Genomic DNA, 57,671 nt, shown 5'->3' on the forward strand with positions numbered 1-57,671 from the left:
GTAATTATAAGGTAGTTAAAACGGTTAAAAAAACACAGAAGAGGGATACTGTCGTATCCCTACTTCTCTATCATGGTTTGTGTTTACAGAGCTTAAAGTTTGCGTGCACCGTCGCTTATTACCACGTCGTACACCTTCGGCTCATGGCCAAAGCGCGCCTTAAATTTTTCTTTGGCATCGGCTACAAAACTGTCATGTAACTCATCTTTAACAAGGTTGATGGTACAACCTCCAAACCCTCCACCCATAACACGTGAACCGGTAACCCCATGTTCACGTGCAATATCGTTCAAAAAATCGAGCTCATCGCAACTCACTTCGTACAACTTGCTCATACCATGATGAGTCTCATACATTTTCTCACCCACGGTTTTATAGTCGCCCCGTTCAAGGGCATCGCTCACATCTCTTACGCGTTGAGTCTCCTCAATAACATATTGTGCACGCATAAAGTCCTCTTCTGAGATCTCATTCTTCACCTCCAGGAGCATCTCCATTGTTGCATCACGCAAAAATTCCACTTCAGGATGGCGTTTAGCAATGGTTCTTGCTGCGTGTTCACACGATTCGCGACGTTTATTATATGCTGATGATGCCAACTCATGCTTTACCACCGTATCAAGCAGTACCAGCTTATAACCCTGGGGATCGAATGGGAAGTATTCATATTCCATTGTTTTTGTATCGAGGCGTATCAGATGTCCTTCCTTTCCGAATAGAGAGGCAAACTGATCCATGATACCGCATTTTACTCCTACATAGTTGTGCTCGGTACTCTGTCCCACACGGGCCAGTTCGAACTTGTCGATACCCAGTTTAAGCATATCATTCAGCGCAAAAGCATAGGTGCTTTCCAATGCAGCGGAAGAAGACATACCTGCGCCCAGTGGTACATCGCCCGAAAATACTGTATCGAAGGCTTTAATTGTACCTCCTCTTTTAATTATCTCACGGCATACGCCAAAAATATACTTCGCCCACCCCTCTTTAGGGAGATCCTCCTCGTTGAGCCCAAATTCGGAACTTTCGTCAAGATCAATTGCATAAGCTTTCACCTTATCGGCCCCGTTAAACCTGATGGCAGCAATCATCCCTTTGTCAATTGCTCCCGGAAAAACGAAACTACCATTATAGTCGGTATGCTCCCCGATTAGGTTTACACGCCCCGGGGAGGTATATACCTCAGGTGCTTCAGCACCGAATTTTTCATGAAAAATTTTAACTATTTGTTCTTTTGTCATTATTGTCTGATTAATAAATATGAATCACGTAAGAATAAGTTCTGTAAAGAGTACTTTTTGTCTTACTCCTCATGGTTTACAGGAATATTCTTGTTAACATTTTTTGATCCGGCAAGTGCATAATATAACAAAAATGCCATACCTGCGATCACAAGCCAGTAACTACTGAGGAAGCCAGCTTTATCGGAAATTAATCCCTGCAGATATGGAAGTATTCCACCACCGCAAACCATTACCATGAATATTCCGGATGCCATTTCAGTATATTTACCCAATCCTTCCACAGCAAGGTTAAAGATGCTTCCCCACATGATGGAAGTGCACAAACCGCCTAAAACAAGGAAGAAAACTTTAATAGGCACAACAGCACCGAATAAATTAATCGAAAGTGCTGCAGGAATAAAGATAGCTGTCAATATTAACAAGATACCCAATGATGATGTAAAGCTAAGCATGGACTTGCTTGATACTTTAGCACCAACCGAAGCACCTATTAAACGACCGGCAAGCATCAGCAACCAGTATAACCCAACAATTGAGCCTGCAACTCCTGCAGCTATGCCAAGGCCACCACCTTCAGCACCTGTTGTCATATAAAGGTTAGCAATGTTGGGAATACCCACTTCAACACCCACATATATGAATATTGCGATAATACCCAGAACGAAGTGACGGAACGACAATGCACTGTGCTTGTCTTTTACTTTTTCTTTTTTAGGCTGGTTACGTGTTATCTCCAAACGTGGTTCGGGAATATTAACTGCCAAAATAACAATAAAAGCAAAGGCAAAAATACCCATTGCAAGAAACAATGCAGGATTGGCATCACTAATAGCAGCCCGTGCCACATCACCCATCAGGTAACCCACAAGTATGGGAACGATAGTTGCTCCAATGGAGTTGATTGCACCACCGAACTGAATCAACTGGTTTCCTTTATTTCCACCACCGCCTAAAGTGTTAAGCATAGGGTTGACCACGGTATTCAGCATACACATTGAGAAACCTGAGATAAAAGCACCTGTCAGATATACACCAAAACTAGCCACAGTTCCTGAAAGGAAGGTAATTGTCACTCCAATAAAACCAATAGCTACAGCCATCAGGGCAGTGAATTTATATCCTTTTCTTTCAAGGATTAATCCAGCCGGGATTCCCATAAAAGCATAGGCGATAAAGTTTGCCAGATTTCCAAGTTGAGACATGGCATTGCTTGCGCCGAACTGGTTTTTCACAATAACTCCCATCGGATTCTGCAAACCGGTAACGAAGGAGATCATAAAAAACAACATGAACATTACCGCGATAGGCAATGCGTAATTCTTTTTCTGAGTTGTCGTATTCATACTTTTTTATTGTTTAATAATTTCAATTATAGAATAATTTTACTTTATATTTCAAATATTTATCTCACACAAAGAATCTGTAGGTAGTTCTGGAATTAAATATCTCAGCGGTACTCAAAATCACTGAAGGGTATTGCGGTTTATTAATACTATCCGGATAGTGCTGTGTCTCAAAGCATACGGCAGACCTCGATGGATAACGTTTACCGTTTTTTGCAACAAAGCTACCATTCATCCAGTTACCGGTATATACCTGAACTCCGGGCTCTGTAGTATAAATCTCCATTTTGATCCCTGTTTTGGGCGATTCACATAAACCTGCGAAAGAATATTCATTTACTGACTTTTTGTTCAATACAAAATTATGATCGTAGCCACGGCCAATTTTAAGTTGCTCAAAATCATCATCTATACGTTCACCAATAGCATGCGGCCGGGTAAAATCGAACGGAGTTCCTTTCACCGGTTCTGCATCGCCCAAGGGTATGGCTGTATTGTCTGTAGGCAGGTAGCTGGAGGCATTTAGCATAAGAATATGTTCACCAATATATTCATCGCCTTGTCCTGAAAGATTAAAATAGGAGTGATTGGTAAGATTAAGAATGGTAGTTTTGTCTGTTGTTGCCCTATAATTTATGTCCAGAGCATTGTCATCAGTTAATGTGTATGTTACCGTTACAGACAGGCTGCCGGGGAAACCCTCTTCACCGTCGGCTGACAGATAAAACAGTTGAATGCTGTTGTCTGTCACTTTTTTCACCTCCCATACAACTGCGTTAAATCCCTTGATGCCACCATGCAGCGAGTTTGGTCCATTGTTTATGGCAAGATGATACTCCCTACCTTCCAGTTCAAACCGTCCTCCTGCAATCCTATTGGCTGTTCTGCCGCAGACAGCACCAAAATAGGGCTCTTCCGAGGTTAGGTACTCATCGATAGTGGGGTGTCCCAAAACTACGTCAGTTAATATTCCGTTTTTATCGGGAACCATTAACGATACAATTTTAGCTCCGTAATTAGTTACGGTGACTTCACTTCCAAATTTGTTTTTAAGAATGTATAACCCGGTTTGCCTGCCATCCACTGTTTTGTCAAAAGCTTTGACAAGCAAACCGGATTCGCTATACAAATTGTTCATGTAATTTCCTGGGTTTAAGAATAAGATATTGATGAAGATTGATTTTCTGTATAATTGGTGTAAAATTAACACAGTTTTTTGAAACGTCCTAATAAAAATTTGTGTTTAACAACATAAATTCATTAATTAACATTTTAAACTATTAAATATAAACTGCATCAAACCTGCAAAAAACAACCTCCCTCATCTCTCATTATTTGTTATTAATTATATTATTACTTCATTTTCCGCCTTGAACCTTCTGGTAACCAGCACTTTGTCTATCTTGTTGCCATCTATATCTACTATCTCGAACATAAGATTATCATACTCAAATCTATCTCCTACGCCGGGAATTTTGTTAATACATTCAAATACAAAACCGGCGACTGTTGAATAGTCGATTTTATCAAAATCAACGATAAAATCCTCATCAAGCTGTGATAATATTTCTATAGGGGCCTCTCCGCTTACCAGGGCAGAGTTATCATCCCTCATAAAAATGAGTGGTTCATAAGATTCATCTTCTGTCTCCTCCGGGATAGCACCTACAAGATTTTCAAAAATATCATGAATGGTGATTATTCCGTCGAGGCTGCCATACTCATCTACCACCATAGCCATAAATATATGATTTTTCCTGAAGTACTCAAGCACTTTTTGCGCCCGCAGGGTACTGGGTACGATAACAGGCTCCTTAATAAGCTCTTCAATTGTGAACTGTTCATTGTTATTCAGACGCAATAGAAAATCCCTTATAGATATAGTTCCTGTAAAATCATCAATCTTTTTTCTGCATGCAAGAATAATGCTATGTTTTGTCCGAAGCAGATCCTCAATTATCTCCTCACGGCTTTTACTTATATCCACCCACTCCACATCCGTTCGGTGAGTCATCAGGTGAATTGCCTTTTTATCGGAGAAGTAAAATACCTGTTCGTGGATAATATTCTCTTCAACATCAATAATACCTTCATGCGAAGCTGTCTTCAGCATTGCACGCAGTTCCATTTCCGAAACCACCTCATCTTTCGGTTTTAACCCTATAAGTTTATTTACAAAACTTGTTGATACAGAGAGAAGTTTCACGAAAGGATAAAAGATAAGACTCACCACGTGTATAGTAGGCGAGACAGCAATCGCCATTTTTTCGGAATTGTTCAGTGCAACTGTTTTTGGTACAAGCTCACCTATAACAATTGATACATATGTGATAAGGAATACCACTACTATCAATGAAGCAGCGTCCGCAAAAGCACCTATAGCATTAAATTGTTTAAAGAAAGGTACCAGATAGACAGCAAACGCCTGCCCCCCGTACGCACCATTAACAATACCAATAAGAGTAATTCCCACCTGAACTGATGAGAGAAAATTATCGGGGTCGGCCTGCAACTTTCGTGCACGCGCGGCACCTTTACTTCCTTTCTTGCGTTCTGCTTCCAACTTGTTTTTCTTTGCCGAAACAATTGCAATCTCCGACAACGCGAAAAAACCGTTAAGAAGGATAAGAAGAAGTATAACGACAATATGTACCCACATAATCAGCCTATCAGGTGAAGAAAAGTAATCATAAAATTACCACAGCGGAGAGGGATAGGCCTTGTTAGCGGTAAGGCTTTTCAGCTTTGATACTACTTCGGGACGATCATCGGCATAAGTCACACCAAACCACTTTGAAGGTGTATCCAATACTTTCACTGTAATATTACCATTCACAATCAGATGGTTTACCAGTAAAGGGATAAAAAACTCAGCTCTGATATTCTCCGCGTTCTCATTAAGAAACTGCACGAAATAATCATCGGAATATTTGAAGTAATCTGGTGTGAAACCCCACATATTCATAGATACTGGCGTATTGTCGTCAATAGCTATCCACTGATCTCTTTCATTCTTGTAGCTCACTTTTCCATCAATACGCATAACCTGTGTGCGCTCAACCACTCCGGTGAGATTTCCATTTTTATCGGTCTCACATACTCCTCGCGCCACAGTACCGCTTTCTGACAATGTGTTGCCAACTCTATAACCAACCATACAATATTTGTCATGACTGTATTCAAGAGTCTTTAGATAATCTGCCAACACCTGAAAGCTTTCACGCCCATAGAAGTCGTCGGCGTTGATCACGGCAAAAGGTTCGTGAATCACCTCTTTTCCCATCATTACGGCGTGGTTGGTACCCCACGGTTTTACTCTATCGGGATGGGGGGAAAAGCCTTCTGGAAGATTATCCAGCTCCTGGAATACCAGTTCAACCGGTATTTTCTTCTCATATTTTTTTACAATCTTTTCCCTGAAGTCATCTTCAAACGATTTGCGAATAACAAAAACCAGTTTTCCGAAGCCGGCGTTTACCGCATCATAAATAGAGTAATCCATTATGGTCTCACCTGCCGGGCCTACCCCGTCTAACTGTTTCAGTCCGCCATAGCGGCTGCCCATTCCTGCTGCCAATACAAATAATGTAGGTTTCATCGTGAAAAATTAAAAATTTAGTTCGTCCACAAATGTAAGATTTTTATCGAAAACGAGGAAAAGATTATTGCTCAAATTGCTCTTCAGACCTGTTTTTTGGTTCTTCATTGGCACAATAGATCTATAAATAATTATTAAACCTGCTTGAGAAAATAGTTTTTATACAAATAAGTTACCGCATTTCTGACGATTACGTTTTATACAAATGCTTTCCACAGATCATCTTCCGGAACAGGTGCAGTTACCGATATCTTCTTTTTTGAAACAGGATGTATAAATGATATAGAACGCGCATGCAGGCTGATGCTGCCATCGGGATTGGAGCGCTCAGCCCCATATTTAAGATCGCCCTTGATGGGACACCCCGTTTCGGCCAGCTGGCAGCGGATCTGATGGTGTCTCCCGGTCTCCAAAGCGATCTCCAGCAAAAAATAATTTTTTGAAGCACCTACAAGTCTATAATGTAAGACAGCTTTTTTGGTATTTGGTTTCTCGTTATCGAAAGCAGTAGACTTATTTGTTTTTTCATTTTTCATCAGATAGTGCACCAAAGTGCCCTCTTCTTTTGGTGGGCGATTTTTTACTATAGCCCAATAGATCTTGCTTACTTCATCGTCACGAAACATTCTGTTCAGTCGCGCGAGCGCCTTGCTTGTCTTGGCAAACACCAACACCCCGCTTGTGGGCCGGTCGAGCCGGTGCGTAACGCCACAAAACACGTTACCGGGCTTGTTATATTTAACTTTCAAAAATTCTTTCACCATCTCCGACAATGGTTTGTCGCCCGTTTTATCGCCCTGCACAATTTCACCTGGTGCCTTGTTAACGATAATAATATGGTTGTCTTCGTAAAGAACTGTCATCTGATATGTGACTTCCCTTTTGCCGGGAATAAATAGTGATAATTAAACTTGTGAGCCTACTTTTGAAACCCTTGAAATAAAAAAATGATTTCTAATGCATTAGATGTCAACATCATCCGTTTTGTCACGATTGCAATGAAAGAGGCTTTTAGAAATCCCTATGTTTGCAAAAGCAATAACATTAGGAGTATTGTTATTTATTGAGGATTCACTGATGAAACAAAATATCAGAGACACAAAATTTATTCTGTATCCCTGATATAATCAGTATCCCTGTAATAAAGGCAAAAAGTGGTAATAATTATGCATTCATTCCCCCACAAACATTTATCACCTGCCCACTGACATACGAAGAGAGGTCTGAAGCAAGAAAAAGAGCTACATTCGCAACATCTTCGGGCGTACCTCCGCGACGAAGAGGAATTTGCTTTGCCCATTCTTTTCTTACCTCTTCAGACAATTGACCTGTCATATCAGTTATGATAAAACCCGGAGCAATGGCATTTGCACGGATACCACGTGACCCAAGCTCTTTTGCTATAGATTTTGCCAGGCCTATCATGCCTGCTTTTGAAGCCGAGTAGTTAGCCTGTCCCGCATTTCCTGAAACACCAACCACAGAACTCATATTCACAATGCTGCCCGATTTCTGTCGCATCATCACAGGTGTAACAGCATGGATAAAGTTGAATGCCGACTTCAGGTTCACATTAATTACCGCATCCCATTGCTGTTCGCTCATCCTCATCATCAATCCATCTTTAGTAATACCTGCATTATTGATAAGTATGTCGATACGGCCGAAATCCTTTATTATCTCATCAACTATTTTGTGAGTCTCCTCAAAATTAGCAGCATTGGATGCATATCCCTTGCACTTAACACCAAGCGAGGCAATTTCACGCTCAGTGGCTGCCCCCACCTCATCTATAGTTAAATCTGTGAACGCGATGTTTGATCCTTCCGACGCAAACTTCAAAGCTATGGCTTTACCAATACCACGTGCGGCGCCGGTTATTACCGCTGTTTTTCCTTCTAGTAACTTCATTTGATTGATTATTATTAAAATATCTATTTGGTATATAACCCATTTAAAACGAGGTTCGAGATAATATCCCTATCCTCTTTTTTGTTATATTCTAGTTTCATTACACCACGGATAACAGGCACCTCAAGACCTTTAAATGCATAGTGCAGAATTTCGGCTGTCTGCCTTACATCTTTAATCTGAAAGATAGCGCTGTCACACCCATCCTGCAAGATAGTCTCAAGATAATGAATCTCTTTCTTGTCGAACTCCTTGCGCACATTCTCCACCTGCCATATATCTCTGAAAAAATCGGCCCGGAGTGTACCGTTTCGTGTAACTACCTCTTTTATTGCATTTAGCCGCGTAAAAGCCAACAAAAGAAGTTTTTCATCGTTGGGCATATCACGCTCAACCACCTCTTCAAGCTTATTGTACAGTACTTTTAGCTCAGACTCTATAACTGCCTTGTAAATATCGTTCTTGCTGCTGAAATAGGTGTACAATGTTCTCCTTCCTCTTTGAGAAGCCTCTGCAATATCGTTCATAGTCGTATTCTCGACACCCTTTTTCGCGAAAAGTTGCCGGGCTACGTCTATAAGATTATTCTTCGTTTTAGATATTGCTGCAGACACTTTACTTTGCACATTTCATTTATTTATGTGCAAAAATAAAACAAAGATTTAATATTCCGAAAGTAAATGGGTAAAAAAAAGCGAAATAGTGCTTTCGGCTGGCTTAAGTAATCCAAAACAGGAGAAATTGACTGCTTTTAACAGTTTTCTTTAAACAGTTCTGCAGCCTTACACAGCTCGTTATACCAATCCTCACCAAATCTCCTTATCAACGGTTCTTTTAAAAACCGGTAAAGAGGTATCCCCTCTTTTTGTCCAAGATTAAGTGCAGGCTTGCAGAGATACCACCGCTGGTAATTGACAGCTGTAAAATTATTATACTCATTAAGCCGGATAGGGTATAAATGGCAAGATATTGGTTTTTGAACTGAAATCCTCCCCTCTCTGTATGCTTTGTCAATTGCGCACTTGCATACGCCATTCTCATCGAAATAGGTAAAAACACACTCCTTGCCTTCTATTATTGAGGTAACCAGTTCTCCATCATTATCTATATATGCTATTCCCTGATCATTGATCAATTCAATCGCTTTGGCGGAGAGCTCATCCCGGATATCCGGCAGAATTTCTTTTATTTGTTCAAACTCCTCTCTAGTAAGTGGCGCTCCCGACTCACCCTCAACGCAACATTGCCCTTTGCATTTACAGAGGTTACAGATAAATTGTTCTTCGAAAATATCGTCCGATATTAATGTATTCTGAATTTGTATCATTATTGTTCGTTACTTAACTTTCGCTTGTGTTAGTTGTTATCATTTACAGCTAAATATAAGACTTAGGATAGCTGTTTAGCTGTTACCGCAACACGTTAGAAAATTGAATTAGTCAGCAAGAATCAACTTCAGTTTGTACTGAGGTTCTTAAATTTTTTTTGTATAACCAGAACAGTAGAATTGTCAGCAGCAAGCAAATTAGTGCCATAATTGCAAAGGGTGCAGTGATCTCACTGTTTTCAATATTGTACAACCATTCACTGTCTCTACAGAAATAGGCCAGCACAATAACTGTAGCGTTATTCACAAAGTGCATAAGTACAGGTATCCACAGATTCTGTGTGTAGAGAAAAAGGTAGCCTAACAGGGCTCCCAACAACAATCTTGGAAAAAAGCCATAAAATTGAAAATGCACTACACTGAATATCAATGCGCCAATCCACACAGCCATATGCCCATTTCTGAATTTCTCCTGTATAAGCTGTTGTAATGCGCCGCGAAAAAACATCTCTTCCGCAACAGCTGCAAGTCCGGCTATCATAAACAGGTTCATGAAAAGGCGCCCGATACCTTCACCGGATAACAGCAAATCGGTTGTTTCCTGTGCAGCATCCTCCATAGAACGCATCCACTGTTCAGCAATCTGCATCGATTCTGGGAGTTCAATGCCTTTATTCCATTGTGTAAGGAGAAAAACCGGTATATAAGAAAGGAGAAAAACCATTATTGCTAAAATAATTTTCCTCCCTGCATGCTCTTTGTCCACCATCTTCAGGTATTGCGCTGCCCCGGGAAAACTCCATCCGGTTACAAGATATGCAGGCATAACGAATGCAAAAAAAGCCTGTAATCCCGAACTCAGATATATGATTGTTACCCCGCCCTCTTCAACGCCTGTAACAGCCGAGAAAGCAATCAATATGCTCCCGGCCAGAAGCAGACCGATAAACATGAGTAAAAAAAGATATACAATTTTTGTACCAGCAGTAACCGAAGTAAGAATTTGTCGCATCTTTTCTGTTTTGGAATGCAAAGATAACTAAATAATAATTCAGGCAACTCCTCTTGTAGTAAAACACGGATGTAAAATATTTTTTGCAAATTGGAAGAATAACACTAATTTTGCAGTTTTATTTAAAAAATCATTTCAATCGGTTGAATTTTACCGACTTTCAACAAAAACTAATCACTCAGTATAATGAAGTCAACACTGAATAAAACAGACGAAGTAAACGGAACTATTGTCATTGAGCTGGAAAAAGCAGATTATCAGGAAAATGTAGATAAGTCACTTAATCAATTCCGTCAAAGAGCCAATATTCCGGGATTCCGCCAGGGCAAAGTGCCTAAAAGCCTGATACAGAAGCTATATGGCAAAGCTGTAAAGGCAGATGAGATCAATAAAATTGTGACAGATGAAGTTGGCAACTTCATTCGCGACAACAAACTGAAAATTCTGGGTGAACCTCTTCCCGATAATAGTGATGAGAAATTAGTTGATCTGGAGAATGACGAAATACTGAAATTCTATTTCGATGTTGCCCTTACTCCCGAATTCGACCTTCCCCTGGATAAAAGTGTTGAACTGACCTGCCACAAGGTCCTTTTGGAAGAAAATCTCCTGGATGAGCAGATGGATGCCTATAAGAAGAATTACGGCACTTATCTCTCTGTTGAAGATGAAGCAAAAGACACAGACCTGATAAAGGGGACCCTCACCGAATTGAGCGACAGTGAAGATAAAGACAACCTGCAGGTGATAGAAAACGCTATTCTTATGCCTTCATATATTAAGGATGAAGAGATAAAAAGCAGCTTCACAGGTTCCAAAGCGGGCGACAAAGTGGTATTCAACCCAAAGAAAGCATATGATAATAATGAAGCAGAGATAGCATCACTGTTACAGACAACCAAAGATAAGGTAAAAAATATTGATTCCGATTTTTCCTTAGAGATTAAAGAGGTGACCCGTTATCAGGAGGCAGAAATGAACCAGGAGCTTTTCGACCGTGTACTTGGCGAAGGCGTGGTTACTACAGAAGAGGAGTTCAGGACAAGGATAAAGTCAGAGCTTGAAAAACAATTTAAGCCCAATGCCGACCATCTATTCATCCATGAAGCAAGAGATATCATCGTAGAAAAGATGAAAGAGGTTAAGTTTCCCGATGAGTTTCTGAAACGGTGGTTGCTTGAAACAGGTGAAAACAGAACATCAGAGCAGGTGGAAGATGATTATCCGAAAATTCTGGAAGATCTTAAGTTCCACATTGCAAAACAGAAAATTGCGGAAGAAAATAATATCAGCGTCGAATTCGCTGATATTGAAGCGTTGGCAGCAGAGGTGGCAAAAGCCCAATTTGCACAATACGGAATGACCAATCTGCCAGCAGATGTGCTGCAGAACTACACAAAAAGCATGTTGGAGAAAGAGGAGACTGTTCAAAATCTTTACGACAAAGCTACAGAAGACAAGATTATTGACTGGTTAAAAGAGAATGTAACTGTCATTGAAAAAGAGATCTCTTCCAAAGAGTTCAATGATTTGATGAATGAACGCACTCGTTTGCAGGAAGAGAATTGATTGTTTTTCACTGTTTTATTTTGCATTTCAATTATTCTTTATAATTTTGTTAGGTGAATGGAAAACATAAAACTGTTTTCCATGATATTCCGGTACTGTTTTTGCAACTGTTCATCTGACAACTTAAGTTGAACATTCCAAAAAAAAGATTTATGAACAACGATTTTAGAAAATACGCGGTAAAACATTTGGGTATGAGCGGATCAAGGCTTGACAGTTATATGAATATAACAAGTCAGGGAGGGGGAGGCTATATCTCACCAACAATCATAGAGGAACGCCAGCTCAATGTTGCACAGATGGATGTTTTTTCCCGCCTGATGATGGACCGCATCATCTTTCTAGGGACCAGCATCGACGATTATACAGCCAACGTGATTCAGGCACAACTTCTTTATCTCGACTCCTCCGACCCGGGCAAGGATATCTCAATATACATCAACTCTCCCGGTGGATCGGTATACGCAGGATTAGGCATTTATGACACAATGCAGTTTATAACAAGTAACGTATCAACCATTTGCACCGGCATTGCCGCATCTATGGCTGCCGTTCTTCTGGTATCAGGCTCTGAAAAAAAACGTTTCGCTCTCACTCACTCCCGGGTAATGATACATCAGCCTATGGGAGGTGTTCAGGGACAGGCATCCGATATAGAGATCACTGCCCGTGAAATAGCTAAAATCAAACAGGAACTGTACACCATTATTTCCAATCACTCCGGTAAGCCTATCGATGATGTATCAAAAGACTCCGACCGTGATTTCTGGATGACCGCAACCGAAGCCAAAGAGTATGGCATGGTGGACGATGTTCTTATTAAAAAGTAATCAAGAATGGCAAAAAAAGCTAACAGCAGCAATCATTGCAGTTTTTGCGGCAGAAGCGAACAGGAGGTAAACCTTCTTATTTCGGGGATGACTGGTTTTATTTGCGACATGTGTACTGAGCAGGCACACGAGATTGTTAACGACTCGTTCAAGAGTACCGGCAAGACCGATTCAGGTATTTCACTGTCCTCACTCCCCAAACCTGCTCAGATCAAAGAGTTTCTTGATCAATATATCATCAAACAGGACAACGCAAAACGTTTTCTATCGGTTTCGGTTTACAACCACTACAAACGAATTTTACAGAAAAACGTGAAAGATGATGTTGAGATAGAAAAGTCCAACATAATTATGGTTGGCGCAACCGGTACAGGGAAAACGTTGCTGGCAAGAACCATAGCTAAAATGCTGCAGGTCCCTTTTACCATTGTTGATGCAACTGTCCTTACCGAAGCAGGTTACGTGGGAGAAGATATTGAAAGTATTCTCACCCGTCTGCTGCAGGTAGCCGATTACGATGTAAATGCCGCTGAGAGAGGTATCGTCTTTATAGATGAAATAGATAAGATAGCACGGAAGAGCGACAATCCTTCCATTACCAGAGATGTCAGCGGCGAAGGTGTTCAGCAGGGATTACTTAAGCTGCTGGAAGGTTCGGTAGTTAATGTCCCCCCGCAGGGAGGCCGGAAACATCCTGAACAGCGAATGATTGCGGTAAACACCAAAAACATACTCTTTATTTGCGGTGGCGCTTTTGACGGAATAGAAAAGAAAATAGCCCAGCGGCTCAATACACGTGTGGTAGGATATGCCGCCAGCAATCAAAAGGCAACTATCGACAGGAACAATCTGATGAAATATATTACTCCGCTCGACCTGAAATCATTTGGGCTCATCCCCGAGATCATCGGGCGCCTTCCTATTCTCACCTACCTGGAGCCACTGGATAGAGACGCGCTGCTACGCATACTTGTGGAACCGAAAAACTCCATCATCAAACAATATCAGAAGTTGTTCGAGATGGATGGAGTAGCTCTCACTTTCGACCGGGATGCATTTGAATATATTGTGGACAAAGCTATTGAGTTCAAGCTTGGGGCACGCGGATTGCGTTCTATCGTTGAAGCAATAATGATTGATGCAATGTTCACTCTGCCTACTGATGATAAGAAGAAACTTCACGTAACGCGTAAATACGCTTCCGATCAACTGGAAAATTCAGATTTACACCAATTGAGAGTTGCCTGAAATATTCCCGATAATTTTCGGATAATCAATCCGCCGGTAGATGAAAATTCGCCGTGTGAAATATAAAAAACGCATGTCCGGCTTGCGTTTTTTTAATTGTGAAACGAACATTTTACAACAATTTCAAAGAAACTGATTATAATTGGGTTTTGTAAACTGCCTGCAATAAGAAGAATATAAACACCAAAAAAAAAAGTAAAATTAAAGTGTTATTTTTTTCTCAATTTTGTTTTTATTGTTGGAAATATGAAATACTTTTTTAATTTTGTACATAACTTTTGATGACAATTTTTTTACATCAGTGTGATACGTGCAATGGATAAAAAAGAGATACTTTACAAGGGTTTAAAGGAATATTTTGGGTTTGATACATTCAAAGGCAATCAGGAAGCTATCATAAAAAGTGTCTTATCCGGAAAGGATACTTTTGTATTAATGCCCACTGGCGGAGGAAAATCGCTATGCTACCAGCTACCGGCTCTGCTTATGGAGGGCACGGCAATTATTATATCACCGCTTATCGCACTTATGAAGAATCAGGTTGATGCCATGAGAAATTACAGCGAGGAGGATGGCGTTGCACACTTTTTAAACTCATCACTTAACAGGCAGGAGATTGAAGAGGTAAAAAAGGATATTCTTTCAGGTTTAACAAAAATGCTGTATGTGGCTCCCGAGTCGCTCACAAAAATAGAAAACGTTGAGTTCCTGCGAAATATTCAAATTTCGTTTTACGCGGTAGATGAAGCACACTGCATATCGGAGTGGGGACACGATTTCCGTCCTGAATACCGCCGTATCAGGCCAATCATCAGTGAAATATGCCCGAAACCAATCGTAGCCCTTACAGCAACGGCAACACCCAAGGTTCAGCACGACATTCAAAAAAACCTTGGCATGCATAATGCAGTGGTCTTTAAATCGTCTTTCAACCGTCCCAATCTCTATTACGAAGTCCGTAATAAAACAGAACAGATAGACAAGGAGATTATCAAATATATTCTCTCGCAGGGGAGAAAATCGGGCATTGTATATTGCCTTAGCAGAAAAAAGGTGGACGATTTCGCCGAAATCCTGCAAGCAAACGATATAAGGGCATTACCTTACCACGCAGGGATGGATGCTGCCACACGCAGTTATAATCAGGATGCCTTCCTTATGGAGCAGGCAGATGTGATAGTGGCTACCATAGCATTTGGCATGGGCATAGATAAGCCTGACGTACGTTACGTGATACATTACGACATACCAAAAAGCCTGGAGGGTTATTACCAGGAAACCGGCCGTGCCGGCCGCGATGGGGGCGAAGGGAAGTGTATTGCCTTCTACTCCCATAAAGACTTGCTTAAACTGGAACGTTTTATGCAGGGAAAACCAGTTTCCGAACAGGAGATAGGTAAACAGCTGCTGCTGGAAACAGCCGCCTACGCAGAGTCATCAGTATGCCGGAGAAGAGTGTTATTGCACTACTTTGGCGAAAATTATAATGAAACTAATTGTAAAAATTGTGATAATTGTCTAAATCCAAAGAAGAAAGTGGAAGCAAAAGAGTTACTTATTACTGTATTAGAAGCGATTATTGCTCTTAAAGAAAAACAAAAAGCCGATTATGTTGTCGATTTCCTCATAGGAAAAGAGTCGTCCGATATTGAAACCTACGGGCACAACGAACTGGAAGAGTTCGGGACAGGTGCAGACGAAGAAGATAGTACCTGGGAGGTGCTTATCCGTCAGGCATTGCTGGACAACTACCTGAGAAAGGACATCGAAAACTACGGTATTCTAAAAATCACCAAAAAAGGAAAAGAGTTTTTAAAAAACCCCGTGTCTTTTAAGATAACTAAAGACGATGAAGATGAGGATGATATGTCTGATCTTGAAAGTGAAGATTCAGATGCTTTAGCCTCGTCCGGGGCCAGTGGCGGTGCGGCCGATCCTGTACTTTTCTCTATGATGAAAGATCTGAGAAAGAAGCTGTCGAAAAAACTGAACGTGCCCCCCTATGTGATTTTTCAGCCCTCATCGTTAGAAGCAATGGCAACCTCCTACCCCATCACGCTGGAAGAACTGCAAAATATACCGGGCGTGGGAGCAGGGAAAGCAAAACGATACGGTAAAGAATTTGTGGAGCTGATAAAAAAACATGTTGAGGAGAATGATATCACTCGTCCCGAAGACCTCCGAGTGAAGACAGTAGCCAACAAGTCGAAGCTAAAAGTATCTATAGTACAGGCCATTGACCGCAAAGTAGCACTTGACGACCTTGCAGAATCAAAAGGTATAGATTTCAATGAAATGCTTTCCGAAGTGGAAGCAATTGTTTATTCAGGTACCAAAATCAATATCGATTATTTTCTCGAAGAGGTTATGGACCCGGATGTGATGCAGGATGTGTATGCCTATTTTAAGGAGGCGGAAACAGATGATCTCGACAGTGCACAGGAAGAGCTTTCAGAATATACGGAAACGGAGATTCGCCTCGTTCGTATCAAGTTCTTTTCTGACATGGCCAATTAGAGCTAAAAAAGAAAAATAAACTATTTTACACCTTCATCGTTATTATTAGGATGGGTGTATGAAATATGAAATACTTACAAAAAATAAATAGTCCCGGTGATCTGAAAAAACTCAGTGTTGACGAACTGAAAACTGTTTGTGATGATCTGAGAGAATTCATCATTGAACAACTGTCGCACAACCCCGGGCATTTCGGATCGAGCCTGGGTACGGTGGAGTTGACAGTGGCACTCCATTATCTATACAATACACCTTACGACAGGCTCGTATGGGATGTAGGGCATCAGGCATACAGCCACAAAATACTTACCGGGCGGCGCGGACTCTTTTCAACCAACCGCAAACTGGGAGGACTTTCCGGATTCACTAATCCCAATGAAAGTGAATACGATACTTTCATTGCCGGACACGCATCAACCTCCATTTCGGCAGCGCTGGGAATGGCAGTTGCAGCTAACCTCAACAATGAAAACCGTCACATAGTTGCAATCATTGGCGATGGTGCAATGACGGGCGGCCTGGCATACGAGGGAATCAACAATGCCTGTTCACAACCCAACAACCTGCTTATTATCCTTAACGACAACGATATGTCTATCGACAATAATGTTGGAGGAATTCAGGACTACCTGGTGAAACTGACTACATCGGCCAAATATAACAGGTTCCGTAACAACCTTTACCAGGGTTTCAAAAAACGGAAGCTAATCTCCGAGAAAGAAAAAAATCTGGTATTGCGATTCAACAACAGCGTAAAATCGCTTCTCACTAAAGAACAAAATATTTTTGAGGGATTCAACATACGCTATTTCGGTCCGGTTGACGGTCACGATCTGCCGGGACTTATCCGCATTCTAAGAAACATCAAAGATATGCAGGGTCCTAAACTGCTGCACATTAAAACGGTTAAAGGAAAAGGATTCAAGCCTGCAGAGAAATCGGCCACGGTATGGCATGCTCCGGGACTTTTCAATAAAGAGACTGGTGAACGTATTCTAAAGGATAATAAGGATCAGCCACAACTATATCAGGATGTTTTCGGACATACACTCGTTGAGATGGCAGAGAAAAACTGCAAGATTGTGGGTGTTACACCGGCAATGCCTACCGGCTGTTCCATGACCTATATGATGGATAGATTTCCCAACCGGGTTTTCGATGTAGGTATTGCCGAGGCGCATGCGGTAACCTTCTCTGCAGGTATGGCCAAAGAGGGGCTTATTCCTTTCTGCAACATCTACTCATCATTCATGCAGCGTGCTTATGATCAGGTTATTCACGACGTTGCCCTTCAGAAGCTGAAAGTGGTTATGTGTCTCGACAGAGCCGGGCTGGTAGGTGCCGACGGCCCCACTCACCACGGTGTATTCGATCTGGCATACTTGCGGCCGATACCCAATCTGGTAATCTCAGCACCTTTTAATGAGCATGAGCTACGAAACCTGATGTACACAGCTGTATATGGTAACGACGGGCCATTTGTGATTCGCTATCCACGGGGACAAGGTGAGATCACCAACTGGCAGAACGAACCTCAGATACTCACTATAGGAAAAGGACGAAAACTTAAACAAGGAAAAGAGATTGCCCTTCTCTCAATAGGAGCTATAGGCAACAACGCGTCTAAAGCAATTGCCGAGGCAGAGAAGTTAGGTATAAGTGTGGCACATTACGACATGGTTTTCTTGAAACCTGTAGATGAAGAGTTACTTGAAGAGGTTGCGAAAAAATACAAATATATTATAACTGTTGAAAACGGAGTTATTAAAGGTGGTTTGGGAAGTGCTGTACTTGAGTTTCTGGCAGAAAACGACTACAGTAACATTCATTTACACCGCATAGGCATCGGCGATGAATTTGTGACACACGGGTCGGTTAAAGAGCTTCAGCAACTAACCAAAATTGACGAGAACAGCATCCTGGAAAATATTATTAAGATAAATGATAAACTAAATAACCGAAGCAGCGATATACTGCCTACAATAGAACCCATAGCCTCCACCAACATAATACACAATCGTTTCATAGTCAAATAAAATAATTGTAACATAGTAAATGAAAATCTTAATTGCCGGTGCAGGCGCCGTGGGAACTCACCTCGCGAAACTTCTGGGACAGGAGAATCACAATATAACACTGATGGACGACGACAAAGACCGTCTATCTATGATAAACGACAATACAGATATATTGACATATATCGGCAACTGCACTTCACTTAAAGATCTCACTGACGCAGGTATTACCAATTCCGATCTTTATATTGGCGTAACCACTGAGGAGTCAAGGAATATCACTTCATGTATGCTGGCATCCAACCTGGGAGCAAAAAAAACACTTGCCCGCATAGATAATTACGAGTACCTGCTGCCTAAAAATACCGGATTCTTCGAAAAACTGGGAATCAATTCAATGATCTACCCTGAACTGATGGCCGCAAAGGAGATCGCAATGGCGCTTAAAACACCCTGGACACGCTTTTGGTGGGAGCTATGCAACGGAACAGTGATACTTTCTGCTGCAAAAGTAAGAGAGAATGCTCCCATAGTGAACAAATATCTGCATGAGCTTATGCAAAGCGTGAAACTGTTCCACCTGGTAGCCATCAAACGTGACTCTCACACCATTATACCCAAAGGAAGCGACCAGATACTTCCTAACGACATTCTCTATTTCACCACTTTAAGAAAACACCTGGATTCACTTCCCGAGTTGCTGGGGAAAAAATCTTTCGAAACAAAAAGGATCATTTTCATGGGAGGAAGCCGTATAACAATGCGTACAGTACAGCAACTCCCCCAGAATATCAATATAAAAATAATAGAACAGGACAGAGAACGTGCTGAGATGCTGGTCGAAACAGCTCCTCCAAATGTCACAGTTTTTGTAGAAGATGGGCGCAACACTGAGTTCCTTATACGCGAAGGTATCACCGAAACAGATGCATTCCTCGCTCTCACCGGGAACTCGGAAGCAAATATCCTGAGCTGTATGATGGCAAAACAGTATGGTGTAAAGAAAACTGTTGCAGAGGTTGAAAACATCGATTATATATCGATGGCGGAACGGTTCGACATTGGAACAGTTATCAACAAAAAACTTATTGCAGCCAGTAAGATCTATGAACTGCTGTTGAAAGCCGATGCCTCGAATATAAAAAGCCTCACCATCGCCGATGCAAACGTAGGGGAGGTAATTGCCAAACCCAACTCGAAGGTGACAAAAAAACTTATTAAAAACCTTAACCTGCCCTCCGACATCACTTTTGGAGCGCTTATCAGAAACGGCGAGCCTATGCTTGTAGATGGAGATACACTAATAGAACCTTACGACCAGGTTGTGGTATTCTTCCTAAGTAAATCACTGAGGAGCATAGAAAGCTATTTTAATTAAGATGGTTATATGCTGAAAAAAACTTATGCAATTATTTTTCAGACTCCTGACAATCAGGTAAATAATCGCGACACTTCTGCAAAGCTCACTCTCGTGAGTTAATTGATTGCTTGCCTTCCCCTATTAATTTTTGAAATAAAGCATGTCGTCAATCGCATCAATGATGATAGGCTTTGATTTATCCACCTTACCTGCCAGAAGATCTTTCGATAGCTGGTTCAATACCCGTCGCTGTATAACCCTCTTCACAGGGCGTGCACCGAACTCTGGATCGTAACCGGCAAAAGTGATACTGCGAACTGCTTCATCGGTATATTTGAGTTCGATACCATTCTCCTTCAGCATCCTTCCTACAATACCAAGCTGCAAACGTACAATCTGTTCAATCTCATTCTCCTTCAACGGAGCAAACATGATAATATCATCTACGCGATTCAAAAACTCGGGACGGATAGTTCTCTTCAGCATATCCATCACAATATTTTTCGTGTTTTCAATGATCTCCTCTCGGTTTTCTCTGTTTATTTTTTCAAAGTTCTCACGAATAAGTTCAGATCCCATGTTTGAGGTCATGATGATAATGGTGTTCTTGAAGTTCACTACCCTGCCCTTGTTGTCAGTGAGGCGACCATCATCCAGCACCTGAAGCAGAATGTTAAACACATCAGGGTGCGCTTTTTCTATCTCATCAAACAGCACCACAGAATAGGGTTTGCGACGAATAGCCTCGGTAAGCTGTCCCCCTTCATCATAACCCACATATCCCGGAGGGGCCCCGATCAATCGCGTAGCACTGAATTTCTCCTGATATTCGCTCATATCAATACGCGTCATCATATTCTCATCATCGAAAAGATACTCGGCCAATGCCTTTGCCAGCTCTGTCTTGCCCACACCCGTTGTCCCAAGGAAAATAAACGAGCCTACAGGACGCTTAGGATCGCTCAAACCGGCGCGACTGCGGCGTACGGCATCAGCGACGGCAGTTATGGCCTCTTCCTGGCCAACAACACGTTTATGAAGCTCATCTTCCAGCTGAAGCAATTTCTCACGTTCACTCTGCAGCATCTTGCTAACAGGAATTCCGGTCCAACGCGACACTACATCGGCAATATCTTCAGCATCAACCTCTTCCTTTATCATAGCTCTTCCGCCCTGGCGCTCATGAAGCTGATTCTGCAGATCTTTTATTTCGTTTTCTTTTTCCTTAATTCTTCCATATCGCAATTCGGCTACCTTCCCGTAGTCGCCCTCACGTTCGGCACGATCGGCCTCGAACTTTGCATCTTCTATATCAATTTTTGCCTGCTGGATCTTATTGATAAGCTCTTTCTCAGCCTTCCATTTGGCTTTCTGTTCAGACTCCTCGTCTTTCAGATTCCCAATCTCTCTGGTCAGAAGATCTTCTTTTTGTTTGTCATCCTCACGCCTAATAGCTTCACGCTCAATCTCAAGCTGCTTTATCCTGCGCATAATCTCATCCAGCTCTTCCGGAACGGAATCCACCTCCATACGTAGCTTGGCAGCAGCCTCATCCATAAGGTCAATAGCCTTGTCGGGCAAAAAACGATCGGTGATATAGCGGCTTGAAAGCTGTACAGCAGCGATGATAGCCTCATCTTTAATTCGCACCTTGTGGTGGTTCTCATACCGCTCTTTCAGTCCGCGAAGAATGGAGATACTGTCAGATTCACCCGGCTCATCCACCATAACCGTTTGGAAACGACGTTCAAGAGCTTTGTCTTTTTCAAAATATTTCTGATACTCATCGAGTGTGGTAGCACCAATAGCCCGCAGATCCCCACGTGCCAGCGCTGGTTTCAGAATATTGGCGGCATCCATTGCACCTTCACTTTTTCCTGCACCTACCAGCGTGTGGATCTCGTCAATAAAGAGAATAATCTCTCCGTTCGATTTTGTCACCTCGTTTATAACAGACTTCAGACGCTCCTCAAACTCTCCCTTGTATTTTGCGCCTGCAATAAGTGCCCCCATATCGAGAGAATAGATCTGCTTGCTTTTAAGATTCTCCGGCACATCGCCTCGGATAATTCGGTATGCGAGTCCTTCGGCAATAGCCGTCTTACCCGTCCCCGGCTCACCAATAAGAATGGGGTTGTTTTTGGTACGCCTGCTCAGGATCTGCAGCACTCTTCTAATCTCCTCATCACGACCGATAACTGGATCTAGCTTACCGTTTCGCGCTTGCTCCGCCAGGTTCACCGCATATTTACCCAGTGACTGGTATGTATCTTCAGCCGATTGGCTTGTTACCTTCTCACCCTGCCGAAGGTCCCGGATAGCCGACTGCAGCTGGCTGAGTGAAATACCTGCATCTTTCATCATCTGCGAAGCGCTGTTCTTCTCGCTCAGGATTGCAAGCAGCAAATGTTCAAGAGAAACAAACTGGTCTCCCATCTTGCTTGCGTAATCAGCCGCTTTCTGAAAAACAGCATTTGCCTCCCTGCTCAGCATAGGTTCGCCACCCGACACCCGGGGGTATGATTCAATTTCACTGTCTACAACCTTTTCCAGGTTCCGGCCATTCACCCCAAGCTTCTGAAACAGAAAGCCAGTCACATTCTCACCAACCAGCATAACCCCTTTGAGAAGATGTGCCGGTTCAATCATCTGCTGATTGTTACCCTGTGCCAGATTTATCGCTTTTTGCACCGCTTCCTGCGCCTTTATTGTAAAATTATTGAAATTCATATATCCATTATCCTTTCTTTTTAATATTGTTTAATCTGGAACATATCTCACCGGATAAGCCACTTGAAGCAACAGCTAAAAGTGGGCAGCCCTTTCAACCGGGCTGCTTTACCCAAAGCCTGTTCAACGCTGATTCACATCATGGTAAGGTCAAAATCTTTGCCAAAGGACTAATCATGACGTTTTGGCAGTCGAGTATTTATCTGTGAATATATGAAAGTTTATTTACAGTACATTAATAGGTAATATGGCCCAATTGTTTCAGTTATTATACTCTCTTCTTCATTGACTTTCTTAATTCATTAGCCTTCTTAAAAAAGGTCTCATCTTTTCCAAACTCAATAATGCGAGCTACGCTTCCATTGCATACTTTGCAGCTCCCCTTTACCAGAATGTCGTTAAAATGAGTCAGATAAATCTCTTCCACCAAAACTCCTTTTTCAGCAATACTCCTGCAGTGGCTACAAAATACGTTAGCAGAAATTATTGTGTCGTAAAAAATTTTTTGTCCTTTATCGAGTAATATTCCCAATTGAAATTGGTTGATTTCGATTTCATCTTGTCGTTTCATCTTGTCGTTTCATCTTTTGTCTCAGTTTTGTCAATTTATGGTTAATATTTTTTTATACATGGTACAAAGATGAACAGATACTTTGACAACTTTTGTCAATGCTTTCCGCATTTGCAAAAGAAACTGAGAAACTTACATAAAGCAAGCTCCTCTGTTTTTCGCTTTCATATAGACCATTATCCAGCTAATATTCATATCATTATACCGCATTAAGAAAAAGTACTAAACTATTTTCTTTTTTAAATGCTCTGTATAAAGGATACAAATGCACTACAAATTCCATAACCGAACGAATATTTTTTTAATTTTGTGGAACTTCTTTGTACAAATCAACAGGCAACGGATTGAAAAGCAGAACAGAAATAACAAAACTATCGAACGATGAATTGTTTGATCTTTGTAAAAAAGAAGAACAAGCAACCTACTTCGACGAATTATACCGGCGCTATATACCTATGGTATACGGATTATGTCTGAAATACCTGTCTAACGAGGCCGACGCACAAGATGCAGTGATGGATTTGTTTGAAGATGTTTCACAATAACCGATAATGGAAAAATCTATGGACAATGAGATTAAAGCAGCCACAGCACAAGGTAAAAAAGACTTTTACCCGGGTCTCCGCCATGGTCGGAAGTGAGCCGGAAAATAACGTTGAAAGTTGAATTATAAATCTTGTGACAAACGAAAAATTCTATACTGACCGCGAAGAGAAGGCCAACTACATAACACATGGCCTTGGGGTATTGATAAGTATTGCAGCAACTGTTATACTAATTAACAAGGCTATTTCTTCAGGTAACCGTGGTGCAATCATCGCCTATGGGTTATTCGGCATCGGTATGACTATCTGCATGGGCTCCTCCACCATCTATCACTACGTGCGGGATCAAGTTTTAAAAGCCAGGTTACGCCATTTCGACCATGCAAGCATTTATCTTCTTATCGCTGCAAGCTACTCTCCATTCACTATTATCCTGCTTCGCGATGCACAGTTCTGGGGCTGGCTTCTGTTCGGGATAGCCTGGACAACCGCCATTGCTGGTATCGCCTTGAGCTTCAGGAAGCTCAGTAAAAACAGCCACCTGAAAACCGCTTCATATGTAATGATGGGGCTGGTGGCTCTCATCGCTTTCAAACCGTCAATAGAGATTGCTCATGCAAAAAACTGTATGGATGTGATCTACTGGCTGCTTGGGGGAGGCCTGTTCTATATTGCCGGCGCCGTTATATACGCCACTGCCAGACGGGAGTTTGTACACGCTGTATTCCATCTGTTTGTATTGCTGGGACTTGCATGCCATATAACGGCAGCATATCTGATCCCGCTATAGTATTATAGTAAGACTGGGATCGTAAGGCCCTAATCACTACCATTTTTCCACATGCTAACCATCCCTTATAGATACACAAAGTTTTATTAACTCTCAATAAAGCCTCAATCAAAAAAGGCGACCCGCCTTTGTAGCGAATCGCCTTTATGTAGTTTTCAAATCAACTTCGGGCCGTCAGTCATCAGCTTTCAGTTGCCTGCTATAAGTTTTCTGTGATCAGTTTCTCTTCCCAGCTTTATTTAGCCTGTCATCAGCTTTATGTCATCAGTAACAGTACTCGCAAGCCATGAAACATGAAACTCTTCACGATTAATTCTGGATATTAGGTAATTCCAGTCCGTATCCTTTCTTTTTATCCTCTGCTTTCAGCAGGAAAGCAAAAAGAAGTGCCAGAACACCAAAGGATGTAAAAATCATCATTGGAATTGTGTAGTCGTATGTGTTAACGCTCAGTCCGTCGCGAACTGTCTGCCCCGTCACGCAGAACTTCTCGAGCACCCATCCTATCAGAAGAGGGACCCCCATCAATCCCCAGTTTTGTACCCAGAAGATAAGTGAATAAGCTGTACCAAGGCGCTTTTCGGGAACAATCTTGGGTACAGATGGCCACATTGCCGAAGGAACAAGTGAGAAGCCAATACCCAGAATTACGACCAGCACCATCGCAAAAATCCAGTTGTTGAATAGTGGAACGGAGAACAGTGCATGAACCAGAATCAGCAGCAGCGAGCCAATAATCATAATTGTTGCACCTTTCCCTTTCTTGTCATATATACCGCCAAACAGAGGTGTAAGGAGAATATTTCCGAAAGGCAGCAACATAGGTATCATTCCCGCAAGGTCTTCTTTCACTCCGAACTTATTTACCATCAGGTCGGTGGCATATTTAAGAAATGGGAAAACAGCAGAATAGAACAAAACGCACAAGATAGCAATATACCACCATCCTTTATTACCCAGAATCTTTCCTATATCAGATAGTTTAAACTCATCTTCAGAACTACTTTGTTCCATAGAATCCGTTGCCTCCGAAGCATCCAGCTTTTTATCCATCACCACATAAACCAAGAACGAAATAAATCCGATACATAGTCCTATCAGGGCCACCAGCACGGGGCGCGAAACATCAATAATACCTGTAGCTTTTGCGATAGGGATAGAGAAACCCAACGCCATAGCGGTACCTATTCTTGCCATCGCCATCTCCATACCCATAGCCGTGGCCATCTCTTTACCCTTGAACCACTTAACAATAATCTTTGAAACGGTAATTCCGGTCACCTCTACACCCACGGCAAAAACTGCAAAACCGATACTTGCCCATAAGACCTGGGCATCCAGTCCCAAAATGACCTTTCCTGCAAGTGTGTCAGTAGAAATAGCCCAGTATTTTATAGCCGTACCTATCACCATTACAGCTGTGGCACCAATACCTGTCATACGTACTCCCAGTTTGTCGAGAATTATTCCTCCAAATATTAGCATCAGCAGAAAGACGTTAAACCAGCCATATGAGCTTGTGAATGTGCCATAATCAGCACGTGACCATCCGAGTTGTCCCTCAAGCAGTCCGGCCAGGGGGGCCATGATATCCGTTAAAAAATACCCGCACATCATTGTAAAAGCGACGAAGAACAGTGCGGACCACCGTGCCGCTGCAGAATCTCTGAGCGATTTCCTGATTTTTTCTACCATTTCAAATTATTTTAAATTTTAATTGAGTTAAGTTTCGCATATATAAATTACTGGCATATACACCTAAATATAAGACTTTTGTGATTTTATATAGCTCTTATCGTAACACATGTGAAAGTTAATTAATTTATTTTCGAATCTGCAAAGATAATCAATCCGAACAACTTATTCAGAAAATAACCGTATATAATCACATAATCAGAGTTCATCAACCTGAAGTCTGTTAAGGAATGCCACTGTCTTACGAATCTCTTTATACATCACAATATCCTCTTTAATGAATGGCACCTCTTTCCTATACTCCTTTACCACTTTTTCAATCATTTGCGACGATTTTAGTGGGCGTCGGAATTCGAGCGCCTGTGCTGCATTCATCAGTTCAATAGAGAAAATGATATCGAGATTGTCCAGAATCCTTAGAAGCTTAATTGCCGAAGTGGCACCCATGCTCACATGATCTTCCTGGCCATTTGAAGAGACAATTGAGTCAGTACTTGAAGGAGCGCAGTACATCTTGTTCTGGCTAACTACCGATGCCGCCACATATTGTGGAATCATAAAGCCCGAATTAAGACCGGGACTTGCAACCAGGAACTCCGGCAGCTCACGCCTTCCCAATATCAACTGAGCCGTTCGTCGTTCGGAGATATTACCCAGTTCTGCAAGCGCTATAGCCAGAAAATCGTAAGCTATTGCCAGCGGTTGTCCGTGAAAATTTCCTCCAGATATTATCTTATCATCATCAGGGAAGATTGTTGGATTATCGGTCACCGAGTTGATCTCGGTAAGCACCACCGATTTTACGTAAGCGAGGGCATCCTTGGTAGCTCCGTGCACCTGCGGTACACAGCGGAATGAGTACGGATCCTGCAAATGCTTCTTTGCTCTTGAAATGATCAGGCTTCCCTCAAGGAAACTACGTATATTACGTGCAGTCTCCAGCTGTCCACTGTGCGGTCGGATCATATGCAACCTTTCATCGAAAGGCTCCAGGTGTCCATCATATGCATCGAGCGACAATGCAGCTATAAGGTCGGCCCTCTTCGAAAGCCTTTGCGCTTTCATAATGGCATATACACCATGTGCCGACATAAACTGGGTACCGTTCAGCAATGCCAGTCCCTCTTTGCTCTTCAGTCTTATCGGCTGCCAGCCGAACTCATCGAGTACACTCCCTATATCACGTTTGCTTCCCTTATAAAAAACATCACCCACACCTATAAGCGGCAAAAATAGATTTGCCAATGGAGCCAGGTCCCCTGAAGCACCAAGTGATCCCTTATCATACACAACAGGCAGTATATCGTTATTGAACAGATCAAGCATCCTTTGCACTGTAGCCTCCTGCACGCCACTAAAACCTAATGAAAGAGCATGTGCCTTCAGCAAAAACATAAGCTTCACTATAAGCGGTGTAACCTCTTCTCCAACACTACAGGCATGCGATTTTACAAGATTCTCCTGTAATGTGTTCAGGTCATCACCTGAAACAGAATGATTACATAATGAACCGAAACCGGTAGTTATACCGTAAACAGGTTCAGTCTGGTTTTCCATTTTTCTGTCGAGGTAATCGCGGCACTTCCTTATACGTTCCCTAGCCTCGGGAGCCAGCTCCACCTTTATGTTACCAGTAATAATCCTCTCCAGGTCTTCAATGGTGAGATCTTTTTTTCCTATGTAGTAAATATTTTTCATATTAAATCTCATTTTTTGCCCATTCAAATAACTCCCGTTCACTATTGATAGCCTCTTTTTCAAGCAGATCGCATTTTAATGAAAGCTCACTGACAAACTTATCATCCCTAATCCCCCTCAGGTTAATGCGTACGTTAAGCAGTGCGCCCAGAATAGCGGTGCGACATGCCAGCATAGCCACACAACCATCGGTAACTGCATTTTTATTACCACTCTTCACTGTTTCGGCGATAATACCGAGCATACCTGAAGCTCGTTCGGCCACCTCCATCGGCACCAGCGACGCAATTTTAGTAGCTTCCTGAATTTTTCCGGTACGATATTCTTTCTCCTCTTCTGTCTCTTTCGGAAGTTTGTAGGCACTGATAACAAGGTTATATGCATCGCTGTCCCTATCGATATCTTCTATAAAGCGCATCCGCAAATCAGATGCCTTATGTAGGTTCTGCTTCATCATCGCCTCAGCATCAGCATAGTTCTTTTTGCCGATGGTCAAATTAGCCATCATTTCAGTCAATGCCGCAGCAATGGCTCCATTCAGTGCCGATGAACTGCCCCCTCCGGGCAAAGGTTCTTTTCCCGCGGTTTTTTCGAGAAATTGCTTTAAAGTTAAATCTTGTAGCCTCATATTTGTTAAACTATAAATAAAATAATACGGAAATTACTGTATATGATTTTTTGATTTCTTAGCGACAAATACCACAATACAAAGCAGCAGCTCTACTCATTTTCAACTGTTTAAATAAGATTGTGCCAGCTGTTTTCAGAATAAACTAATTTTAATGCAAACTACATACAATTTTCCCCCGTTTCACCACCTTATCCACTATATTCATTCCCACGTGGTAAGGCAGAAACTTGTACGACGGAAACTGCAACAGCACCAGATCCCCCTGTTTACCCACATCTATGCTGCCTGTTATCCCCTCCCTGCCGAGTGCTGCAGCACTGTTGATGGTAAATGCGGTAACAGCCTCTTCAGGTGTAAGCTTCATGTATATACATGCCAATGCAAACAGTAACGGGACAGAAGCCGTGAACGAGCTCCCCGGGTTGAAATCGGTAGCAAGTGCCACTATGCATCCCGCGTCAATCATTTCGCGAGCACGAGCATATTTTTCCCGCAACGAAAAAGCAGTAAGAGGTAATAATGTTGCCACTACACCTTTCTCAGCCATGGCACGTATTCCCTCATCGGAAGCTTGCAGCAGATGGTCAGCCGACAGGCAACGCAACTCCGCCGCCAGCTCTGCACCTCCGAGAGGAGTTATCTCATCGGCATGTATCTTTATCTTAAGCCCTTGCTCTCTGGCGGCTGTCAGATAGCGGCGCGATTGGGCGATAGCGAAAACCCCCTTTTCGCAGAAAATATCCACCGCTTCGGCCAGTTCCCCCTTCACCACAAGTGGGAACATTTCGTTAATATTAAAATCTATATAATCTTCCTCCCTCCCCTGCCATTCGGCGGGGATAGCATGTGCACCCATAAAGGTTGAAACAATATCCACCGGATGGGTTTCGTTGAGACGATGCATCACGCGGAGTTGCTTAAGTTCGGTATCTTTGTCCAGCCCATAGCCGCTCTTTCCCTCTACGGTGGTGATTCCAAGCCGCATCATTGCATCAAGCCTCTGCCTGCCCGTCTCCATCAGCTCCTCTTCCGTCGCTTCACGGGTGGCATTTGTAGTCTTTACAATGCCACCTCCCCGTTCCATTATCTCCATGTAGCTATCGCCCCTCATCCGCCATGAGAACTCTTCCTCCCGGTATCCTCCAAAGATAAAATGTGTATGAGGATCGATAAACCCCGGCAACAGCGCTTTGCCTGTTGCGTCAATAACCCTGTAATCCTGTTCATTTACCGGAAGAGTCTCTCCTGCTTTCAGGATATGAGAGATCAGGCCATCTGTCACTATCACCGTACCGTTTTCAATAACATGTAAATCGGACATTTCCCTTCCTTGCTTCCCCGCGAAACCGCTGCAAGTAACCACCTGCTCTGCATTTTTTATAATCAGGTTATTCATCAGTTATAACTTTTCGTGATACCCCTGGTTTATGCCTTTATTCAAAAGCCAATTCAAATTGCAAAAATTTCAACTATTCCATCAGCTTTGTTTCCAACACCTGGTTGACGGAGAAATTCTCAAGGCCAAGGTAATAAGCTGCCGAATCAATCAGAGCCTCCATAGGCACCAGTCCTATTACCTCTCCGCCCACCACCGGAACACCATACCGTTTAGCTTCCATGCGCACCATCTCATGGGCGCGGTAAATAGCCGTTTTGGTGTAGTCGGTCAGGTTCATCGATACCTGTGTGATACCCCGATCGTGCAGTGCAACACCCATCGCCTTGCAGAAACGCAGTCCGCCTCCAATATGGCGCACCTTCCTGCTGATAGCCTCAGCAATCTCCAGGTTATTGGTCCCCAGGTTAACGTTGTAAGCCACCAGCGGCATGCGGGCACCGATAGCAACTGCTCCTGCTGTAGGGTGAGGTTCTGTAGGACCAAAGTCGGGCTTCCATTCCTGTTTTTTCATTTTCTCTACCAGTCCTTCAAACTCGCCCCTGCGAACATTCGCCAAATTTTCACGATGAGATGCCGAAGCCGATTTCTCATATAGATATACCGGAAGGTTGTAACGTTCTGCCACTGCCTCCGCTACCTCCTTAGACAGAGCCACCGCCTCATTCATAGTTACGTTTTTAATAGGGATAAACGGCACCACATCAGCGGCTCCCATACGAGGGTGCTGCCCCTGATGCCTTTGAAGATCAATCAGCTCCACTGCTTTCCCTATTGCTTCAATAACTGCAGTTTTCAATGCCTCCGGCTCCCCAACAACAGTTACTACCGATCGGTTATGGTCGGCATCATTGCTATAATCCAGCAGTTTCACTTTCTCTCTTCCCCGGAAGAGGTCCGCTATTTTTTCCACTTTCTGTCTGTCGCGTCCCTCACTAAAGTTGGGAACACATTCCACGATTTTATTCATAATTGTTATTCCTATAAAACAAAGTTAACTAAAATGATATTGCTTATTTTTTTGTTATCCGCCTTTTCCGATTTAAAAATATGAAAGATAAGCCGTTCATTACTTATGAGAAACATACTTCCTGATTATATCTTCATCAACTAAAAAGGGTTCTGTTATATGATAGTTCTCCGGATAAATCCTATTAAACTCACGAGCAGTGGTAATTGCATGCTCGTTGCGTGCCCAGGCACGGCGAGCCACGCCACCCATCACATCCCAAATCATTGCGGAACGGAGGATCTCGTCAACCCGCGTGCTACCATCGCACACCATGCCGAAGCCGCCGTTGATAGCTTTACCGATGCCCACTCCGCCGCCGTTATGTAGAGCCACCAAGCTCATGCCGCGCGCCGCATTACCTGCGAAGCACTGCACCGCCATGTCGGCCATCACGTTGCTGCCATCCTTTATGTTGGCTGTCTCACGGAAAGGCGAGTCTGTACCGCTCACGTCATGGTGATCGCGACCCAGCATCACAGGTCCTATTTCGCCGTTACGTACCATTTCATTGAATCTCAGTGCTATCTTCTGCCGTCCCTCGGCATCCTGATAAAGTATGCGAGCCTGGGTACCAACCACCAGCTTATGTTTCTCTGCATCGCGTATCCATAACCAGTTGTCACGATCCTGTCCACGCCGGCCGGGGTCGATGCACTCCATTGCTACCATGTCGGTTTTAACCAGATCCTCGTGCTTCCCGCTAAGGCATACCCATCGGAATGGGCCATAGCCATAATCGAACAGCTCTGGTCCCATTATATCCTCCACATATGATGGCCAGATAAAGCCATCTTTCTCATCAACCCCGTTTCTTGATATCTCCTTAACGCCTGCATCGTAGATCGCCTTCATAAAAGAGTTACCATAATCAAAAAAGTATGTTCCACGGGCAACTAACTTACTTATAACATTAAAGTGGCGGCGAAGCGAATCATCAACCAGTTTTCTGAATTTGTCTCTATCCTCGTGCAGCAGGCTGGTACGCTCTTCAAAGGTTATGCCGGCAGGACAGTAACCTCCTGTGTATGGTTCATGGCAAGAAGTCTGATCGCTAAGCAACTCTATATCGATTATCTCTCTCTCCGCATATTCCAGCAGATCAACAATATTTCCATAGTAAGCAATCGACAGTGGTTCCTTCCGTCTTATTGCTCCATTCGCCCAGTCAAATGCCTGTTGTTTCTCAGCTGTTACTCGCTGCACCCACCCCTGTTGCCGTCGTGTTTCTATACGCGACCCATCCACCTCGGCAATAATGGAAACGGCTCCGGCTATATCGGCCGCTTTGGGTTGTGCTCCGCTCATACCTCCCAAACCAGACGATACGAACAGATGCCCTCTGAGATCACTATCCGGAGTTATTCCCAGTTTCAACCTCCCCGCGTTAAGCAATGTGTTGAACGTACCATGTACAATGCCCTGGGGACCAATATACATCCATCCGCCGGCAGTCATCTGTCCGTAGTTTGCCACCCCCATCTGAGCAGCGATATCCCAGTCGGCCTGGTTATCAAACAGCCCTATCATCAACGAGTTGGTAATTATTACCCTCGGCGCATCGGGTCTCGATTTAAATAATCCCAGCGGATGGCCGCTCTCCACCACCAGAGTCTGCTCCTGTGTCATCACCTCCAGATATTTTTTTATCAGCCTATACTGCATCCAGTTCTGGCATACTTGGCCTGTTTCGCCGTAGGTGACCAGTTCATAGGGATATAGCGCGATATCGAAAGAGAGGTTATTGTCAATCATTACCTGAAACGCTTTTCCTTCCAGGCATCTACCTTCATACTCATCAACAGGTTTTGCTTTCAGGTCACCTTCGGGACGATAGCGGTATCCATAAATCCTGCCACGTGTTTTCAGTTCATCAAGAAACTCAGGAGCCATCTGTTCATGCAGTCCAGAGGGAATATAACGCAAGGCGTTTCTCAATGAAATTTCCGTTTGCGATGGCGAGAGTGAAAAACCACGGTCGGGTGCACGACGAATCCCCTCCCTGAACTCAGGATAATTCGGTAATTTACTATCTAAGGCAATTCTCATAACTTTAATTTTTTCATGGCGATATTCACGTCACGATATCTAACAAAAATAGTGATTTTTTTACAAAAAATGTAATATGCAGGCCGTTTTTTATAAAACAAAATTTATCTGCATTTATATAACAATACTTCGGTAATTTTTTTAAAATAGCTCTCATAATTTGCTGAATATCAATCGAGAGTGCCTTGTGGCAACTTCGATGAGGACGGAAGCCAAAACTGTTGTCGCTAAACTGACCCTCATAGATAGGGCTCAGTATCTGGCTGATGGCCTGTTGGATGACCCGGTCTACTACCGTTGGGATACCCAGTAGAAGTCTCTAGCCGTTATCCTTCGGTATCTCTACACGACGGACGGGATTCGGGCGGTATCTCCCCGACTTCAAGGATTCCACGAGTATTTCTTTGTGCCTTTTCAGATGGTCTCCCAACTGCTCGGTTGACAATCCATCTACTCAACCACTGCCATTATTACGCTTGACTTGCTTGTAGGCTTTGTTAAGGTTATCGGGCGAGAGGATGAACTCCAATGGGTCTCCTTGTTCAAATTGCACTTCCTTGAGTTTGTTTTCTGTTATCTCCATAAAGGTCTGCCCCCCCTCATAGCCTTAGCATTCCGTGCTATTCTTTTGAAGCCGGCTATCGCTCGTTGTCGATATTTTCTGCATTCGCTCCTTCATAAAGTAATATTCATTGACTACTCAATTGAATTTGGTTCAGTCCTTCCCTAAGTCGAATAAATTGGGTCTTAGATACTATGACCTCGGCTGACTTCTCATGGCAAGCTTTACTCCGTGTTTCTAAAAAGACTTATCAGCACGTCAATGAGACCTCCACAGTTAGGGACATCCTCTTTCCATCTTATGCCAGCTGGATTTACTTAGGGTGTTTCAGTATAGCTATTGGACTTTGATTTGTACTGTAATCTTATCCATATCCTTCAGTCTTATATCAAGTTCCTGTTCGTCAGACCAGATGTTTACCGCCGGCTTCCTTCAGATTCCGTCTCGCGGCAGACACCCTTTCCTTGGGCTATACACTTCCCGCTATCGGGCGTGTTACGGATTTACACCGATTATAGAATGTTAGTGTTGGGCGAACACGAAAGAATGTCGGACTGATTAATCATTGGTCCGACATTGCTCTATGAAGACAATTTCACGCCGGTTTACCTCCATCCAAAAACCACTGGAAAGAGGAACGTCACCAAAAGCGTCCATGCGGCATATAACGGCAGGTACTTAGCGATGGTATGTTCAACAATCTTCATCCTCTTTCCTTTTCTTACGACCATGAAAAGATCGACCGCAATCAGCACAAGATGTACAAATATCAGAAGATTGGAGCCGAGCACTGCAGTCCGGTTGGGTGTAAATCCAAACTCTCCCACTCGGTAGAGGATGGCAGAAAGCGCCACCAGATCAACCGCCAGTGCCAGGAGAGATAACACAAAGAGTATCCATTCATTAAAACGTTGTTTTTCACGGGTCGATGTGCCTGCAACTGAAAAAACAACAATTGCCATGACTCCCAGAAGCATCAGATTAAATACAAGTAGAAAATCTCTATCGTTGTAGGGATCTTTTCCTGTCACGATAATAAATATCAAATAGACTAACAGCGTGACCAACACCAGTGGACTGAAAATTTGGGCAATAATCGGTGCAAGTTTATCGGTGATTGCCGGGAAGTTCCTGATAATATAAGTGGCTACAATGGGTGATGCAACCAATCCAATGATTGCGATATTTTCCATATAGAAGTTTTCGATATGCACGCCGATCGCAGAAAACAAACCAATGGTCACCGCAGTGAGAGCCCCTCCCCCAATCAGAATCAGGAGAGTCAGGATAATCAGGTCTCCGTTGTATTTGAGGTAATCTATTCTTTTCGACCGCTCTTTCAGATCAAAATCGATAAAGATCACGCCATAGAGGCACCATAAGAACAGAGGCAGATGTATGTAAGTCAAGATAATTGAATCGCTTCCCTCACCTGCCGGGAGCAGGTTGACGTACAAAGCCGCTAACACATATACCCACAGCGTTATAATTAAATTTCCTGGGTTGAGACGGCTGTTTGTGAGAAAAATATAGGTCGATAATCCCAGAAAAACAATGATTCCGGTATTCTTCATGTAGAAGGCGTATTTCTCCGGATCAAAACTGGCCAGTTGAGGAATCTTGATCAAAAGGCCTGCCATCACACAGGAGATGATCAGAAAAAGGAGATCGCGCTTCAGTACCTTTCGGCCGGGGTCAGCCTGATGATCGAACTCCAGCCTGGCTTTCCAATAATCGGCCATTGGAAGGGCGGCAATATCGGGATAAAGGGCAAAGAATGATTGCTCAAAACGCTTTTTATCGGACCGGTAGAGTTTTTCCAGTTCACCGGGATAATTCAGATTTTCTCTTATTGCTGTTTCCATACCGTAAAATATAATGTTTTTAATTTGCTGACTGTTTGTTAAGACTCTGACCGTTGACAGTTTTCTATCTTTTCTCCTGAAGCAGCTTCTCTATCGCGCCGATATGCTTCCTGAATGCCTTTTTTCCTTTGGTCGTGGCAGCGTAGGAAGTGTTTGGTTTACGCTCCAGGAATGATTTGCTGAAGGAGACATATTCGCTTTTTTCCAGTGACTTGAGATGACTCGCCAGATTACCGTCGGTGACTCCAAGCAGATCCTTCAGTGTATTAAAGTCCAGCTGATCATTCACCATCAGTGCCGACATGATACACAACCGGGTTCTGTTTTCGAATGCCTTGTCCAGATCTTTTAGAAACTCCTTCACCGCTTATCCTTTCCGCTGAATCAGCACACCGTAAATCATCTGTATCACGCCAAAGCCCAACATCCACAGGTAAAGGCTCTGTCCGATAAAGAGGAACGCCGTAAGACCCAGTACAATCTCTGCAATTCCCAGATACCGGATATGACTAAACGTGTAATGGCTGCCATTTACCAGTGCCAGACCGTAAAAGATCAATGTCAATCCGGGAAGAAAACCCACATATCCTTTGAATAGAAGTATCAGACAAAGAATACCACCGGTTGTCAAAGGAATCAGCAAATTTATCAGGAGTCGCTTTGCCTGATTATCCCATACACGCTGGTTTTCCTTTCTGCTCTTTCTACCAGTAAACCAGACGGCACTGACAATCGATAACAACAACGTGCCTAACGCAATCAGCAGCAAACTGGCTGGATTTTTCAGGTCGGGCCACACCGCTCCATATATCAGGTAATCGTGATGCCTGAAAACCATTTGATGGGCCAGCAAGGCTCCAGCCAGGGCGATCAATCCTGTCGATACACCCGAAAGGCCACTGAGGGAGATGAACCGGGCACTACGATTCATGATCTTTCGAATCTCACTCAGATCGTTTGCATATTTTTCTTTTTCCATTTGAAAGTACTTTGTTCTGCAAAGTAACATCAAAAAAAAAATAACTTGCAACTCTTTGTCCAAAAATATTCAATCTCTTCGGGGTTTATAGTGATTTGATATGGGGTTGTGGATAAGGAAGTGCCTAAATTCAATATAGAAGTGCAACAAACTCGACATTCCTATTCTTCTATATTCAATTGTTTTTTTCAAATCCCCTTTCAAAAACACTCAAGGGGTTTTGAAAAAAACAATCAAGAGTCAAACAGCAACATAAATAAAACAAAAAGGAGACCGAAGTCTCCCTAAAATTAACTATTATGTTGCTTATGAAAAAATACAAACAGTTAACTTCAGAACAAAGATACGCTATTTATTTAGGCTTACAAAACGGAGTGAGCAAAGCTAAAATTGCAGAGTCGATACAGGTTGATCCCTCTACTGTTTACAGGGAAATAAACCGCAATATAAACAAAAGAGGAGGCTATTCATGGCGTTTGGCACAAGAGATGGCAGATGAGCGCGAAGAGCGTTTACCGGGCAACAGATCAATACCTGAGTGGATAAAACAGAAGATAATTCGTTTGATTCGCAAAGAGTGGTCGCCCAAGCAAATCAGTGGATATCTTATGAAATTTGAGCAAATATCCATCTCACACGAAACCATTTATAAATGGATAAGAGAAGATAAAAAAGCAGGAGGAGACCTTTGCAAACACTGCCGCCACAAACTCAAATACCGTAAAAGACCCGTAGGGTCAGCCAAAAATATTCCTAACCGAAAAAGCATCAGGGAAAGACCCCAAGAAGCAGACGGAAGTAGATTTGGAGATTATGAAATGGATACGATAATAGGAGACTCACAAAAAGATGTAATGCTGACAATAACAGAAAGAAAAACCAACTTTATAATGATGAAAAAACTGCCTATGGAAAAAGACTCGAAAAAAGTTTCCAAGGAAGTAATTGCCATGCTGCTGCCCTATAAAGACAAGTTGAAAACAATAACAACCGATAACGGATCCGAATTTGCAGCTCACCAGGAAATAACAAAAAAATTAAAAGTGCCGGCCTATTTTACAGACCCATATTCATCGTGGCAAAAGGGAGCGGTGGAAAATGCCAATAAACTAATCCGGCAATACATACCAAAAGGGGCTGCATTCAGCAACTATTCAGCTAAGGAAATCAAAGATATACAGCATAAATTAAACAGAAGACCAAGAGAAAAATTAGACTTCAATTCTCCAAAAGTTGAGTTTTATAAAAAATTTGATTAATATTGCACTTGCTGATTGACTCTATAGTGTGTTAATTACGAAAAGAGGTACTTCTAATCACGCAAATTATCCAATTTTTGTAAATAAATAAAAGTGTATTGTTTACTGTGAAATATCCCCTGCTGGCCATATTGATCTTTTTTCTTCCTAGCTCCTTATTTAGCTTAGAAAATAAATCCGATTCATTACTTAAGGAGTTGGATAAGATCATATTGAAACGTTCTGACTTTTTGGAGATGAAAGAAGCCGGAATTTTAGCTCTTAAACAAAAAAAGCTACAACTCAGAGAACCGGCAGATATCGTTGATATTAACTGGGAGATCATCAATCAGTACAATAGTTTCATTTGCGACTCTGCTGAATTTTATATCAAAGAGAATCTGAATATTGGCAAACAATTAGATAAAGAAGAGATTATTACCGAATCCCTACTACAGCTTTCATATGTCTATTCACTCTCGGGCCTTTTTTTTCAAGCAGCGGAAATTTTCGAGTCAATGGAGTATGAACATCTTCCCAATCATTACAAAGCATGGTATTGTTGGAATTATATCCGGTACTTTGAGAATCTGATTGTCTATATCGATGATTCGAGATATTCTTATCCCTATGAGGTAAAGAAGGAAAAATGGAGAGACAGGGTGATGAATCTCCTAAGTGACCAATCGGAAGAGTATAGAAAAGAACTTACCCATAAGTTACAATTGTCCGGTCAGTTTCCTGCAGCAGAGGAAATATTGTATTCAATTTTCTGGCACCAGCAACCCCACACACACCAATATGCCATGGCGGCCATGAATCTGGCAAAACATTACGCAAAGACCAATGAAACAGAAAAAGAAACCTACTATTTAATTATAGCGGCTATTTCAGACATAGAGCTGGCTGTGAAAGAGAATGAAGCGCTATTGTCTCTTGCTGTAAAACTATACCATAAAGGAGATGTGGACAGAGCATATAATTACATCAGGGTGGCCCTGGATGATGCCCTTTTCTACAATGCACGGTTTAAGAATTCGGTCATAGCACGCATACAACCCATTATTGAGGATACTTATTTACAGAAGATACATTCTCAACAAAAGAATTTAACACTATATTCAATCGCTACAAGCCTTTTTGTGATTTTTCTCATTATCACCTTATCCTATCTGTATATTCAGATTAAAGCAGTTTCGAGAGCAAAAAAAGAGCTCAGGGTGATGAACGATGACCTTATTCAACTGAATAGAAAGTTGGATGAAGCTAATATCGTGAAAGAACACTACATTGGATACTTTATGAATCAATGTTCCGTATATATCAACAAGCTTCACAAATATCGAAAAAATGTAAATCTGAACATCAAGACTGGTCAAATGGGAAATTTACACAAGTTCTCCGCTGATGAAATGGAGTATGATATCAACGAACTGCACACGAATTTCGACAAAACCTTTTTGTCGCTCTATCCTAATTTTGTAACAGAATTCAACTCTTTACTCAGATCCAATGAACAGTATAATCTCGATCGGGATGAATTAAACAATGAACTTCGCATATTTGCCCTCATAAAGTTGGGGATTATTGACGTAAAACAGATTGCCGAATTTCTGCACTATTCCGTACAGACGGTATACAATTATAAAAGTAAAGTAAAGGCAAAAGCATTGGTAGAAAGCGATCTATTCGAAGAAGAGGTAATTAAAATCGGAATCATCAAGTAAGTAGTACACATTCGTGATAATCCTACAACTTATGCTTCCGATTTTAATTTGTCTTTCTAAAGCTTGGTGAAGACCTGATATCAACAAGCATTGTTATTTATAACCCAGCGATAACACTTTTTTTTCCTTTTGATTATACTGTTTATGAAGAAGGGTAATTCCGTTTTTACAAAGTTCGGTATCGGCTTCAATGGTTATCAGTTTCATTTCACCCGGCATCAAGGTGATGTAATTCTCATTCATGATTACAGGCAAAATTCGCTCCCCGGTTATGCTATCCACCAATCTCAGCCGGTTACCGAAAGCAACAGTAGGGGAATTGTTTTTCACTTGTAGATAGATCATCTCCGTATCCTCACTCTTATTGTAGCGATGCTCCGCAACACGGACAGATAAATTTGCTTCTGGCAGCTCATCGAGATCCCTATAGTCCAATTCATTGACTCCATTTCTCCAATAGAAATTCTCAGATATCAGCCTGCCTGCTGCATCATTCAACTCAAGACGCACAAAATGCAAAGGAGTCAGGTCATCCAACTGTTTGTTTTCTCCATACACCTCGAACTCATAGATGGAATATCCAAATTCTGTTCCGCGTTTCAGTCCATTCATCCGTATATAACGTGCTTTAACCGGCTTGAAGATAATTTCATCGGTATTGCCACTGCCGTCTCTTATCTCTGCGACTGTTTTCCATTTCTCAGCATCATTTGAAACCTGAATTTCATATTGTTTAGCGTAAGCATCTTCCCATTTCAGTTCCACTTTCTGCACTTTCTTCATTTCTCCGAGATCTACCTGAATCCATTCAAAATCGCTATAATCACTCTCCCAGCGGCTTCCTGCGCACCCGTCGGCCGCAAGCCCAGCTGAACCGATGGTCGTTTCAGAAGACGCCTTAATTTTTTTTCCTCGCGCAAGGTTGGATGGATTGAAGTTCAATGTAAAAGCCTCTTGGAAATTGGCAGAAGGGACATTCAAAACCACTGAATCTCCATAAAGTGGCATCTCTTCACCTTGTAGGGTAAAGATGCGGGCTGTGGCAGTAACATTCTCTAAATTAGCTGAAGATGAATTGATTACTTTCACGCTATTGCTGGAAGCGTTCCATTGTATATGAAACGGTTCGCACGCTTTTTTGGCACCCCAGTAAGCTCCCGAAGCGTCATGGTAATAATCATAAGTCTGCCATACAAAGGATGGGTATGCCGACTGGCTCATCCAAATCAGTATCCCGGTGGCATCATTCCACATTTTATCATTCCAGGCTTCATACATTCCTTTCATCACCTCGATATTCAGGAACTGCGCTTTTTCACAAAAGGCTTCCAGGTTGTCCGATTCACCAAACTGCTCATTCACTGCTTTCTTGTAGTTGATAGGGTTGGCATTGGAAGCCGATTTTCCAAAAAAATGACAGTCCCATACATTCTCCTCATCCTCTTCCAGTTGCTTGTCGGTTGGCAATGGCCAGAGCTGGTCTTCCGGGATAAACCGCCTTACACTCTCGTAGACGGGAAATGTAGCTGTGCCTATCTCGGATCGCAAACCATAGCCCCGATCCGAACCGTATGGATAGGGGGGATTGTTCCAGGCCAGATTGCTTCCTGAATTTTCGAAATGGCGCTTGGGAGGCTGATTACCCCACCATCCGCTACCCGACAGGCCATCCTGGTTGGAAGAAGACTTATACATCCTGTCGTTATGATCTTCCGAACCTATAATTCCTCTGAGGTAATTATCCAGTTCCGGTGCTGGATGTGTTTCATTGGCACCACACCACAGGGCAATGGAGGGGTGATTTCTAAGACGCTTCACTTTGTCCAGAGCGTTCAGCTTAAAATGTTCCGCATTCTCTACTTCGTTATAGGCTACATAGAGCCAGAAGTCGTCCCAGACCATGATCCCATACTTATCACAATATTCATAAAACTGGTCATCGGTTACACAGCCCGTCCACAAACGGATCATGTTATAGTTCATATCCTTGTGCATCCGGATCTTCTGTTCATACTCTTTGACATTTGTTCGGAGCAAATATTCACTCATACCCCAATTACCTCCTTTCAGAAAGAGCTTCTGTCCGTTGATGTAAAAAGTCATTACAGGCCATCCGGCGGCATTCTGTTCAAATCGATAATCATATTTCCGAATGCCAAAAGTAATCTTACGCGTATCGGTCACCACGCCCTCCACTTTGCAGGTAACATGACAGTTGTATAGATTAGGCTCTCCATAACCATTCGGCCACCATAGGGCAGGATTCTTCACAATCAGCTCTTCAAATTGCTTTCGATTAAGATACACCATTCCTGCTTCTCCAGCTTGCAGACCAATATTTTTAGAAACCGAAATGTTACCAGGCTGAACCGTGATGGTTACGGTCACATCTTTCTTCATATTCGAACAGTTCTTCAAAGCGGTCTGAAAAGAAAGATCGGCTATCTCGTTGGACTCGAGTTCCGACCTGATCCAGGGATCCTCCATCACGACATCCCCTGTTACTTCAAGGTATACATTCCCGGTAATGCCATGCAATCTTCCAGGTACATAGGGCATCCAATCCCATCCCGCAGCGGACAGATAGGTGGGGCTGGCGGTTATACCGAATCCATCCTTTGCGTCACGGGTCTTTTTCTGATTGGCGTCATAGATTAAAACTGCGATTGCGTTTTTTCCTGTTTTGCTGATCAAATCTGTTACATCAAACTTTGAACGGAGCATGTGCCCGCTCACATCTTTAATGGACAACTCTGTACCGGAAATTTTCACACCGTTAAAATAAAAATCTGCATACCGGTTAATATTATCAAAATGAAGCCAGACACGCTCTCCTTCTTTAGGGTACGGCGGCAGGGCAAACTCGGTTCTGTACCAGAATGGACGGTTGTAAAAAGTTTCATCTACTCGATAGATGTTGTCTCCATAATTTGGGTCCTTTTCCAGTCCGGCTTCCACATAGGCAGTAAAAACAACTCCCGGTACTACCCCTTTCACCTCATTTTTAGCAACGTATCCGGCCTCAGAAATTTCGTATCCGGATACTTCAACTTCTGCCTGCGGCATTAATTTCCAAGTGATGTCGGGATTGGAACTGTTTAAGGAAACTCTCTTGTTCTGTGCAGGGGAATAAGTAAACAAGCACAACAGTGACATCATCACCATGCCAAATTTCAATCTATTCATATCAAATTAAGTAAAAAAAATGTTTCTTCAGGGCTCATGAACACTGAAGCATAAAACCTACATTATTGTGGACTGGAGAAGGTGGCGGAATCAGCGAGCTATTTATCCGTTGAGACTGAATAGGGACGATCCTCCATGCGTGTTCCCCTTTCCTTGTTGGGGGTGTTGCTCATCACCAATTTCAACTTTCCGCCATTCACAATATCAGCATACGCAATCCAGTTTTTAGTGTATGCGACCCCGTTCAATTCAGCATAGGTGATGTATACGTTATCGGGACTGTTGTTTTCGGCTTCGATAACAAACTGTTTGCCGTCTTCCAGGGTAAGAGTCACCTTCTTGAACATGGGACTGCCCAGTACATACTGATCGCTTCCGGGACAAACACTGTATATCCCCATGGCACTCAATACATACCAGGAAGAGAGTCCACCCTGATCTTCATCACCTGGATAACCCTGAGGAGAAGAATTGTACAACTGCGACATCACTTTACGCACCTGCGCCTGTGATTTCCATGGTTCTCCCGAAAAATTATACAGATAAGGTACATGTTGGCAAGGTTGGTTTCCATGTGCGTACTGCCCCATATTGGCTGCAAGCATCTCCTTAATCTCGTGGATGACCTCAAAATAAGCACCTTTGTCGTATTCATTTGTGCCATGAAAAAATGAATCAAGACGTGCATTGAACGAATCTTCTCCACCCATGAGACTAATCAACCCCTCTATATCATGGAACACAGACCATGAGTATTGAGCGGAATTTCCTTCGGTAAAGGGATTGCCCCACCTGTAAGGGTTGAAATCTTCAAAAGCCCAACCGCCATCCAGTTTTCTGCCACGCATATACTTTGTTTCAGGATCCCACATGTTTTGATAATGATAAATCAACTCACCGAATATTTCTTCATATTTCTTGTTTCCTGTCATCTTCGCCAGGTGATACGCACACCAGTCGTCATACGCATATTCCAACGTTTTGGCAGCACTTTCTCCGGTTATTTCATAGGGGATATACCCTCTTTCAAAATAGTATTCATGGCCTTCGCGTCCACTGGATCCCTTCCAAAAGCTCACATGGGTAATCTCATGATGGTACTGTTCCAATACTTTCGCAGGATCGAAGTTACGGATCCCTTTTGCCCAAGCATCCGTCAGCAGGGAAATGGCATGATTGCCGATCATGATACCCGACATCCCGGGACAAGACCAGGCAGGAAAGAATCCACATTGTTCTTTCGCGTCCACCAACGACTGCATATAACGCCCTAGCATGGAGGGATGCAGGATATTGGTCAATGGGAACTGAGAACGGAAGGTATCCCAGAAACCATTATCGGTGTACATATATCCGTCATGGACGTTAAAATCGTAGGGACTTCTGTAATAAGCTTCACCCTCTTCATCGATTTCATAAAAGGTGTGGGAAAATAAATTGGAGCGAAACAGACAGGAGTAGAAAGTTGCTTTATCCTCTTCACTATCACCTTCCACTTTTACCCTGTTCAGCAGATCATTCCACAGTTTTCCAGCAGCTCTGCTCACCTCCTCCAGTTTGTCGAAATTACCCAATTCCTGTCTTAGCGTCAGCTCAGCCTGTTCCGGACTGATATAGGACATCGCTATCTTCACCTGGACGGTAGCACCATCGGCAAATGCAAGATACGCTCCTTTACCCTCTCCTTCATCTGAAAGTTTGTGGGGATCGATCTGGTTTGTGCGATTATCCCAGGTACCGTGCGACAGAAATGGCTGATCAAAAGTAATTACAAAATAGCCTTTCATCTCCTGTGGAAAAAGAAAACCACTGTTTACCCATCCAACTATTTTATTTTCTTCCGGAATGATGGTCACACCGCTTCTGCCGATATAACCATCCAGCACGAGGAAGGTTTTTTCCTTTTCCGGGAAAGTGAAACGCATCATGCCACCGCGCTTAACCGGTGAAATCTCCACTTTTACGCTGTTGTCCAGTTGCACGACATAATAGTGAGGTTGGGCTGTTTCATGGTCATGTGAAAAGCCTGTGGCTCGTTCATCCTCATGCACAGTGAGCTTGCCTGTTTGCGGCATCAAGGAAATCGTAGCATAGTCCCTCACCCATGGGCTGCATTGATGCGTCAACTGAAATCCCCTGATGGTGGTCGCTTCATACTGGTATTTCCATCCATCGCCGTTTTTGCCGGTTTGCGGAGAAAAGGCATGCATGGGATATGGCACGGCCACAGTGGGATAGGTATTTCCATAACTATAATCCGGTCGTGAATCCGTCCCCTGCAAGGTATTCACATATCGAACCAGATTTTCCTGTCCCGTTTTACACGAAAGGGTGAATATTCCTACAATCAGAACAATCATTACAATCTTTCTCATAATTTTTAAGCTTGATTCGTTTGTACACTCAAATAACTTATTGGATGAATCCTATTCATCAAAAGGCTTCCATAAAACCTTTTCAGAGCGCTTCCATGATTGCATTTATTTGAACAGGGAGATGCAAGAGCACGGCATCATACTCCCCAATTCATATTGGGTTCGGGGCCCATTTCCAGTTTCAGTTCTCCTCCCGAGATGATCTCATCGTAATGCAGCCAGCATCTCTCAAGTGGCACACCGTTCAGACTTGCCTGCTGAATATACACATTCTTTTCAGAATTATTGGTTGCAATGATCCGAAAGCTCTTCCCTGTAGCAAATTTTCCATCCAGTTGAATTTCTATTTCCTCGAATATAGGGCTGGTTATCTCATACCGCAGGTCTCCAGGGCAAGCCTGATGCAAGCCTACAGCCGATAAAACATACCAGGCCGACATCTGTCCCACATCTTCATTCCCGACCAACCCATCCACCCGGTTTCTGTAGGCACGGTGACAAATCTCCCGGGTCCACTTCTGCGTCAGCCAGGGAGAACCCAAACGGTTAAAAAGATAGGGGACGAAATGTACCGGCTCATTGGCATGGTTATAATAGTCGTTCCACATCATGTCATCGGGTACATTCTCAAAGAAACTGATCAGGTCGGGCAAGACTTTTTCTATGCCCCCCATCAGGTCAACCATCCCCTCCACATCGTGCGGCACGAACCAACCCTGTTGATAGGGGTTACTTTCAACCGTGCCGTAGCTCTCTTCCAGTCTACCTTTCACCGGCCATTCAGCCCACGTTCCGTCTTCGTTTCTGGGCCGGAACCAACCCATCTGCGCATCAAATACATTCCTGTAGCTTCGGGAGAGAGACAGATACTTTTCCTGATCCTCCTTGTGATCCATCATCCCGGCTAACCGCGACATGCACCACTCGGTATAACTCAGCTCCAGCGTATTGGATATGGAGAAGTTTCCTGTTGCGTAACCGGCACTCCCCGAATCAACAGCATCGCTCCGCACGGCAAAACCCAGCTTTTCATTTCCACTTCGTTCTGATGTGCGAAGGGCCAGCTCATATGCTTTTTGGATGTCATAACCCCTGATTCCTTTTGCATAGGCGTCGGTCAGTACCGATATGGCCGGATTGCCTATCATACAGGCACTATAAGCATTCATCAGTTCCCACCGTTCAAGATAACCTTTGCCACTCTCCTCAGCCAGTGTAATGAGCGATTGAAGCATATCATTCACGACAGTGGGGTTGATGAGAGTCTGCAATGGAAACTGACTGCGGAATACATCCCAACCGCTAAATACAGTCCGCTTTGTAAAATCGACTGACGTATGAACCTCCTGATCGCCTCCACGGTACTGTTTATCCACATCTTCATAGGTCCTTGGATCGATCATCGTATGATAGAGAGCGGTGTAAAAAACTTTTTTCTGCTCATCGCTTCCGCCGCTAATTTTAATCTTAGCAAGAGAATCGTTCCATTTTATATATGCATCCTTCCTTACTCGGTCGAAATCCCAGTCGGGTATCTCCTCCTCGAGGTTCCGCCTTGCACCTTCCTGATCCACAAACGAAATACCTACCTTCATCGACACCCGGTCTCCTTCCTTTGTAGGAAATTCGGTAAAAAAGCCCAGATGTTTTCCCTGCCCTTCCGCGATGTTTCTTTTAATTCCAGCTTCTGCAATGATCTGTTGATATCCGGGACTGGTCACATCTTCCAGCTTTCGTGTCTGGTCATCCGGAATGGCAGCACTCCAGATGCCATAGTCCCGAAGTGGTTTTTCGAATTGTGCATAAAAAAAGAGCGTATAATCCGATTTTCCATCGCCATTTCCCCATCCTCCTCCTTCGGGTGGACATTTCATCCAGCCGGAAATCGTGTGTTTATCTACCACCTTCACCTGCTGCTCTGTAGAGGTACCTCCCACACGACGCGCCAGGTCGATCTGTATTCTTGATTTTTCGTTTTCGGGAAAGGTGAACCGATACATGCCACAACGCTGCGTAGCCGTCATTTCTGCCATAATATGATAGTCGTCCAACAGGACGGAATAGTAGCCGGCTTTTGCCTTTTCATTTTCGTTGGTGTAGCGGGAACGGTATCCGCTATCAGGATTCTCTTCCGTGCCCGCACTTGTCTTAAGATCACCCGTTGAAGGCATGACAAGAAAGTTGCCCATATCTCCATTCCAGCCAATACCACTCAGCTGGGTCATGGCAAACCCTTCAATGGTCTGGTGTTCGTAGCTGTAGCCTGAGCCGTTGTCACCACCAGTAATTGTGTTGGGACTAACTTGTACCATGCCAAAGGGCGTGGTTGCACCCGGGAATGTTTTTCCCAAGCCATGATAAACGCCTGCTGCATCGATGCTGGTACTAGCTCCGATAAACGGATTCACATAGATAGCATAATCACTGCCCTTCTCCATGTGATTACCTATACACCCCTGCAACAACAGGAGTAATACAGGTAAAAAAGATAGTTTGTCTGTCATTGTCAAATATTTAGTGTAGGAAGACTCTTTTTTTATAATAAATCAAAAAGGTTTTATTCTCTTAATTCTCAGTGTTTTAAATCCAAACTGAGGAATTGAAATCTCAGTGGACAATTGGCCGTTGGCCTTTTTCTCATAAGCTACATCCGCTATCTTGTCTCCTTTTAAATCGATCTGTTCAATGCCGTCCACCTCACCATTCAGGATAATTCTCTGAGGTTTTTTGTCTGATGAACTGTTGTATAAGCGAACAATCAGCGCCTCATTCTCTATCTTAGCTGAGGAGATTTCAAGATTGCTATCGATCGTTTCAATAAGATTTCTGACAGAAGTGGAGAGTTTGTTACTGAATTGTGCGATCAGTGGTTCATTCCATGCATCACTCTCCCGCTGCACCATCCCTTTTTCCCAATCTCCGGCATGGGGAAACAATGCATAGTGAATCTCAGTGGGACCGTGAACCTTATAATCACGACCCCATAGCGCCTTTCCGATATACTGTACGGTTAATCCCAAAGGTAGATCGTCGTGTTGAAGGTAGCTGGTGGTATGGTCTGTGAAAAGGGCAACGCCTCGTTCTCCGACCTGGTCGGTCAGATCAACCCAATGTAAAATCACATTGTGCCTGAGACTGTCCCAGCTGGAAAAAAGAGTATTCCTCAGTTCACTTTCACATACATCAAACGGCGCATTTTTAAATAATCTCTCTCCCACTTTATCTAGCGGAAACTCAACATGTAGTTTGAACTTATCATTGTAAAATGCTTTACGCCGATCTGTTGCCTCGTAATTGTCGTGATGATCATACGCTCCAATTCCGGGCTGACCTTCCCAGTCGATGTGCAAGGTAAAATCAATCCGCGGATTGTTTTTATGGAATGTTACCAGCTGATAATAGCTATTTCCGGCTATTTGGTTCTCTACTTTTACTGTGATGAAGAGTGGACCATCCTCAACCACGGAAAGGGTGGCGGGACTCTCGGCTCCTTCATGGAATTTCTCCTCCCGGTAGAAGAAACCCTTCAGGTTATTCAGCGAACGATTGCTCATCACAAGCTCTGCCCCACAATTCCTTTTATCAACCAAGCTTGTAATGGTTCCCCCTTTCGCGGGATCAAAAAGTACTGAATAATAATTGGTTTCAATTTTTAGGCATTCGTTTGAATCCCACACCATTTCTGTTTTATCGGAGACTGAGACAGCTGTTTTCTTCAATTGGAAAGTTGTATATCCCATTCCTGAAACTTCTGCTTCAAAATGAATCAGTTTATTTCCCCGGCTATCGAGGGAAAGTTGAGAGGGAACCACATGGTTTTCTGTATCAATCACCGTGAGATTGTTCTCCTTCAAATAATCCGGCAGAATCAGATCAACTTTTTCTTTTCTTGTAGAGCCCAATGTATTATACACCCGCACAAAGGCGGACTCTTTGGCTTCTCCGAACAGCGAAAAAATCTTTTCATCCGCTATCCTGTTTGTGGAGCGGGTCCACCGTGTGACTTTATCGGCCCAGGTATTGCCCTGTTTACCGTTATAGGGGACGATCCAGCAGTCGTGATGCTGGGCAAGCATCAGTGTGCGCCATGCCTCTGCAAAATCCTCTTCAGGCCATGGTTTGTTGTGATACAAATAATCGAGGGTTGCCATTTTTTCGGCCGCAAGAAGCCGGTTCTCACTCACACGCACCTCTTGTGCGATTCGCTGCATGACCTGTGCTCCCCAAACCAGTCCCGGTTGAATATCCTCCTGCGTAAACCGCCAGTCGGAAGCTTCTACCCTATCCTTTATCCTCTCTATATAATCGGTCCAGGTGGTATACGCCGTCGGTTGATATGCATTGCGCCAAGGCCCGAAATCCCAGCCTGCATCCTGAAAACACATTCCGACCGGATACTGTATCCCATCCTGAAAACAGGCATGAATAAATTCCCTGGAATTGGTCCACGAATCGGTTTGCCAGGTAGATTCCTTCGACAGTCCCTCAATGGCGTACCGGGGAACAGCCAATATGGATGTACCATCGGGGCCGATCCAGTTGACCATATCTTTTCCGAAAGCGCTGGTATATCCTCCCCAACAGGTATTGGGATTCCGCAATACGGCATATTTGAACCCGAAACCTTTCAAAATCTGAGGCAGACTGCTCGTAAAGCAGGGTTCTTCCACGGCATAGGTACGAAAGGTCGCGTTGGGAAAGTATGCACGGGTTTTTGCAATCCCATAGGAAAACTGTCTGATAATACTCTCCCCGGAAATATTATAACAATAGGGTTGTGCCCAGGTGGGATTTACAAATTCTATCCGGCCATGACGTCCTTCCTTGTCGTAGTACGCCTGCAATGCAGCAAAATTATCTGCATCCTTTATACTGATTGTATCCCACGTCTCCGGCTCAATCTCCAGATTGATTACCCAACCAGGATTGGCTTTTAGCTGATCGACCATAAATTTTGCCTGCCACTTGGGATAATGCCCATATATTCCACCGTGATAACCATCTGCGAACCAGGCTTGTTGCGCTTGCAACGAGAAGCCTGCAATCATGAACATGAGAAATATGTTTTTTTTTGCTGTACCAATTATGCAATTCATATATAACTGATTTGTTAGAGTCCAATCACCGACATGGGTACTCTTATCGCTTTCAATCGGTAATAATAAGCGTTCATTGCTTTGTTTCCGTTTTCATCAAAAAAGTAATCCTGCTGGTCACAAGCACTGAAGTTCAGAGAATAAGTGAGTAAAACTTCATTCTGCTCATTCACGCACCAAGGATGTATGATGGGGGTATAAAAACGTGCTTTGCCCCCGTTGATATTTTCTTCTATTTCATATACTTTTATTTTTTCAGAGAAAGGTTTTACGGGACTCGTTGACCAGGATAGATAAATATTACGCTCTTCGGTACACCAGAAACCCATGTCCATGGACATCATCAGATACTTATCCCCCACCTTCACTACACTTGTCGTGGCTTTGGAAGTAGCTATCGACTTCTTTTTCGAGGGTTCCGTACTCCATCCATCTCCATTCCAGAAGGTCCAGTCAGCCAATGGATTATTTTCCGAAAATCTTCTCATAAACAAATCGGTCGTATATCCGATTCCATCATTGGCCTGGTGGCTGTAGCAATACACATAGCCGTCACCACCCTTGACCATTCCGTCTGCTCCCCCTACATTGCGTGGTGTCTTGCGTTCCACCTTCCATGAAGTACCGCTTTGCTGATGCAATACATATAATGCATCGTTGATGGCTTCAAGACCTTTTCCTTCACCGGCATACACATATACTTTATCACCGATCTCTACACCCACACCAGGCCAGGTCCAATCCATACCCTCCTGCACATCCATCATCTGGTACTCTCTGTCGGGATGTCGTGTATCGGGGTTTGTCAGGTTCACTGCCTCGTGAGGGCTCCAATTATCTTTGGAGCGCTGAAGAATTATTGAGTTGTTGTACCTGAAAAAGCTGTTTCCGTTGAGCAGATCGGGTCCCAGCATCTGTGCAGCATCCCATGCATCTTCCGTGATCCACAGTATCTTGCCGTTGTTATCACCCCAGGTGAGGGGGATTGAATTGCCCTGATCAAATGCGACCGATCCCATCCAGGGTTCGTTTCTTCTAAAAAAATTCTGCACCTCCACATCTCTGTAGCTTTCATAAGGAATAGGATTAAGGTACCACAGTTGCGAGATGTTGTCTCCATCAGCAAGTAGTTTCAACTCACCATCAGCCATAGTAAGCAGCAATCCGTTCTGCTTGTTTATGATCTTGTATTTATTTGTACCAGCGGTTTGGATGGTCCACAACTGTTTATCTCTGTCTTCACTGTATGCCTGATCCTGAAAGAGGGATATACCATCGGTCTCATTTCCAACATGAAGTGTAAGGTAGAGACCACTGAAAAGATTTCTGAGTGTAAAATATCTTTTCCCATTCTCTTCTTTTTCGAATATAAAGTGCCATTTTTGCCATTTGCGTCCTTCATTGTTTTGAAGATTTATCACGGCGTGATCCCAGTACTTGTCATTATACAACAAATCGCCTTGTACACCCGGCACTTTGTTACCTGTCACACCGGTGATAATAAAGGTACCGTATTCCATTGTATTGATGTCATTGTCCACAATTTCAAAATGTATGATCCACTCCCTGCCCTGTCCAGAAGCTGCCGTGACCACATAACTGGATTGAAGATTCTTTGATATATCAATCGCCGCTCCCGATGCTGGAGAGATAGAAGCTCCTTCTGATATGGTTATCTCAGGAATGACAGAAGTGAGATCCACGGACCTGTCAATGGTCACATGAACAGTAAAGTTATCCACATTCACTCTCTCGGCTCCTATCTGTCCATTCTTTATTTTAAATGATTTGATAGCTCTGCCGGTGTTGGGCAGAGGTCTTGTTTCCTCTTCGCAGGAAATAAAGAATAGACAAAGAAAACTACACCAAAGGAAGGTAGTCAACTGCTTTCTGGAGAAATTACTTACTCCCCGCTTCAAAGCACTCTCTTTCATCTCTTTACGGTTTTGTTGATTGGTTTATTCAATCAGGCAATACAATGGCATGACTGCATTCGGCAGGCAATTCTGCTTCTACATACAGCCATGCCACATCTCTCTCTTTTAAAAAGTAACTTTCAATTACATATCAACGACTCATTCTTAGAAAGATACCTGAAATCCCAGGTTAAATACCCGTTGATTCATATAGGCATCACCTGCAGAGTTTGTGGAGATCTCGGGATCTTGTTGATATTTATTATAGTTTGTCAACGTAAGTAAGTTATAAGCATTCACGTAAATCCTGACCGAATCTAGAAAGCCGGGAAGCATTCTTTTCGGGAACTGATAGGAAAAATCCACCGTCTTCAACCGAACATACCATGCATCAATCAACCAGAAATCCGACATATAGTTCTCTGCACTGTTGATAGTCGCCGGATTACTGGTCAAGCGGGGGAATTCAATCTCTTCCCCGTTTTGATAACTCTCCAATGTCCAGCGTTTCATATGAAGTGGCTGAAACTGGCTTTTAAAGGGTTCTATACCTGTACCTACCACACTGAAGCTGTAGTTGAACGAACCCTGGAACAACAGACTCAAGCTAAATCCGTTCCAGTTGCCTCCTATGTTCCATCCCAGTGTGGTATTCGGCAGGTTGGGCATGCCGATAGCTCCTTTGTCATAATCGTTGATGACCCCATCGTTGTTCAGGTCCATATACTTCAGGTCTCCTGCCTGTACCGGAATATCGGTATTGGGGACAGCCGGGGCATCTTCAGCACCTTCCGTAATTTTCAGTATCTCATCCGGTGTATAATAACCGATGTTGATATAACCGAAAGGTTGTCCAATGGGTTTTCTCGTTTCTGCAAGCCAGTCATACTTCTGTTGCGCCTCTGCTTTGTAGATTACCTTATTCTTCGCGTAGGAAAACACCAGATTTGTATTAATATTCACTGAACCTACACGAGTCTGATAGCCCAACTGACCGTCCACACCCCGGTTGTTTGTACGTGCCACATTCAAGGGGGCAGTGCCAATACCAAGCAACAAAGGTGTATCGTTTCGCCTTACCAGCTGGTCGTAGCGTTCATCGTAAAAATAGTCGATGGTAAAAGAAATCTTATCGAAAATATTCAAATCGAGTCCCAAGTCTAATTTTCTGGCCTTCTCCCAGGTCACGTGTTCATTGCCCAGATCCCCTTCTCTATACCCTGGGAAAGTCTGTGCCCTGTCGCCGAAATAATAGTTGTCACCCGCCTCGTACACTTGATTATAGAGATAACGTCCCCCTGGTGCGATGTCAGAGCCGACCAATCCGTAGGAAGCTCTTACTTTCATCAGCTGCACAAAGGAAAACCGATTTTTGAAAAAAGATTCTTCTGAAATGCTATATCCTACTCCCACTGCGGGGAACCACCCAAAGCGGTTGTCGCGTCCGAAACGGTCCGACCCGTTATACGCCATATTGAAATCGATCAGATATTTATTCTTGTATTTGTAACCAATAGTGGAGGTATATCCTTCAAAGTTTTCAGGTATCTTCTGTCCCGTGTGTTCCGTAGTTCGGCTTTGACGATTATAAAGCAGCATGGCGCTCACGTCGTGAATTTCCTTGAATGTACGTGCATAGTTCAAGGATGCCTGAATGTTCAGGTCCTTCACCGATTGGTTGATGCCTCCCCCTATTCCGTAGGTGCCATAGGCATATGTTCCGTTGGGATTGATGAAATAGATCTCTGTTTCCGGATCATAATGATAGGTGGGATAGCCATCACTGAAACGGTATACCGACCGGTTATTCTCATAAATATTCGAGTATGCTACACGGAAGTTGGAACTAAGTCCTTCGGTAATAAAATCCATTTTCCAGTTTGCGCCGTACAAGATATTGTTGTCGTTCCGGCGGGTTCGCTTGTATCCTTCGTTAGCCAGTCTTGCATTTAAAGTAGGACTATGGGAGTCCGTATCATATAAATAAGCAAAAGAACCATTGGGGTTTAGAAACGGTGCCGAATAGGGACGCATTTTGGAGAAATTATATATTTCACCTGTTGCGTTCATGTTATTCGGTTCATTGATATTCATGAAACGCGAGGTCACATCCAGGCGCATATTCAAGCTTTTGGTGATGTCAAAGTCGAGATTCGTACGGTAATTAAACCGACGATAAAAATAATTGGTATTGATATCGTCATTAGCACTGGAAAAGTCCTTTACCAATCCATTTTGTGAAAAATAACCCGTAGAAACAAAGTATTTCAGTTTGGCCGTTCCTCCAGAAATATCGACATTCACGTTCTCCTGGAAAGCAATCTTTTTAAAGATCTCATTATACCAGTTCACATCCGGATGTCCGTAGGGGTCTGAACCATCTTTGAATGCCTGCAGGTCCTCATCAGAAAACAAGGGTTGCAAACCGTCATTTGTATAAGCTTCATTCACCAGGGAAGCTGTTTCGTAAGAATTCAGAAATTTGGGCGTACGAACAGGCGTTTGCACCCCTCCTTCCATACGCAGATTGATCTGTGGCTTTCCTTCAAGCCCTCTGCGGGTTTTCACAACCAGTACTCCATTGGCACCCTTGATGCCATAAATAGCCGTGGTAGATGCATCCTTGAGGATAGATATACTTTCAATTTCGTTGACATTGATCTGTGAGAGCTGATCATAGGAATACTCCACATCATCCACGATGATCAACGGCTGGTTACCTGCATCATTCAGTGAACTCTTGCCACGAATAAAGAAATCTGAAGCATCCTTACCCGGTTGTCCCGAAGTTTGTTGTGTAAAAAAACCTGGCAGTTTTCCATACAAGGCATTCTGGATGTTGCTTGTAGGTACAGTGCGCAGTTCGCGGGCAGTAACTCCGCTCACAGCTCCGGTCATGGTGATACGTTTTGCTTTTCCATAACCCACAACAAGTACCTCATCCAGGCTTGTCTGGTCGGGTTCCAGCTCGATCTGTACATTTTTTTGTGCTCCCACCACATATTCCAGGTCTTTAAAACCAATATAAGTTAGCACCAAATGTTCTCCTGGCTCCACAGCAAGCTGGAAATTTCCGTCAATATCTGTAATTGTTCCTCTTCCCGTATCTTTCACCTTAATATTTACCCCGATCAGAAGCTCACCGTCGGTGGCAGTAACAACTCCTTTCAGGATGTTGGTCTGTCCGATGAGAAGGGTGATGATATGTAGATAGAATAGTATGATGATTGTTCGTTTCATAAAATTACCATTTTGGATTTTGAACCATATTTATATTCTTGTTCACTTCGGAATAGGGAATGGGATAGAGATAGCGCCTCTCATTGAAAGGAGCCTGAATCAGATTGATCTCCTGATAAGAAGGGTTGCCCTGGCTTAGGACAATTTGCATTCCTTTGACCGGTTCCGAGAAAACATCTTCGGCAATCCTCCAGCGACGTATATCCCAGTAGCGATGCTCTTCAAATGCCAGCTCGATGCGTCTTTCATTCTGAATAGCTTCGCGCATTTTACTTTGTGACATGTTGCTTTCCAGACCATACTTCTGGTTGTCTCCGGGTTCAATTCCGGCTCTCCTGCGCAATGCAATCAGCACATCATATATCTCGTCGGAGGGTGTATCCAGATATTCATTTTCTGCTTCAGCGAAATTGAGTAGTATCTCCGCATACCGGAACATGATCCACAGGTGAAGCGTATTGCCATATTGATCAGCATTCTCAAAATCACCCAGAAACTTTCGCATATAGTAACTGGTTCTTGAGTACTGACCTGTAGCAGCAGGATTGTGAGGCCCTCCCTGATAGGTTTTCAACTGTGTGCCAAGCCAGTTCGATCCGTTGTGCAAGACTGTCTGGTCGAGTCTGGGATCACGGTTATCATAAGGTCTTTGAGGATTGTATGCGTATTTCGGACTTTCGCCACGTGCAAACCCGTCTTTCATCGGGAAAGCATTCACCAAGTTCTGAGTGGGGTTGGTACGTCCGTTTCCGAGCCTGATACCAGAGAAGCCCAAAGGTCCGTTTACCGTTTCCAATCCTGTGTTGTTTCCGGTATTCCGGAAGAAGATCAACTCAGGATTATCTCCCCCGTACCAGTTGGTAAAAATCTTACGGAAATCGGGAGCCAACTTGAATACATTGCTGCCATTCTCACCGTACGTATCCATAAAACTTCTTGCCGCATCGGCAGCATACTTCCAGCGTTCACGTTTATAAGAAGCGTACCCTACCAGCTCATTTCCTTCTTCCAGGGTGTTTCCGTTAAACAGAGGACTGGCAGCATATAGAAGCACCCTGGTCTTCAAGGCCAATGCCGCTTCGCGGGTTGCTACGTGCGCAAACTCCTCAGGGTATTCAAATGGAATGGTACGAAGTGAATCTTTGATCTCCTCAATTTCATTCACGATATAATCCACACAATCGGAAAATGTATTCCTTGGGAGCTCCAGATTATCTTCGAGTCCGAAGATCTGATCTCCGATCAAGGGTACCCCCCCGTAACGTTGAAGTAGTTCAAAATAGAAGTAAGCTCTTAAAAAACGTGCTTCGGCCTTCATCGATGCATTCAAGGGTCGTTTATTTCCCAAAGCATCGGTATAAAAGCTTTTGAACGGTACCACATCGATATTTTTGATCAGGATGTTGACCTTGCGAATAGAGGCATAATAATCGCCCCATTTCATATCAGAGTTTATCCGGTTGCTTGCTGTATATCTTCCCAGCAACAGTTTATATACATCGGGTTCATCATCCAGGGCAATGGAAAGGGCATTATCTGTAGCTGCCTCAAGATAGTCACCGCCCACACCATTGTGTCTGTTTGGCAATTGCTCATAAATCATGTTCAGGAATTGTCGCGCCTGTTTGCCCGTAGAGTCAGTCGTTGAAAAAACAAACTCATCGGTAAACCTGTCTACAGGCAGACTTTCGTAATTATCTGTACACGAGAGTTGTGTAAAGAAGATGATTCCGACAATCCATACAAAATATTTCAATCGTTTCATGTAAATCTTGATTTAAAATTTGAAATTAATTCCGGTACTCACACAACGCTGCAATGGAGCACTGGTAAAACTGACCTCAGGATCGACCCAGTTCTGCGCTGATTTTGTAAAAAGATTCTGTCCACTTACAAATAGTTTCACCCTCACACCTCCCAGCAATCTTTGAGAAACAGATACCGGCAGTGAATAGGCCAGGTGGATATTCTTCAGGCGGTAGAAATTACCCGATTTCATCCAGAGTGAGGAGTATTGATGGTTATACCCGTTTCCTCCGGCAGAGAGTCGCGGCAGAGTGGCTGTGGCAGCGTTCTCCGGTGTCCATCTGTTTAATAGAACCTGATACGCTTGTCCATAGCTCTGCCCGATAGATTGGAATCCTTCGGTGAGGGTTCTGTCACTGAGATAAATATCCCGGTTGTAGGCCCCCTGCCATAACATGGAGAATTCAACTCCGCGCCACTCAAAACCCAAGTTCGCACCAAAGTAGCTGAAGGGTTTATCTCCGCCAATCACAGTTCGGTCAAACTCATCAATGGTACCGTCCTTATTCATGTCCACATATTTCACATCTCCGGGCTGAATGTTTTCATAACCCTCCATCACGGGATAACCGTTCTTCAGGTCGCCAGCTGTA

Annotated in this window: 40 protein-coding genes and 1 pseudogene (1 of these 41 cut by a window edge); 11 read left to right on the forward strand and 30 right to left on the reverse strand. The window is 43.2% G+C overall.

Annotation, left to right across the window (positions count from 1 at the left end):
* Window positions 1-92 precede the first annotated feature (92 nt).
* The 10 genes from galK to B3Z75_RS13770 form a co-directional block, all read right to left on the reverse strand.
* Window positions 93-1,241: a galactokinase gene (gene galK, locus B3Z75_RS13725; RefSeq protein WP_286832554.1), complete on the reverse strand. Its 1,149-nt coding sequence runs from the start codon at window positions 1,239-1,241 to the stop codon at window positions 93-95.
* Between the two features lie 62 nt (window positions 1,242-1,303).
* Window positions 1,304-2,587 (reverse strand): MFS transporter, encoded by a 1,284-nt coding sequence (locus B3Z75_RS13730; protein WP_238866846.1) that lies wholly within the window; start codon window positions 2,585-2,587, stop codon window positions 1,304-1,306.
* Window positions 2,588-2,651: 64 nt separating this feature from the next.
* On the reverse strand, window positions 2,652-3,725 hold the full coding sequence (locus B3Z75_RS13735; RefSeq protein WP_238866848.1) for an aldose epimerase family protein: 1,074 nt from the start codon (window positions 3,723-3,725) through the stop codon (window positions 2,652-2,654).
* A gap of 207 nt (window positions 3,726-3,932) precedes the next feature.
* The gene (locus B3Z75_RS13740; protein ID WP_238866850.1) at window positions 3,933-5,246 is read right to left on the reverse strand and encodes a hemolysin family protein; all 1,314 of its coding nucleotides are present in this window, start codon (window positions 5,244-5,246) and stop codon (window positions 3,933-3,935) included.
* A 36-nt stretch (window positions 5,247-5,282) separates the two neighbouring features.
* Entirely contained in the window at window positions 5,283-6,185 is a 903-nt protein-coding gene (locus B3Z75_RS13745) for a sugar phosphate nucleotidyltransferase (protein ID WP_238866852.1), read from the reverse strand.
* 197 nt (window positions 6,186-6,382) lie between these two features.
* Complete coding sequence (locus B3Z75_RS13750) at window positions 6,383-7,048, reverse strand: RluA family pseudouridine synthase (RefSeq protein WP_238866854.1); 666 nt, start codon at window positions 7,046-7,048, stop codon at window positions 6,383-6,385.
* 301 nt (window positions 7,049-7,349) lie between these two features.
* Window positions 7,350-8,096 carry a 3-oxoacyl-[acyl-carrier-protein] reductase gene (fabG, locus tag B3Z75_RS13755; protein ID WP_238866856.1) on the reverse strand — a complete coding sequence of 249 codons (747 nt, stop codon included), beginning with the start codon at window positions 8,094-8,096 and terminating at the stop codon, window positions 7,350-7,352.
* A 23-nt stretch (window positions 8,097-8,119) separates the two neighbouring features.
* Window positions 8,120-8,710 carry a TetR/AcrR family transcriptional regulator gene (locus B3Z75_RS13760; protein WP_238869480.1) on the reverse strand — a complete coding sequence of 197 codons (591 nt, stop codon included), beginning with the start codon at window positions 8,708-8,710 and terminating at the stop codon, window positions 8,120-8,122.
* A 137-nt stretch (window positions 8,711-8,847) separates the two neighbouring features.
* Complete coding sequence (locus B3Z75_RS13765) at window positions 8,848-9,423, reverse strand: DUF3109 family protein (protein WP_238866858.1); 576 nt, start codon at window positions 9,421-9,423, stop codon at window positions 8,848-8,850.
* A gap of 112 nt (window positions 9,424-9,535) precedes the next feature.
* Window positions 9,536-10,435, reverse strand: a complete 900-nt coding sequence (locus tag B3Z75_RS13770; RefSeq protein WP_238866860.1) for a CPBP family intramembrane glutamic endopeptidase — start codon at window positions 10,433-10,435, stop codon at window positions 9,536-9,538.
* Between the two features lie 186 nt (window positions 10,436-10,621).
* Between B3Z75_RS13770 and tig the strand changes: the two genes are divergently transcribed.
* The 7 genes and pseudogenes from tig (at window position 10,622) to trkA (ending at window position 19,992) form a co-directional block, all read left to right on the forward strand.
* Complete coding sequence (gene tig / locus B3Z75_RS13775; RefSeq protein ID WP_294072947.1) at window positions 10,622-12,004, forward strand: trigger factor; 1,383 nt, start codon at window positions 10,622-10,624, stop codon at window positions 12,002-12,004.
* Window positions 12,005-12,156: 152 nt separating this feature from the next.
* On the forward strand, window positions 12,157-12,834 hold the full coding sequence (gene clpP / locus B3Z75_RS13780; RefSeq protein ID WP_238866864.1) for an ATP-dependent Clp endopeptidase proteolytic subunit ClpP: 678 nt from the start codon (window positions 12,157-12,159) through the stop codon (window positions 12,832-12,834).
* Window positions 12,835-12,840: 6 nt separating this feature from the next.
* Window positions 12,841-14,082, forward strand: a complete 1,242-nt coding sequence (clpX, locus tag B3Z75_RS13785; protein ID WP_238866866.1) for an ATP-dependent Clp protease ATP-binding subunit ClpX — start codon at window positions 12,841-12,843, stop codon at window positions 14,080-14,082.
* Between the two features lie 315 nt (window positions 14,083-14,397).
* Window positions 14,398-16,206, forward strand: a pseudogene (gene recQ / locus B3Z75_RS13790) (DNA helicase RecQ); the annotation flags it as partial.
* A 60-nt stretch (window positions 16,207-16,266) separates the two neighbouring features.
* The gene (locus B3Z75_RS14305; RefSeq protein ID WP_407681796.1) at window positions 16,267-16,599 is read left to right on the forward strand and encodes a hypothetical protein; all 333 of its coding nucleotides are present in this window, start codon (window positions 16,267-16,269) and stop codon (window positions 16,597-16,599) included.
* 65 nt (window positions 16,600-16,664) lie between these two features.
* Window positions 16,665-18,635 (forward strand): 1-deoxy-D-xylulose-5-phosphate synthase, encoded by a 1,971-nt coding sequence (dxs, locus tag B3Z75_RS13795; RefSeq protein WP_238866870.1) that lies wholly within the window; start codon window positions 16,665-16,667, stop codon window positions 18,633-18,635.
* A gap of 19 nt (window positions 18,636-18,654) precedes the next feature.
* Window positions 18,655-19,992, forward strand: coding sequence for a Trk system potassium transporter TrkA (trkA, locus tag B3Z75_RS13800; protein ID WP_238866871.1), 1,338 nt, complete (start codon window positions 18,655-18,657; stop codon window positions 19,990-19,992).
* A gap of 123 nt (window positions 19,993-20,115) precedes the next feature.
* On the opposite strand, the gene clpB is transcribed toward trkA, so the two are convergent.
* A complete protein-coding gene (gene clpB / locus B3Z75_RS13805; protein ID WP_238866873.1) occupies window positions 20,116-22,704 on the reverse strand; it encodes an ATP-dependent chaperone ClpB in 2,589 nt (862 codons plus the stop codon).
* Window positions 22,705-22,972: 268 nt separating this feature from the next.
* The gene (locus B3Z75_RS13810; protein ID WP_238866879.1) at window positions 22,973-23,275 is read right to left on the reverse strand and encodes a hypothetical protein; all 303 of its coding nucleotides are present in this window, start codon (window positions 23,273-23,275) and stop codon (window positions 22,973-22,975) included.
* A 344-nt stretch (window positions 23,276-23,619) separates the two neighbouring features.
* Here B3Z75_RS13810 and B3Z75_RS13815 point away from each other — a divergent pair, with 344 nt between their 5' ends.
* On the forward strand, window positions 23,620-23,820 hold the full coding sequence (locus tag B3Z75_RS13815) for an RNA polymerase sigma factor (RefSeq protein ID WP_238866882.1): 201 nt from the start codon (window positions 23,620-23,622) through the stop codon (window positions 23,818-23,820).
* A gap of 133 nt (window positions 23,821-23,953) precedes the next feature.
* Window positions 23,954-24,610 (forward strand): PAQR family membrane homeostasis protein TrhA, encoded by a 657-nt coding sequence (trhA, locus tag B3Z75_RS13820; RefSeq protein ID WP_238866884.1) that lies wholly within the window; start codon window positions 23,954-23,956, stop codon window positions 24,608-24,610.
* 309 nt (window positions 24,611-24,919) lie between these two features.
* Here the strand turns inward: trhA and B3Z75_RS13825 are convergent, their stop codons facing one another.
* From B3Z75_RS13825 to B3Z75_RS13870, 10 genes are all read right to left on the reverse strand, one after another.
* Complete coding sequence (locus tag B3Z75_RS13825) at window positions 24,920-26,305, reverse strand: MFS transporter (protein WP_238866886.1); 1,386 nt, start codon at window positions 26,303-26,305, stop codon at window positions 24,920-24,922.
* Window positions 26,306-26,503: 198 nt separating this feature from the next.
* A complete protein-coding gene (gene hutH / locus B3Z75_RS13830; protein ID WP_238866888.1) occupies window positions 26,504-28,003 on the reverse strand; it encodes a histidine ammonia-lyase in 1,500 nt (499 codons plus the stop codon).
* 1 nt (window position 28,004) lies between these two features.
* A complete protein-coding gene (locus B3Z75_RS13835; protein WP_238866890.1) occupies window positions 28,005-28,631 on the reverse strand; it encodes a cyclodeaminase/cyclohydrolase family protein in 627 nt (208 codons plus the stop codon).
* A 151-nt stretch (window positions 28,632-28,782) separates the two neighbouring features.
* Window positions 28,783-30,030 carry an imidazolonepropionase gene (gene hutI / locus B3Z75_RS13840; RefSeq protein WP_238866892.1) on the reverse strand — a complete coding sequence of 416 codons (1,248 nt, stop codon included), beginning with the start codon at window positions 30,028-30,030 and terminating at the stop codon, window positions 28,783-28,785.
* 73 nt (window positions 30,031-30,103) lie between these two features.
* Complete coding sequence (gene ftcD, locus B3Z75_RS13845) at window positions 30,104-31,000, reverse strand: glutamate formimidoyltransferase (RefSeq protein ID WP_294072959.1); 897 nt, start codon at window positions 30,998-31,000, stop codon at window positions 30,104-30,106.
* A gap of 99 nt (window positions 31,001-31,099) precedes the next feature.
* Complete coding sequence (locus B3Z75_RS13850; protein WP_238866896.1) at window positions 31,100-33,088, reverse strand: urocanate hydratase; 1,989 nt, start codon at window positions 33,086-33,088, stop codon at window positions 31,100-31,102.
* Between the two features lie 25 nt (window positions 33,089-33,113).
* Window positions 33,114-33,398: a reverse transcriptase domain-containing protein gene (locus B3Z75_RS13855; RefSeq protein ID WP_294073002.1), complete on the reverse strand. Its 285-nt coding sequence runs from the start codon at window positions 33,396-33,398 to the stop codon at window positions 33,114-33,116.
* Window positions 33,399-34,255: 857 nt separating this feature from the next.
* Window positions 34,256-35,515 carry a hypothetical protein gene (locus B3Z75_RS13860; RefSeq protein WP_286856179.1) on the reverse strand — a complete coding sequence of 420 codons (1,260 nt, stop codon included), beginning with the start codon at window positions 35,513-35,515 and terminating at the stop codon, window positions 34,256-34,258.
* Window positions 35,516-35,579: 64 nt separating this feature from the next.
* A complete protein-coding gene (locus B3Z75_RS13865) occupies window positions 35,580-35,879 on the reverse strand; it encodes a winged helix-turn-helix domain-containing protein (protein ID WP_238866900.1) in 300 nt (99 codons plus the stop codon).
* 3 nt (window positions 35,880-35,882) lie between these two features.
* The gene (locus B3Z75_RS13870; RefSeq protein ID WP_238866902.1) at window positions 35,883-36,494 is read right to left on the reverse strand and encodes a hypothetical protein; all 612 of its coding nucleotides are present in this window, start codon (window positions 36,492-36,494) and stop codon (window positions 35,883-35,885) included.
* 308 nt (window positions 36,495-36,802) lie between these two features.
* On the opposite strand from B3Z75_RS13870, the gene B3Z75_RS13875 reads away from it, so the two are divergent.
* On the forward strand, window positions 36,803-37,753 hold the full coding sequence (locus tag B3Z75_RS13875; RefSeq protein WP_238866903.1) for an IS30 family transposase: 951 nt from the start codon (window positions 36,803-36,805) through the stop codon (window positions 37,751-37,753).
* Window positions 37,754-37,860: 107 nt separating this feature from the next.
* Window positions 37,861-39,459, forward strand: a complete 1,599-nt coding sequence (locus B3Z75_RS13880) for a DUF6377 domain-containing protein (RefSeq protein ID WP_238866905.1) — start codon at window positions 37,861-37,863, stop codon at window positions 39,457-39,459.
* A 93-nt stretch (window positions 39,460-39,552) separates the two neighbouring features.
* Here B3Z75_RS13880 and B3Z75_RS13885 read toward each other — a convergent pair whose 3' ends face one another.
* The 8 genes from B3Z75_RS13885 to B3Z75_RS13920 all read right to left on the reverse strand — a co-directional run.
* Window positions 39,553-42,645, reverse strand: coding sequence for a discoidin domain-containing protein (locus B3Z75_RS13885; protein WP_238866906.1), 3,093 nt, complete (start codon window positions 42,643-42,645; stop codon window positions 39,553-39,555).
* A gap of 98 nt (window positions 42,646-42,743) precedes the next feature.
* A complete protein-coding gene (locus B3Z75_RS13890) occupies window positions 42,744-45,020 on the reverse strand; it encodes a GH92 family glycosyl hydrolase (protein WP_238866907.1) in 2,277 nt (758 codons plus the stop codon).
* A gap of 137 nt (window positions 45,021-45,157) precedes the next feature.
* Window positions 45,158-47,524 carry a GH92 family glycosyl hydrolase gene (locus B3Z75_RS13895; protein ID WP_238866908.1) on the reverse strand — a complete coding sequence of 789 codons (2,367 nt, stop codon included), beginning with the start codon at window positions 47,522-47,524 and terminating at the stop codon, window positions 45,158-45,160.
* Window positions 47,525-47,566: 42 nt separating this feature from the next.
* Complete coding sequence (locus B3Z75_RS13900; protein WP_294072970.1) at window positions 47,567-50,116, reverse strand: glycoside hydrolase family 38 C-terminal domain-containing protein; 2,550 nt, start codon at window positions 50,114-50,116, stop codon at window positions 47,567-47,569.
* A gap of 14 nt (window positions 50,117-50,130) precedes the next feature.
* The gene (locus B3Z75_RS13905; RefSeq protein WP_238866912.1) at window positions 50,131-52,050 is read right to left on the reverse strand and encodes an RICIN domain-containing protein; all 1,920 of its coding nucleotides are present in this window, start codon (window positions 52,048-52,050) and stop codon (window positions 50,131-50,133) included.
* A 147-nt stretch (window positions 52,051-52,197) separates the two neighbouring features.
* On the reverse strand, window positions 52,198-55,272 hold the full coding sequence (locus B3Z75_RS13910; RefSeq protein WP_238866914.1) for a SusC/RagA family TonB-linked outer membrane protein: 3,075 nt from the start codon (window positions 55,270-55,272) through the stop codon (window positions 52,198-52,200).
* A 4-nt stretch (window positions 55,273-55,276) separates the two neighbouring features.
* Window positions 55,277-57,037 carry a RagB/SusD family nutrient uptake outer membrane protein gene (locus B3Z75_RS13915; RefSeq protein ID WP_238866916.1) on the reverse strand — a complete coding sequence of 587 codons (1,761 nt, stop codon included), beginning with the start codon at window positions 57,035-57,037 and terminating at the stop codon, window positions 55,277-55,279.
* 12 nt (window positions 57,038-57,049) lie between these two features.
* Window positions 57,050-57,671, reverse strand: partial view of a SusC/RagA family TonB-linked outer membrane protein gene (locus tag B3Z75_RS13920; protein WP_294072979.1) — the final stretch only. Its footprint extends 2,357 nt past the window's final position; 622 of the gene's 2,979 nt are visible here — the last part of the coding sequence; the start codon falls outside the window, past its right edge; the stop codon is at window positions 57,050-57,052.

Origin of the sequence: Proteiniphilum sp. UBA1028 (assembly GCF_002316955.1) — a bacterium.
Classification (GTDB): domain Bacteria; phylum Bacteroidota; class Bacteroidia; order Bacteroidales; family Dysgonomonadaceae; genus Proteiniphilum.

Coding starts and splice junctions, on each gene's coding strand:
- galK (WP_286832554.1), bottom strand. CDS start 1,241: ATGACAAAAGAACAAATAGTTAAAATTTTTCATGAAAAATTCGGTGCT.
- B3Z75_RS13730 (WP_238866846.1), bottom strand. CDS start 2,587: ATGAATACGACAACTCAGAAAAAGAATTACGCATTGCCTATCGCGGTA.
- B3Z75_RS13735 (WP_238866848.1), bottom strand. CDS start 3,725: ATGAACAATTTGTATAGCGAATCCGGTTTGCTTGTCAAAGCTTTTGAC.
- B3Z75_RS13740 (WP_238866850.1), bottom strand. CDS start 5,246: ATGTGGGTACATATTGTCGTTATACTTCTTCTTATCCTTCTTAACGGT.
- B3Z75_RS13745 (WP_238866852.1), bottom strand. CDS start 6,185: ATGAAACCTACATTATTTGTATTGGCAGCAGGAATGGGCAGCCGCTAT.
- B3Z75_RS13750 (WP_238866854.1), bottom strand. CDS start 7,048: ATGACAGTTCTTTACGAAGACAACCATATTATTATCGTTAACAAGGCA.
- fabG (WP_238866856.1), bottom strand. CDS start 8,096: ATGAAGTTACTAGAAGGAAAAACAGCGGTAATAACCGGCGCCGCACGT.
- B3Z75_RS13765 (WP_238866858.1), bottom strand. CDS start 9,423: ATGATACAAATTCAGAATACATTAATATCGGACGATATTTTCGAAGAA.
- B3Z75_RS13770 (WP_238866860.1), bottom strand. CDS start 10,435: ATGCGACAAATTCTTACTTCGGTTACTGCTGGTACAAAAATTGTATAT.
- tig (WP_294072947.1), top strand. CDS start 10,622: ATGAAGTCAACACTGAATAAAACAGACGAAGTAAACGGAACTATTGTC.
- clpP (WP_238866864.1), top strand. CDS start 12,157: ATGAACAACGATTTTAGAAAATACGCGGTAAAACATTTGGGTATGAGC.
- clpX (WP_238866866.1), top strand. CDS start 12,841: ATGGCAAAAAAAGCTAACAGCAGCAATCATTGCAGTTTTTGCGGCAGA.
- dxs (WP_238866870.1), top strand. CDS start 16,665: ATGAAATACTTACAAAAAATAAATAGTCCCGGTGATCTGAAAAAACTC.
- trkA (WP_238866871.1), top strand. CDS start 18,655: ATGAAAATCTTAATTGCCGGTGCAGGCGCCGTGGGAACTCACCTCGCG.
- clpB (WP_238866873.1), bottom strand. CDS start 22,704: ATGAATTTCAATAATTTTACAATAAAGGCGCAGGAAGCGGTGCAAAAA.
- B3Z75_RS13810 (WP_238866879.1), bottom strand. CDS start 23,275: ATGAAACGACAAGATGAAATCGAAATCAACCAATTTCAATTGGGAATA.
- B3Z75_RS13825 (WP_238866886.1), bottom strand. CDS start 26,305: ATGGTAGAAAAAATCAGGAAATCGCTCAGAGATTCTGCAGCGGCACGG.
- hutH (WP_238866888.1), bottom strand. CDS start 28,003: ATGAAAAATATTTACTACATAGGAAAAAAAGATCTCACCATTGAAGAC.
- B3Z75_RS13835 (WP_238866890.1), bottom strand. CDS start 28,631: ATGAGGCTACAAGATTTAACTTTAAAGCAATTTCTCGAAAAAACCGCG.
- hutI (WP_238866892.1), bottom strand. CDS start 30,030: ATGAATAACCTGATTATAAAAAATGCAGAGCAGGTGGTTACTTGCAGC.
- ftcD (WP_294072959.1), bottom strand. CDS start 31,000: ATGAATAAAATCGTGGAATGTGTTCCCAACTTTAGTGAGGGACGCGAC.
- B3Z75_RS13850 (WP_238866896.1), bottom strand. CDS start 33,088: ATGAGAATTGCCTTAGATAGTAAATTACCGAATTATCCTGAGTTCAGG.
- B3Z75_RS13860 (WP_286856179.1), bottom strand. CDS start 35,515: ATGGAAACAGCAATAAGAGAAAATCTGAATTATCCCGGTGAACTGGAA.
- B3Z75_RS13870 (WP_238866902.1), bottom strand. CDS start 36,494: ATGGAAAAAGAAAAATATGCAAACGATCTGAGTGAGATTCGAAAGATC.
- B3Z75_RS13875 (WP_238866903.1), top strand. CDS start 36,803: ATGAAAAAATACAAACAGTTAACTTCAGAACAAAGATACGCTATTTAT.
- B3Z75_RS13885 (WP_238866906.1), bottom strand. CDS start 42,645: ATGAATAGATTGAAATTTGGCATGGTGATGATGTCACTGTTGTGCTTG.
- B3Z75_RS13890 (WP_238866907.1), bottom strand. CDS start 45,020: ATGAGAAAGATTGTAATGATTGTTCTGATTGTAGGAATATTCACCCTT.
- B3Z75_RS13895 (WP_238866908.1), bottom strand. CDS start 47,524: ATGACAGACAAACTATCTTTTTTACCTGTATTACTCCTGTTGTTGCAG.
- B3Z75_RS13900 (WP_294072970.1), bottom strand. CDS start 50,116: ATGAATTGCATAATTGGTACAGCAAAAAAAAACATATTTCTCATGTTC.
- B3Z75_RS13905 (WP_238866912.1), bottom strand. CDS start 52,050: ATGAAAGAGAGTGCTTTGAAGCGGGGAGTAAGTAATTTCTCCAGAAAG.
- B3Z75_RS13910 (WP_238866914.1), bottom strand. CDS start 55,272: ATGAAACGAACAATCATCATACTATTCTATCTACATATCATCACCCTT.
- B3Z75_RS13915 (WP_238866916.1), bottom strand. CDS start 57,037: ATGAAACGATTGAAATATTTTGTATGGATTGTCGGAATCATCTTCTTT.